Origin of the sequence: Brevundimonas sp. BAL450, assembly GCF_015767455.1 — a bacterium.
Taxonomy (GTDB): Bacteria; Pseudomonadota; Alphaproteobacteria; order Caulobacterales; family Caulobacteraceae; genus Brevundimonas; species Brevundimonas abyssalis.
In genome coordinates this window covers 1-42,662 of record NZ_JADWOW010000027.1, presented here as the reverse complement: position 1 = coordinate 42,662, position 42,662 = coordinate 1, and the positions used below count along the sequence as shown (strand labels likewise).

General features: G+C 67.4%; 52 protein-coding genes and 1 tRNA gene. 41 read left to right on the top strand and 12 right to left on the bottom strand.

Annotated elements, in window-relative coordinates; translation table 11 throughout:
• The first annotated feature begins 65 nt into the window (after positions 1 to 65).
• Positions 66 to 524 carry an NfeD family protein gene (locus IWC96_RS01200; protein ID WP_021697577.1) on the top strand — a complete coding sequence of 153 codons (459 nt, stop codon included), beginning with the start codon at positions 66 to 68 and terminating at the stop codon, positions 522 to 524.
• A 12-nt stretch (positions 525 to 536) separates the two neighbouring features.
• Here IWC96_RS01200 and rnhA read toward each other — a convergent pair whose 3' ends face one another.
• Together rnhA and IWC96_RS01190 are read right to left on the bottom strand one after the other, a co-directional pair.
• Positions 537 to 974, bottom strand: a complete 438-nt coding sequence (gene rnhA, locus IWC96_RS01195; RefSeq protein ID WP_021697578.1) for a ribonuclease HI — start codon at positions 972 to 974, stop codon at positions 537 to 539.
• An 8-nt stretch (positions 975 to 982) separates the two neighbouring features.
• Complete coding sequence (locus IWC96_RS01190; RefSeq protein ID WP_021697579.1) at positions 983 to 1,633, bottom strand: alpha/beta hydrolase; 651 nt, start codon at positions 1,631 to 1,633, stop codon at positions 983 to 985.
• A gap of 159 nt (positions 1,634 to 1,792) precedes the next feature.
• Between IWC96_RS01190 and IWC96_RS01185 the strand changes: the two genes are divergently transcribed.
• The 9 genes from IWC96_RS01185 (at position 1,793) to IWC96_RS01145 (ending at position 9,198) form a co-directional block, all read left to right on the top strand.
• Positions 1,793 to 2,251: an Rrf2 family transcriptional regulator gene (locus IWC96_RS01185; RefSeq protein WP_196838212.1), complete on the top strand. Its 459-nt coding sequence runs from the start codon at positions 1,793 to 1,795 to the stop codon at positions 2,249 to 2,251.
• Positions 2,248 to 3,384: a cysteine desulfurase family protein gene (locus IWC96_RS01180; RefSeq protein ID WP_196838211.1), complete on the top strand. Its 1,137-nt coding sequence runs from the start codon at positions 2,248 to 2,250 to the stop codon at positions 3,382 to 3,384. The genes IWC96_RS01185 and IWC96_RS01180 overlap by 4 nt, the downstream gene beginning before the upstream one ends.
• Positions 3,385 to 4,851 (top strand): Fe-S cluster assembly protein SufB, encoded by a 1,467-nt coding sequence (sufB, locus tag IWC96_RS01175; protein ID WP_196838210.1) that lies wholly within the window; start codon positions 3,385 to 3,387, stop codon positions 4,849 to 4,851.
• A gap of 63 nt (positions 4,852 to 4,914) precedes the next feature.
• Positions 4,915 to 5,250, top strand: a complete 336-nt coding sequence (locus IWC96_RS01170) for a GIY-YIG nuclease family protein (protein ID WP_021697582.1) — start codon at positions 4,915 to 4,917, stop codon at positions 5,248 to 5,250.
• A 184-nt stretch (positions 5,251 to 5,434) separates the two neighbouring features.
• Positions 5,435 to 6,184: a Fe-S cluster assembly ATPase SufC gene (gene sufC / locus IWC96_RS01165; protein ID WP_196838209.1), complete on the top strand. Its 750-nt coding sequence runs from the start codon at positions 5,435 to 5,437 to the stop codon at positions 6,182 to 6,184.
• A complete protein-coding gene (gene sufD, locus IWC96_RS01160; protein ID WP_021697414.1) occupies positions 6,181 to 7,200 on the top strand; it encodes a Fe-S cluster assembly protein SufD in 1,020 nt (339 codons plus the stop codon). The genes sufC and sufD overlap by 4 nt, the downstream gene beginning before the upstream one ends.
• On the top strand, positions 7,179 to 8,417 hold the full coding sequence (locus tag IWC96_RS01155; RefSeq protein ID WP_196838208.1) for a cysteine desulfurase: 1,239 nt from the start codon (positions 7,179 to 7,181) through the stop codon (positions 8,415 to 8,417). The genes sufD and IWC96_RS01155 overlap by 22 nt, the downstream gene beginning before the upstream one ends.
• A gap of 5 nt (positions 8,418 to 8,422) precedes the next feature.
• Positions 8,423 to 8,812, top strand: coding sequence for an SUF system Fe-S cluster assembly protein (locus tag IWC96_RS01150; RefSeq protein WP_021697412.1), 390 nt, complete (start codon positions 8,423 to 8,425; stop codon positions 8,810 to 8,812).
• Complete coding sequence (locus tag IWC96_RS01145; protein ID WP_021697411.1) at positions 8,812 to 9,198, top strand: iron-sulfur cluster assembly accessory protein; 387 nt, start codon at positions 8,812 to 8,814, stop codon at positions 9,196 to 9,198. Before IWC96_RS01150 ends, IWC96_RS01145 begins: the two co-directional genes overlap by 1 nt.
• Here IWC96_RS01145 and IWC96_RS01140 read toward each other — a convergent pair.
• From IWC96_RS01140 to IWC96_RS01130, 3 genes are all read right to left on the bottom strand, one after another.
• Positions 9,195 to 9,965 carry a 1-acyl-sn-glycerol-3-phosphate acyltransferase gene (locus IWC96_RS01140; protein ID WP_021697410.1) on the bottom strand — a complete coding sequence of 257 codons (771 nt, stop codon included), beginning with the start codon at positions 9,963 to 9,965 and terminating at the stop codon, positions 9,195 to 9,197. The two genes, IWC96_RS01145 and IWC96_RS01140, sit on opposite strands and share 4 nt — an antisense overlap.
• A gap of 32 nt (positions 9,966 to 9,997) precedes the next feature.
• Entirely contained in the window at positions 9,998 to 11,059 is a 1,062-nt protein-coding gene (locus IWC96_RS01135; RefSeq protein WP_021697409.1) for a GGDEF domain-containing protein, read from the bottom strand.
• 84 nt (positions 11,060 to 11,143) lie between these two features.
• The gene (locus tag IWC96_RS01130) at positions 11,144 to 12,784 is read right to left on the bottom strand and encodes a DEAD/DEAH box helicase (RefSeq protein WP_196838207.1); all 1,641 of its coding nucleotides are present in this window, start codon (positions 12,782 to 12,784) and stop codon (positions 11,144 to 11,146) included.
• Between the two features lie 237 nt (positions 12,785 to 13,021).
• On the opposite strand from IWC96_RS01130, the gene mmsB reads away from it, so the two are divergent.
• The 14 genes from mmsB (at position 13,022) to IWC96_RS01060 (ending at position 25,192) form a co-directional block, all read left to right on the top strand.
• Positions 13,022 to 13,930 carry a 3-hydroxyisobutyrate dehydrogenase gene (gene mmsB / locus IWC96_RS01125; protein ID WP_196838206.1) on the top strand — a complete coding sequence of 303 codons (909 nt, stop codon included), beginning with the start codon at positions 13,022 to 13,024 and terminating at the stop codon, positions 13,928 to 13,930.
• Between the two features lie 145 nt (positions 13,931 to 14,075).
• Positions 14,076 to 15,302 (top strand): 5-aminolevulinate synthase, encoded by a 1,227-nt coding sequence (gene hemA / locus IWC96_RS01120; protein WP_021697406.1) that lies wholly within the window; start codon positions 14,076 to 14,078, stop codon positions 15,300 to 15,302.
• 54 nt (positions 15,303 to 15,356) lie between these two features.
• Positions 15,357 to 16,067: a class I SAM-dependent methyltransferase gene (locus IWC96_RS01115; RefSeq protein WP_021697405.1), complete on the top strand. Its 711-nt coding sequence runs from the start codon at positions 15,357 to 15,359 to the stop codon at positions 16,065 to 16,067.
• Between the two features lie 5 nt (positions 16,068 to 16,072).
• Positions 16,073 to 16,291, top strand: a complete 219-nt coding sequence (locus IWC96_RS01110; RefSeq protein WP_021697404.1) for a hypothetical protein — start codon at positions 16,073 to 16,075, stop codon at positions 16,289 to 16,291.
• A 42-nt stretch (positions 16,292 to 16,333) separates the two neighbouring features.
• Entirely contained in the window at positions 16,334 to 17,620 is a 1,287-nt protein-coding gene (glyA, locus tag IWC96_RS01105; protein WP_370541065.1) for a serine hydroxymethyltransferase, read from the top strand.
• Between the two features lie 9 nt (positions 17,621 to 17,629).
• Positions 17,630 to 18,100 (top strand): transcriptional regulator NrdR, encoded by a 471-nt coding sequence (nrdR, locus tag IWC96_RS01100; RefSeq protein WP_021697402.1) that lies wholly within the window; start codon positions 17,630 to 17,632, stop codon positions 18,098 to 18,100.
• A complete protein-coding gene (locus tag IWC96_RS01095; RefSeq protein ID WP_021697401.1) occupies positions 18,100 to 18,723 on the top strand; it encodes a RibD family protein in 624 nt (207 codons plus the stop codon). Before nrdR ends, IWC96_RS01095 begins: the two co-directional genes overlap by 1 nt.
• 4 nt (positions 18,724 to 18,727) lie before the next feature.
• On the top strand, positions 18,728 to 19,318 hold the full coding sequence (locus IWC96_RS01090; protein ID WP_021697400.1) for a riboflavin synthase: 591 nt from the start codon (positions 18,728 to 18,730) through the stop codon (positions 19,316 to 19,318).
• On the top strand, positions 19,318 to 20,463 hold the full coding sequence (gene ribB, locus IWC96_RS01085; protein ID WP_021697399.1) for a 3,4-dihydroxy-2-butanone-4-phosphate synthase: 1,146 nt from the start codon (positions 19,318 to 19,320) through the stop codon (positions 20,461 to 20,463). Before IWC96_RS01090 ends, ribB begins: the two co-directional genes overlap by 1 nt.
• Positions 20,460 to 20,918 (top strand): 6,7-dimethyl-8-ribityllumazine synthase, encoded by a 459-nt coding sequence (gene ribH, locus IWC96_RS01080; RefSeq protein WP_021697398.1) that lies wholly within the window; start codon positions 20,460 to 20,462, stop codon positions 20,916 to 20,918. The genes ribB and ribH overlap by 4 nt, the downstream gene beginning before the upstream one ends.
• Positions 20,915 to 21,439 (top strand): transcription antitermination factor NusB, encoded by a 525-nt coding sequence (nusB, locus tag IWC96_RS01075; RefSeq protein WP_262422206.1) that lies wholly within the window; start codon positions 20,915 to 20,917, stop codon positions 21,437 to 21,439. Before ribH ends, nusB begins: the two co-directional genes overlap by 4 nt.
• Positions 21,426 to 22,415, top strand: coding sequence for a thiamine-phosphate kinase (gene thiL / locus IWC96_RS01070; protein ID WP_021697396.1), 990 nt, complete (start codon positions 21,426 to 21,428; stop codon positions 22,413 to 22,415). Before nusB ends, thiL begins: the two co-directional genes overlap by 14 nt.
• A gap of 36 nt (positions 22,416 to 22,451) precedes the next feature.
• Positions 22,452 to 22,877: a hypothetical protein gene (locus tag IWC96_RS01065; protein ID WP_196838205.1), complete on the top strand. Its 426-nt coding sequence runs from the start codon at positions 22,452 to 22,454 to the stop codon at positions 22,875 to 22,877.
• A 164-nt stretch (positions 22,878 to 23,041) separates the two neighbouring features.
• Complete coding sequence (locus tag IWC96_RS01060; RefSeq protein WP_196838204.1) at positions 23,042 to 25,192, top strand: sodium-translocating pyrophosphatase; 2,151 nt, start codon at positions 23,042 to 23,044, stop codon at positions 25,190 to 25,192.
• 98 nt (positions 25,193 to 25,290) lie between these two features.
• Here IWC96_RS01060 and IWC96_RS01055 read toward each other — a convergent pair whose 3' ends face one another.
• The gene (locus IWC96_RS01055; RefSeq protein WP_021697391.1) at positions 25,291 to 25,770 is read right to left on the bottom strand and encodes an outer membrane protein assembly factor BamE; all 480 of its coding nucleotides are present in this window, start codon (positions 25,768 to 25,770) and stop codon (positions 25,291 to 25,293) included.
• 126 nt (positions 25,771 to 25,896) lie between these two features.
• Here IWC96_RS01055 and IWC96_RS01050 point away from each other — a divergent pair, with 126 nt between their 5' ends.
• From IWC96_RS01050 to IWC96_RS01020, 7 genes are all read left to right on the top strand, one after another.
• Positions 25,897 to 26,397, top strand: a complete 501-nt coding sequence (locus tag IWC96_RS01050; RefSeq protein WP_021697390.1) for a ubiquinol-cytochrome C chaperone family protein — start codon at positions 25,897 to 25,899, stop codon at positions 26,395 to 26,397.
• On the top strand, positions 26,394 to 26,915 hold the full coding sequence (locus tag IWC96_RS01045) for a DUF177 domain-containing protein (protein ID WP_196838214.1): 522 nt from the start codon (positions 26,394 to 26,396) through the stop codon (positions 26,913 to 26,915). The genes IWC96_RS01050 and IWC96_RS01045 overlap by 4 nt, the downstream gene beginning before the upstream one ends.
• Before the next feature lie 104 nt (positions 26,916 to 27,019).
• Entirely contained in the window at positions 27,020 to 28,084 is a 1,065-nt protein-coding gene (gene plsX, locus IWC96_RS01040; protein WP_196838203.1) for a phosphate acyltransferase PlsX, read from the top strand.
• Entirely contained in the window at positions 28,081 to 29,058 is a 978-nt protein-coding gene (locus tag IWC96_RS01035; RefSeq protein ID WP_021697387.1) for a beta-ketoacyl-ACP synthase III, read from the top strand. The genes plsX and IWC96_RS01035 overlap by 4 nt, the downstream gene beginning before the upstream one ends.
• Before the next feature lie 81 nt (positions 29,059 to 29,139).
• Positions 29,140 to 29,439 (top strand): integration host factor subunit alpha, encoded by a 300-nt coding sequence (locus IWC96_RS01030; protein ID WP_021697386.1) that lies wholly within the window; start codon positions 29,140 to 29,142, stop codon positions 29,437 to 29,439.
• Between the two features lie 2 nt (positions 29,440 to 29,441).
• Positions 29,442 to 29,852, top strand: coding sequence for a MerR family transcriptional regulator (locus IWC96_RS01025; protein WP_045319042.1), 411 nt, complete (start codon positions 29,442 to 29,444; stop codon positions 29,850 to 29,852).
• A gap of 60 nt (positions 29,853 to 29,912) precedes the next feature.
• Positions 29,913 to 29,989 (top strand) — tRNA-Pro (locus IWC96_RS01020).
• 539 nt (positions 29,990 to 30,528) lie between these two features.
• Here IWC96_RS01020 and IWC96_RS01015 read toward each other — a convergent pair.
• The 4 genes from IWC96_RS01015 to IWC96_RS01000 all read right to left on the bottom strand — a co-directional run bounded on the left by IWC96_RS01015 (position 30,529) and on the right by IWC96_RS01000 (position 32,326).
• Positions 30,529 to 31,002 (bottom strand): hypothetical protein, encoded by a 474-nt coding sequence (locus IWC96_RS01015; protein WP_021697384.1) that lies wholly within the window; start codon positions 31,000 to 31,002, stop codon positions 30,529 to 30,531.
• A gap of 10 nt (positions 31,003 to 31,012) precedes the next feature.
• Positions 31,013 to 31,366, bottom strand: a complete 354-nt coding sequence (locus tag IWC96_RS01010) for a hypothetical protein (protein WP_148291469.1) — start codon at positions 31,364 to 31,366, stop codon at positions 31,013 to 31,015.
• Positions 31,341 to 31,877, bottom strand: a complete 537-nt coding sequence (locus tag IWC96_RS01005; protein ID WP_081703457.1) for a helix-turn-helix transcriptional regulator — start codon at positions 31,875 to 31,877, stop codon at positions 31,341 to 31,343. The genes IWC96_RS01010 and IWC96_RS01005 overlap by 26 nt, the downstream gene beginning before the upstream one ends.
• A gap of 71 nt (positions 31,878 to 31,948) precedes the next feature.
• Positions 31,949 to 32,326 carry a helix-turn-helix domain-containing protein gene (locus tag IWC96_RS01000; RefSeq protein WP_196838202.1) on the bottom strand — a complete coding sequence of 126 codons (378 nt, stop codon included), beginning with the start codon at positions 32,324 to 32,326 and terminating at the stop codon, positions 31,949 to 31,951.
• A 225-nt stretch (positions 32,327 to 32,551) separates the two neighbouring features.
• Here IWC96_RS01000 and IWC96_RS00995 point away from each other — a divergent pair, with 225 nt between their 5' ends.
• Genes IWC96_RS00995 through IWC96_RS00985 form a run of 3 tightly spaced genes read left to right on the top strand, consistent with a single transcriptional unit; the run spans position 32,552 to position 37,374 of the window.
• Positions 32,552 to 33,535: a hypothetical protein gene (locus tag IWC96_RS00995; RefSeq protein WP_021697380.1), complete on the top strand. Its 984-nt coding sequence runs from the start codon at positions 32,552 to 32,554 to the stop codon at positions 33,533 to 33,535.
• Between the two features lie 33 nt (positions 33,536 to 33,568).
• Positions 33,569 to 36,820, top strand: coding sequence for a LamG domain-containing protein (locus IWC96_RS00990; RefSeq protein WP_021697379.1), 3,252 nt, complete (start codon positions 33,569 to 33,571; stop codon positions 36,818 to 36,820).
• 23 nt (positions 36,821 to 36,843) lie between these two features.
• Positions 36,844 to 37,374, top strand: coding sequence for a hypothetical protein (locus IWC96_RS00985; protein WP_021697378.1), 531 nt, complete (start codon positions 36,844 to 36,846; stop codon positions 37,372 to 37,374).
• 25 nt (positions 37,375 to 37,399) lie between these two features.
• Here the strand turns inward: IWC96_RS00985 and IWC96_RS00980 are convergent, their stop codons facing one another.
• Both IWC96_RS00980 and IWC96_RS00975 read right to left on the bottom strand, forming a co-directional pair.
• The gene (locus IWC96_RS00980) at positions 37,400 to 37,603 is read right to left on the bottom strand and encodes a DUF2842 domain-containing protein (protein ID WP_021697377.1); all 204 of its coding nucleotides are present in this window, start codon (positions 37,601 to 37,603) and stop codon (positions 37,400 to 37,402) included.
• Positions 37,600 to 37,851, bottom strand: a complete 252-nt coding sequence (locus IWC96_RS00975) for a hypothetical protein (protein ID WP_021697376.1) — start codon at positions 37,849 to 37,851, stop codon at positions 37,600 to 37,602. The genes IWC96_RS00980 and IWC96_RS00975 overlap by 4 nt, the downstream gene beginning before the upstream one ends.
• A 138-nt stretch (positions 37,852 to 37,989) precedes the next feature.
• Between IWC96_RS00975 and IWC96_RS00970 the strand changes: the two genes are divergently transcribed.
• From IWC96_RS00970 to IWC96_RS00940, 7 genes are all read left to right on the top strand, one after another.
• Complete coding sequence (locus tag IWC96_RS00970; protein WP_021697375.1) at positions 37,990 to 39,033, top strand: COX15/CtaA family protein; 1,044 nt, start codon at positions 37,990 to 37,992, stop codon at positions 39,031 to 39,033.
• 182 nt (positions 39,034 to 39,215) lie between these two features.
• Complete coding sequence (gene rplM / locus IWC96_RS00965; protein WP_196838213.1) at positions 39,216 to 39,689, top strand: 50S ribosomal protein L13; 474 nt, start codon at positions 39,216 to 39,218, stop codon at positions 39,687 to 39,689.
• Positions 39,689 to 40,183: a 30S ribosomal protein S9 gene (gene rpsI, locus IWC96_RS00960; RefSeq protein ID WP_021697373.1), complete on the top strand. Its 495-nt coding sequence runs from the start codon at positions 39,689 to 39,691 to the stop codon at positions 40,181 to 40,183. The genes rplM and rpsI overlap by 1 nt, the downstream gene beginning before the upstream one ends.
• A gap of 90 nt (positions 40,184 to 40,273) precedes the next feature.
• Entirely contained in the window at positions 40,274 to 40,516 is a 243-nt protein-coding gene (locus IWC96_RS00955) for a hypothetical protein (protein WP_045319033.1), read from the top strand.
• Positions 40,507 to 41,454, top strand: coding sequence for an N-acetyl-gamma-glutamyl-phosphate reductase (gene argC / locus IWC96_RS00950; protein WP_370541066.1), 948 nt, complete (start codon positions 40,507 to 40,509; stop codon positions 41,452 to 41,454). Before IWC96_RS00955 ends, argC begins: the two co-directional genes overlap by 10 nt.
• Positions 41,454 to 42,185 (top strand): DNA repair protein RecO, encoded by a 732-nt coding sequence (gene recO / locus IWC96_RS00945; RefSeq protein WP_021697370.1) that lies wholly within the window; start codon positions 41,454 to 41,456, stop codon positions 42,183 to 42,185. The genes argC and recO overlap by 1 nt, the downstream gene beginning before the upstream one ends.
• Positions 42,186 to 42,191: 6 nt before the next feature.
• Positions 42,192 to 42,554: a TraR/DksA family transcriptional regulator gene (locus IWC96_RS00940; RefSeq protein ID WP_196838200.1), complete on the top strand. Its 363-nt coding sequence runs from the start codon at positions 42,192 to 42,194 to the stop codon at positions 42,552 to 42,554.
• The last annotated feature ends 108 nt before the right edge of the window (positions 42,555 to 42,662 follow it).

Sequence of the window (42,662 nt, the reverse complement as noted above, 5' to 3'; positions counted from 1 at the left end):
CCTACTCCGTGCCGGGGACCGATCCGCGCCGCCCGCGCGGATCGGTCCCCGGCACGGAGTAGGTCATGGACTGGCTGATCGACCTCTATTCGGCCCAGCCGTTCTGGATCTGGCTGGCCATCGGGGTGGCGCTGCTGGCCGTGGAGGTCACCATGACCACCGAATGGCTGCTGTGGCCCGCCGCCGCCGCCGGGCTGGTGGCGGTGCTGACCGCGCTGGGCCTGCCGCTGGGCGGGGCCGGGGAGCTGATCGTCTTCGCCCTGCTGACGGTGGTGTTCACGGTGTTGGCGCGGCGGTTCATCAAGCGGATCAATCCGGGCGACGCGGCCGACATCAACGACCGCGACAGCCGCCTGGTGGGCCAGCGCGCCCAGGTGGTCCAGGCCTTCGCCGAGGGCCGCGGCCGGGTGTTCATCTCGGGCTCGGAATGGGCGGCCGAGATCGACGGCGAGGCCCCCATGGTGGGGCAGGCCGTGGTGGTGGAGTCGGTCAGCGGGTCGCGCCTGAAGGTGCGCCCCGTCTAGGCTGGCCGCGCGCTAGCCCTTCAGCTCATCCACGCCCCGGTTGGCGAGGGCGTCGGCGCGCTCGTTCCATTGGTGGCCGGCGTGACCCTTGACCCAGCGCCAGCGCACATCGTGGCGGGCGCGGGCGGCGTCGAGGCGCTTCCACAGGTCCTCGTTCTTGACCGGCTTCTTGTCCGCCGTCTTCCAGCCGCGCGCCTTCCAGCCGTGAATCCACTGCTCGATGCCCTGCATGACGTATTTGCTGTCGGTGTGGAGCTCGACCTTGCAGGGGCGCGTCAGGGCCTCCAGCGCCTGAATGGCGGCCATCAGCTCCATGCGGTTGTTGGTGGTCAGCTTCTCGCCGCCCCACAGTTCCTTCTCGCGCTCGCCCCAGTGCATCACTGCGCCCCAGCCGCCGGGACCGGGGTTGCCGCGACAGGCGCCGTCGGTGTGGATGATGACGTGGGACAAGGGGCTGACTACGCCGGGTCGGCTTCCAGGCGCATGTCCAGATAGGCGCCGACGCGGCGTTCCACGGCGGGGAGGTGGTCCTGCCAGAAGTGGGTGGCGCCCTCTTCCAGCTCGTAGTCGATGGTGATGCCCTTCTGGGTGCGCAGCTTGTTGACCACGCGCTCCACCTCGACCGGCGGCACGATGGTGTCGGCGGTGCCGTGCAGGAACAGGCCCGAGGCCGGGCAGGGGGCCAGGAAGCTGAAGTCGTAGATGTTGGTGGGCGGCGACACCGAGATGAAGCCGTCAGTCTCGGGGCGACGCATCAGCAGCTGCATGCCGATGTAGGCGCCGAACTGATAGCCGGCGACCCAGGTCTGGCTGGCGGCGGGGTTCTCGGTCTGGAGCCAGTCCAGGGCGGTGGCCGCGTCGGCCAGCTCGCCGATGCCGGAGTCGAACTCGCCCTGGGACTTGCCTACGCCGCGCGAATTGTACCGCAGGGTGGCGAAGCCGCGTTTCTGGAACAGCTGGTACAGATGCACCGCCACCGGATTGTTCATGTGTCCGCCCGCCTTGGGGTGCGGATGCAGGATCAGGGCGATGGGCGCGTTCTCGCGCTTTCCGGGGGCGTAGCGGGCCTCGATGCGACCGGAGGCGCCGCTCAGGATGACTTCAGGCATGAATCTGGTGGAATCCCGTCTTCAACTGTCGTTTCGCAGCTGCGTAATACTTGACCATGGGGGTGGGACTTTATATCTCCAACCCACGCGCCATGGCCCATGAAGCCGCGGGTTCTAGCACAGGAGCCCCGAAAAGCGCGCGATTTCTTGAGGTGCGCGATGCGACTTTCGACAAAGGGACGATACGCCGTGATGGCCATGGCCGATCTGGCCCGCCACGGGCGAGAGCGCGCCGTGTCCCTGGCGGAGATCGCCGCGCGGCAGGAAATCTCCCTCAGCTATCTTGAACAACTGTTCGCGCGCCTGCGCCGGGCCGGGCTGGTCAAGAGCGTGCGCGGGCCGGGCGGGGGGTACCGTCTGTCGTCGGCGTCGTCCGAGATCATGGTGTCCGACATCGTTCTGGCGGTGGACGAGCCGATCCGGGCCACCCGCTGTGCGGTGCAGGGCTCGCCCAAGGGCTGCATGATCGGCGGCGAACGCTGCATCACCCATGACCTGTGGGCCGGACTGGGCGACGAGATCCACCGCTACCTGTCCAGCGTCAGCCTGGAAGACGTGGTGCTGAAGCGGACGCGTCGCCGGGCGCCCATGGATGAGCGAGCGGGGGTGGCGGCGTGAGCATCTATCTGGACTACAATTCGACGGCGCTGGTGCGGCCGCAGGTGCAGGCCATCATGGCCGAGGTGCTGGCCGAGGGGGGCAACCCCAATGCGGTGCATGCGCTGGGTCGCCGCGCCCGCTCGCGCATCGAGACGGCGCGGGCCCAGGTGGCGGCGCTGGTGGGCGCCGATCCGACGGCGGTGGTGTTCTCCAGCGGCGGGACCGAGGCCAATGCGCAGGGGATCGCCAGCGCCATCGCGGCGGGCTGCGAACGGCTGATCGTGTCGGCGACGGAGCATCCGTGCGTGGCCGAGGCGGCGATGGCCAGCGGCATTCCGGTGGAGGTCCTGCCGGTGGACGGAAACGGCGTGGTCGATCTGGACTGGCTGGCCGGGGCGCTGCAGCGGCCGGGCCGGGCGGCGGTGGCCATCCATCATGCGAACAACGAGAGCGGCGTGATCCAGCCCATCGCCGAGGCCGCCGCGCTGGTGCGGGCGGCGGGCGGCTGGCTGCACGTGGACGCCATCCAGTCGGCGGGCAAGATCGCCGTGGACATGCGGGCGCTGGACGCGGACACCCTGACCCTGTCGGGGCACAAGCTGGGCGCGGCGCAGGGATCCGGCGCGCTGGTCGGGCGCGAGGGGCTGACCCTGGTGCGCATCCTGCACGGCGCCGGGCAGGAGCGGGGCCTGCGCGCGGGCACCGAGAACACGGCGGGCATCGCCGGGTTCGGCGTCGCGGCGGAGATCGCGGGTGGCGAGCTTGAGCAAGCGGCGCATCATGCAAGCTGGCGCGACGCGGCGGCCGAGCGGGTCAAGGCGGCGGGCGCGGTAGTGGTCGGCGAGGCGGTCGAACGGCTGCCCAACACCCTGTTCCTGGCGGTGGAAGGCTGGGACAGCCCGCAGCAGCTGATCGGGCTGGATCTGGCGGGGGTCATGGTCTCGGCCGGCAGCGCCTGTTCCTCGGGCAAGACCAAGCCGTCCAAGACGCTGGTCGCCATGGGGCTGGACCGGCTGGCCACGGGCGCGGTGCGCGCCTCGGGCGGCTGGGGCACGCAGGAATCCGACTGGACGCGGTTCGCGGATGTTTGGACCGCCGCATTTGAAAAGCATGTCGCGCGCCTGAGTGTGCGCGCGAAGGAAGTCGCGTAAATGGCTGCAGTTAAAGAGACAATCGACACGGTCGCGGAGCTGGAGCGGTACAAGCACGGCTTCACCTCCGACATTGAGCAGGAGTTCGCGCCCAAGGGCCTGAACACCGACATCGTGCGCTTCATCTCCGAGAAGAAGGGCGAGCCGGAATGGATGCTGGAATGGCGTCTGGCCGCCTATGAGCGCTGGCTGGCCATGGAGGAGCCCACCTGGTCGGCGGTGCGCTATCAGCCCATCGACTATCAGGACCTGTACTATTACGCCGCGCCCAAGAAGAAGGACGGGCCCAAGTCGCTGGACGAGGTCGATCCGGAGCTGCTGGCGGTCTACGAGAAGCTGGGCATTCCGCTGAAGGAGCAGGCGGTTCTGGCGGGGGTCGAGGGCGCGCCGCGCTATGCGGTGGACGCGGTGTTCGACTCCGTCAGCGTGGTCACCACCTTCAAGGAAGAACTGAAGAAGGCCGGCGTGATCTTCATGCCGATCTCCGAGGCCCTGCGCGAACACCCCGAACTGGTGCGCCAGTATCTGGGCACGGTGGTGCCGGTGTCGGACAACTATTTCGCGGCCCTGAACAGCGCGGTCTTTTCGGACGGCTCGTTCGTCTATGTGCCGCCGGGGGTCCGCTGCCCCATGGAGCTGTCGACCTATTTCCGCATCAATGCGAGCCAGACCGGCCAGTTCGAGCGCACCCTGATCATCGCCGACAAGGGCAGCTATGTCTCGTATCTGGAGGGCTGCACCGCCCCCATGCGCGACGAGAACCAGCTGCACGCCGCGGTGGTGGAGATCGTGGCGCTGGACGACGCCGAGGTGAAGTACTCGACGGTCCAGAACTGGTACCCCGGCGACGCCGAGGGCAAGGGCGGCATCTACAATTTCGTCACCAAGCGCGCCGACTGCCGGGGCGACCGATCCAAGGTCAGCTGGACCCAGGTGGAGACCGGCTCGGCCGTCACCTGGAAATATCCGTCCTGCATCCTGAAGGGCGAGGAGAGCTCGGGCGAGTTCTATTCCATCGCCATCACCAACGGCCATCAGCAGGCCGACACCGGCACCAAGATGATCCATCTGGGCAAGAACTCGAAGAGCCGGATCATCGCCAAGGCGGTGTCGGCGGGCAAGTCGGACTCCACCTATCGCGGGCTGGTGTCGGTGCATCCCAAGGCGACGGGCGTGCGCAACTTCACCCAGTGCGACAGCCTGCTGATCGGCAAGGACTGCGGCAGTCACACCGTGCCCTATATCGAGGCGAAGAACGGCTCGGCCCAGCTGGAGCACGAGGCCACCACCACGCGCCTGTCGGACGACCAGCTGTTCTATGCGCAGCAGCGCGGCCTGTCGGAGGAGGAGGCGGTGGCCCTGCTGGTCAACGGCTTCGTCCGCGACGTGCTGCAGGAACTGCCGATGGAGTTCGCGGTGGAGGCGCAGAAGCTGGTGGCGATCTCGCTGGAAGGGAGCGTGGGGTGATCCTTCAACCTTCGTCATCCTCGGGCTTGTCCCGAGGACCCATTTATCCGCATTCTCCACCGCATGGGACGCGAACGCCCTCTGATCGCCGCCTATATCGTGACGAACAAGCCGTTCGGAACGCTCTACACCGGCGTGACCAGCAACCTGTATCAGCGCGTGCACCAGCACCGGACGGGGGCCTTTGCGGGCTTCACGAAGGAGCACGGCCTGAAGCGTCTGGTCTGGTTCGAACCATTCGAGCTGATGACGTCCGCCATCCGGCGCGAAAAGGCGCTGAAGCGGTATCTGCGCGCGTGGAAGATCAATCTGATCGAGCGGGAGAATCCCGACTGGGACGACCTGTCGCTGGAGTGGGATCGCCCGCCGGTGTGGAAGCACGGACCGACGGACGAATAGGCGCAGCTCTCACTTCCACCCTTTGTCATCCTCGGGCTCGTCCCGAGGACCCGTGGTTCAGCGGCATGGATCGTTCGCGTGCGGGGCATCCGTCCGCGCGCGCTGCTCTGCGGTTTGAGAGTGCTGACAAGTGGGTCCTCGGGACAAGCCCGAGGATGACGGATTGTAATATGCAAGAAAAACAATGCTGAACATCAATAACCTCCACGTCTCCATCGACGACAAACCCATCCTCAAGGGCCTGACGCTCGACGTCCCGGCGGGGGAGGTGCATGCGGTCATGGGGCCGAACGGGGCGGGCAAGTCGACCCTGGGTTACGCCCTGGCCGGGCGGCCCGGCTACGAGGCGGCGGAGGGCTCCGTGACCTGGCGGGGCGAGGACCTGCTGGCGCTGGACCCGGCGGAGCGGGCGGCGAAGGGCGTGTTCCTGTCGTTCCAGTATCCCATCGAGATTCCCGGCGTGCCGGCCCTGACCTTCGTGCGCACGGCGGTGAACGCCCAGCGGCGCGCACGGGGCGAGGCCGAGATCTCGGCGCCGGACTTCCTGAAGAAGGTGCGCGAGGCGTCGAAGGCCCTGAAGATGGACTTCGACATGCTGAAGCGGCCCCTGAACGTGGGCTTCTCCGGCGGCGAGAAGAAGCGGATGGAGATCCTGCAGATGGCCCTGCTGGAGCCGTCACTGCTGATCCTGGACGAGACGGATTCGGGTCTGGACATCGACGCCCTGCGCATCGTCGCCGACGGGGTGAACGCCCTGCGGTCGCCGGAGCGGTCGATGCTGGTGATCACCCACTATCAGCGCCTGCTGGACTACATCAAACCGGACCAGGTGCACGTGCTCGTGGCCGGGCGCATCGTCGCCTCGGGCGGGCCCGAACTGGCCCACGAACTGGAGGCGGAAGGCTACGACAAGTTCCTTCCGGCGGCGGCGTGAGTGCGGCTGTCCTGAACCTCAATGATCCGGCCACCTTCCCGTCGCGGCGGGTGGAGGCATGGAAATACAGTGATCTGCGCCGGGTTCTGCGCGAAGCGCCTGAGCCGTCGCCGGCGGTTTCCGTCGCGCCGGGCGGGCCGTTCGCGATGCTGGGCGGCGACGAGATGACGTTCGCCAACGGGCGGGCCGTGGGGGCGGACGCCTTCGTGGCCTCGGGCGAACAGACCCTGCGGCTGCGGTTCGTGTCGGAAGCTGCCAACACCGGCCACAGCGCCGCTGCACGCATCGCGGTCAAGCCGGGCGCCAAGTTGCTCATCCTCGAAAGCCATGAGGGGTCGGGCGCCGGCTATGTGGCGCACAACCGGCTGGACATCGACATTCCGGCGGGCGCCGAGGTGACGCGGGTGGTGCTGGTCGAGGAACCGGAGGACGCCATCTCGGTGGCCGAGGCGAAGGTGGCGGTGGCGCCGGGCGGGACGTTCCGCCAGACCACCCTGCTGACCGGGGCGAAACTGCAGCGGCAGGAGACACACCTGAGCCACGGCGGGCAGGGCGCCGAGGTGCGGATGGACGGGGTCTATCTGCTGACCGGCGCGCGCCATGCGGACATGACCAGCGTGGTCAGCCATTCGGGTCTGAACGGGGTCACCTCGCAGCTGACCAAGGGCGTGGTGCGGGATCAGGCGCGGGGCGTGTTCCAGGGCAAGATCATCGTCCAGCGCGGGGCCGACGGCACCGATGCGCGCATGGGGCATCACGCCCTGATCCTGTCCGAACGGGGCGAGGTGGACGCCAAGCCGGAGCTGGAGATCTACGCCGACGACGTGCAGTGCGCCCACGGGAATACGGTGGGGGCGCTGGACGAGAGCGCCCTGTTCTACATGCAGCAGCGCGGCCTGTCGGCGGACGAGGCGCGGGCGCTGCTGGTGCAGGCGTTCCTGATCGAGGTGGTGGACCGCATCGATCACGAGGGCGCGCGGGAAAGGGTGCGGGAATGGCTGACGGATCGGTTGTGAGAGCCTTTGACGCCTATGCCGCACGGGCGCAGTTCCCGATCCTGTCGCGGACGGTGAACGGGCGGCCGCTGGTCTATCTGGATTCCGCGGCTTCGGCGCAGAAACCGCAAGCGGTGATCGACGCGATCAGCGGCGCCATGTCGGGCTCCTACGCCAATGTGCACCGGGGCCTGCACACCCTGGCCAATGAGACCACCGAGGCGTTCGAGGGCGCGCGGGCGACCGTGGCGCGGTTCCTGAACGCCGAGGCAGAGACGAACATCGTCTTCACCAAGGGCGGGACCGAGGCGATCAATCTGGTGGCGGCGGGCGTGGGCCAGTCGATCCAGCCGGGTGACGAGATCATCGTCAGCCAGATGGAGCACCACTCCAACATCGTGCCCTGGCACATGCTGCGCGAGCGGTATGGGGCAGTGCTGAAATGGGCGCCGGTGCTGGACGACGGGTCGCTGGACATGGCGGGGTTCGAGGCGCTGCTGACCCCGCGGACGAAGATTGTAGCGGTGACGCACATGTCCAATGTGCTGGGCACCATCAATCCGATCACCGAGATCACCCGGCTGGCGCACAAGGCCGGGGCGCGGGTGCTGATCGACGGGTGCCAGGGGGCGGTGCACGCCGCACCCGACGTGCAGGCCATCGGCTGCGACTGGTACGTGCTGACGGGCCACAAGCTGTATGGGCCCACGGGCATCGGGGCGCTGTACGGAACCGCCGAGGCGCTGGAGAGCCTGCCGCCGTGGCAGGGCGGCGGCGAGATGATCGAGACGGTGGAGGAAGACCGGGTCACCTATGCGAAGGCGCCGCACCGGTTCGAGGCGGGGACGCCGCCGATCCTGGAGGCCATCGGCCTGGGCGCGGCGCTGGACTGGCTGATGGGCTTCGACAAGGCCCAGGTGATCGCCCACGAACAGGCGCTGTACGCCCATGCGCGGGCGCGGCTGGACGGTGTCGACGGACTGCGGGTGCTGGGCGAGGCGGACGGGAAGGGGGCCATCCTGACCTTCACCGTTGACGGCGCCCACGCCCATGACATCGCCCAGATCATGGACAGGTACGGGGTGGCGGTGCGGGCGGGCCTGCACTGCGCCGAGCCGCTGGCCAGAAGAATGGGCGTGACGTCGAGCGCGCGCGCCTCATTCGCCCTATATAATACGAAGGAGGACGCCGACGCCTTCGTGGATGCGCTGATCAAGGCGCGCGAGTTCTTTATCTGATGACCATGGACGACAAGCCGATCACCGATAACGCCACCTTCGCCGAGGCCTGGGACGCGCCGAAGACGGCCGCCCTGGACCAGGCCGAACTGGACCGCCTGACCGACGAGCTGGTCACGGCGCTGAAGACCGTGTTCGATCCGGAAATCCCGGTCGACATCTATGAGCTGGGCCTGATCTACAAGGTGGACGTGTCCGACGACCGGGACGTGGTAGTGGAGATGACCCTGACCGCGCCGGGCTGCCCGGTGGCCGGCGAGATGCCCGGCTGGGTGGAAGACGCGGTGCGGACGGTTCCGGGCATCAAGTCGGCCCGCGCCAATCTGGTGTTCGACCCGCCGTGGGACCCCTCGCGCATGAGCGACGAGGCCAAGCTGCAACTGAACATGTTCTGATGACCGAACTCCAGACCACCGCCCGTCCGCGCCGCCCGCGCCCCAAGGCCGTCACCCTGACGGACGCCGCCGCCGCGCGCGTCAAGGCGATTATGGCCAAGGCCGAGCAGCCTTATGTGGGCCTGCGCGTGGGGGTGAAGAACGGCGGCTGCGCGGGGCAGGAATACACCTTCGCCTATGCCGAGGCGGTAGAGCCGCTGGACGAGGTGGTGGAGGACAAGGGCGTCACCATCCTGATCGATCCCAAGGCGGTGCTGTTCCTGATCGGGACCGAGATCGACTACGAGACCTCGAAGCTGGCGTCGAAATTCGTCTTCCGCAATCCGAACGAGACCGACGCCTGCGGGTGCGGCGAGAGCGTCACCATCATTCCCGCGAAAGGCTAGGCAGCCGTACGCCGCGCCTCATCCGGCGTGAGAACCTGAACAGCGGGGGTGACGGGGTCGCCGGTGGCTTCGGCCACCAGCTCGGCGGTGCGGGTTTCGACGGCGGCTTCCAGCCGGGCCATGAATTCGTCCTTGCCCAGCCCCAGCGGGATGGGGTCGAGAAACTCCAGGGTCGCGGTTCCGGGGTGCTTCTCGTACGCCTCCTGCGGCCAGAACAGGCCGAGGTTTGTGGCCACGGGGACCACCGGCATCTGGAAGTCGCGGTACATGTGCCAGACGCCGGAGCGGTAACGGTACTTCTCGCCCACCTTCGCCAGATTGCCCTCGGGATAGATCAGGATCCTGCGGCCCTCGGCGTGGGCCTCGGCGGCGCGGGTGGCGAGAGCCTTGCGGGCTTCGTGACCGCCGCAGTTGTTGACCACGATGGCGCCCAGCTTGCGCAGCACCGTGCCCAGCAGCGGAAACCGCTCCAGATGGTCCCCGGTGACGAAGGCCAGGTCGTCGAACTGGTTGTAGATGGAAAAGCCGTCGCCCCAGGACTGGTGCTTGCAGGCCAGGATGAAGGCGCCGTCGGGCAGGCGATCCCTGCCGCGCACCTGGATGCGGATGCCCGCCAGGACGCGCATGGCCCAGACCATGGAGCGCACATAGCTGCGGATCACGCCCCGGACGAGGCCGCGCCCGGGCGTCAGGGCGGCGAAGGCGGCCCCCAGGGTGTGGAGGATCGACAGGGGCCAGTAGGCGAGGGCGAAGGCGAGACTGCGCATGCCGCGACCTTGGCCGTGATTCACGGCCCAGACTAGGCGGCTCTGGCCGAGCGCGGCAGTTTCGTGGCGCAGGTGACGCGGTTGCGGCCGGCGTGCTTGGACGCATAGAGCGCCTCGTCGGCGCGGCCCATCAGGGCGACGGCCGTGTCGCCGGGCAGCTTCTGGGCCAGGCCGATGGAGACGGTGACCGCGCCCAGATCGTCATTGGTGGAGCGGCGGCGCAGGCTGCGCGAGGCGATCTCCTCGCGGATCGTGTTGAGGACGGTTTCGACCATGCGGGCGGTTTCGCCGGGAAACAGCAGGGTGAATTCCTCGCCGCCGTAGCGGGCGGCCACGCGGGGGCTGCGCAGGGTCCGGCCCAGTACACTGGCCACATAGCGCAGCACCTGGTCGCCGGTCTGATGGCCCCAAGTGTCGTTGAAGCTCTTGAAGTGGTCGATGTCGAGCACCGCCAGGGTGAGGGGGGCCTTGTCGCCCGCTGCCGCGCAGGCGCGGTCCAACTCCTCGTCGAACGCCTTGCGGTTGGCCAGATTGGTCAGGGCGTCGGTCATGGCGTCGCGCCGGACCTGCTCCAGATGCTGCCGCAGCTGGGCCACTTCGCGGGTGGAGGCCTCGAGGCGCTTCTCGAGGGTGGCGTTCTCCAGGTGCACCTTGCTGGTGGCGGTGGTCAGGTCGCCGACCAGCCGCTTGATCTCTTCGGGTGCGAGCGACGTCTCCATGCTGGCGCCGGCCTCGGCGAGGGTCTGGCCGTATTCAGCCTGGGACGACTGTGCGGAGGCGATGACCTCGGCCACATTGTTGAGCTCGCGGTTCAGCATCAGGCCGGCGTCGCGGATCTCATCGCTGAGACGGCCGCGCGGCAGATATTCGGACATCAGCATCTCGCTGATGTCCTCGGTGAAGGGCGTGCCGAGCTCCATCAGCCGTTTCATCTCACGGCTCAACGGGCTTTCGGGAGTGCCGATGTAGTGGATCCAGAGCTCGAAATTGAGCGGCGTCGGCCAGACGCCGGCGGCTTCCATGGCCTCGAGCGCCTGACGCGCAAGGGAGAAGGCCTCGGGTCCGCGCAGCGTTGTTTCAACCTGTGCCGTCATACTGGTCCCGTCTCCTGCACCCGTTCAGCGCCGGAGAAACCCTAGGTTCGCCAGGTAAGGACGAGGTTAAGGACCGGCGTTATTTCAGGACGAAACCGGGACAGGGCGACGCAGGAAGGCGGGGACATCGTCGCCGAAACCGGAACCCTTGGCGGGCGCCTGGTCGTCGCTCTTGCCCTTGCGGCCGCCGCGGCGCTCGGCCTGGGTCAGCTGGGGCTCCTGAACCGCGACGGCGGCTGCGGGCGCAGCGGCCGCTGAAGCAGGAACCGGTGCGGACACGGCGGGAACGCCCGCCGCGACGGGCGCAGCTTCGCTATTGGATCCGCGGCGACTGCGGGTGCGGCGCGGCTTTTCGGTCTGTTCAGCGGGGGCGGCGGCGACAGGTTCGGGCGCGGTCGCGTCGACCGGCGCGGCGGCCGCTTCGACAGCGGGCTCCGACCGGCTGCGGCGTCCGCCCCGGCTGCGCTGGGGCTTCTCGGCCTGCTCGGTCTGCTCGGGCGCCTTGCGTTCGGTCCGCTCCGGGGCCTTGCGCTCGGCTCGCTCAGGCGTCTTGCGGCCGCCGCGCGCGGAGCCGCCCGAACCGACGCCGGACCAGTCGATGTCCAGAGTCAGCTCTTCCGGGTCCATCTTGATCAGCTTCAGCACCTTATCCAGCGACTTGTCGTCGGACGGGGTGACGATCATGAAGGTCTGACCCTTCTTGCCCGCGCGGCCGGTGCGGCCGATGCGGTGCACATAGTCGTCGGCGTGGTGCGAGACGTCGTAGTTGAAGACGTGGCTGACGTCCGGGATGTCCAGGCCGCGCGCGGCAACGTCGGAGGCCACCAGCAGCTTGAGTTCGCCCGAGCGGAACGACGCCAGGGTCTTGGTGCGCAGGGACTGGTCCAGATCGCCGTGGATCGGCGCGGCGTCGAAGCCGTGCTGCTTGAGCGACTTGGCGACCACGTCCACTTCGGATTTGCGGTTGCAGAAGACGATGCCGTTCTTGACGTCCTCGCGGCCCACCAGGGCGCGCAAGGCGGTGCGCTTGGCCTTGGGGTCGCTGGAGGGGATCCGCACCAGATACTGGGCGATGGTGTCGGCGGTCATGGCCGGACGCGAGGCCTCGATCCGGGTGGGATCCTTGAGGAACTGTTGCGTCAGACGGGTGATCTCGGGCGGCATGGTGGCCGAGAAGAACAGGGTCTGGCGGCGCGGCGGCGTCAGCTTGAAGATGCGCTCGATGTCCGGGATGAAGCCCATGTCCAGCATGCGGTCGGCTTCGTCGACGACCATGATCTCGACGCCGGTCAGCAGGATCTTGCCCCGCTCGAACAGGTCCAGCAGACGGCCGGGGGTGGCGATCAGGACGTCCACACCCTTGTCCAGCAAGGCCACCTGTTCGCCCATGGAGACGCCGCCGATCAGCAGCGCCCAGTTGAGCTTGGTGCCCCTGGCGTATTTGCCGAAGCTCTCGGCCACCTGGTCCGCCAGTTCGCGGGTGGGGGCGAGAACCAGGGCGCGGGGCATGCGGGCCCGGGCGCGGCCGGAGCCGAGGCGATCCACCATCGGCAGGGTGAAGGCCGCGGTCTTGCCGGTGCCGGTCTGGGCGATGCCCAGAACGTCGCGTCCGGCGAGGGCCACGGGGATGGCCTGTTCCTGAATGGGGGTGGCGGTGGTGTAGCCGGTGTCGGCGACCGCCTGAAGGGTCGTGGGCGAAAGGCCCAGTTTGGAGAATTCGGTCATGTAACTCGTGATGGGGAGTCTTTTCAGACTCATGACGCACGGAACCGCCCCTCATTGGGCGAGCGGGCGGCGCGAATTCGCCAGACCTGTCCCGAACTGTTGGCCCGGATATAGAAATCCACAGTGAAAAGTCAAGTATTTCCGGCGAATCCCCGCCTGGGCGACGCCTGGCCACGCTGGCGATCCGGGCGCGATGAGTCTAAGTCCGGGCCCAAGAACTGTGAGGGAGAGACGCACATGAAGATCGCATTCATCGGCCTGGGCAACATGGGCGGCGGCATGGCGGCTAATCAGGCCAAGGCCGGGCGAACGGTGACGGCGTTCGACCTGTCCACCGAGGCGCTGGACCGGGCCAAGGCTGCGGGCTGCCTCGCCGCGACCTCGGTGGTGGAGGCGGTCAAGGATGCGGACGTGGTCATCACCATGCTGCCCGCCGGGCCTCATGTGATGAAGGTCTATGCCGAGCAGGTGATCGGCGCGGCGCCGACCTCGGCCCTGCTGGTCGATTGCTCCACCATCGACGTGGACACCGCCCGCAAGGTGGCGGGGCTGGCGCAGGAGGCGGGCTACGCCTTTGCGGACGCGCCGGTGTCGGGGGGCACGGCGGCGGCGGAGGCGGGGACCCTGGCCTTCATGGTCGGCTGCGACGAGGCGGTGCTGGCCCGGGTCGAGGCGGCGCTGGAGCCCATGAGCCGGATCACCATCCGCGCCGGCGACCACGGGGCGGGGCAGGCGGCCAAAATCTGCAACAACATGCTGCTGGGCATCTCCATGATCGGCACCTGCGAAGCCATCGCCCTGGCCGAGCGGCTGGGACTGGAGCCCGAGCGGTTCTTCGAGATCGCGTCCAAGTCCTCGGGGCAGTGCTGGAGCGTGACCAGCTATTATCCTTGGCCCGGCCCGGTGCCGACGGCGCCCTCCAATCGCGGCTACGAGGGCGGATTCGCCACGGCCATGATGCTGAAGGACCTGAAGCTGGCCCAGGACGCGGCGGCCAAGGCCGGGGCGTCCACGCCGCTGGGGACCCAGGCCGAGGCCATGTACGCCCTGTTCGACCGGCTGGGATACGGCGGGCGGGACTTCTCGGCCATGCTGCAGTTTCTGCGCGGGGATCTGGACAGCCTGGAGCGCGCAAAGACGCCCTGAACCGATGCCCATGCTGTCGATACGGTATTGAGAACCGTTATCAATTAAGGGGTTGCGGCCTTTTGTCCGCCGGTTTTCGTGGACACGCGGTTCTGCGGGGAGCAAAACGCGAAGCAGACGATCATAATCAAAACGAGCCGTCAGCGTGTTTGACTATAAGGCCGCCTTTCAGAACGCCGTCGACCAGGTCCAGAAGGAAGGGCGCTACCGCGTCTTTGCCGACCTGAAGCGCGTGCGCGGCCAATTCCCCAAGGCGGTGCGCCGCCGCGAGGACGGATCCGAGCAGGACGTGGTGGTCTGGTGCTCCAACGACTATCTGGGCATGGGTCAGCACCCGGTGGTGCTTGAGGCCATGCAGGCGGCCATCGACGAGGCCGGGGCCGGGGCCGGGGGCACGCGCAACATTTCCGGCACCACTCGCTGGGCCGTGGACCTGGAGGCCGAGCTGGCCGACTGGCACCACAAGGAAGCGGCGCTGCTGTTCACCTCGGGCTATGTGGCCAATGAGGCGACCCTGACCACCCTGCAGCGGATCATGCCGGGGCTGATCGTCTTCTCCGACTCGCTGAACCACGCCTCCATGATCGCGGGCATCCGCAACGGCGGCTGCGAGCGGCACATCTTCGCGCATAACGATCTGGAGCATCTGGAAGCGCTGCTGCAGGCCGCGCCGGCCGATGCGCCCAAGCTGATCGCCTTCGAGAGCGTCTATTCCATGGACGGCGACATCGCCGACCTGCACGGCACCATCGCCCTGGCGCAGAAGTACGGCGCCATGACCTATCTGGACGAGGTCCACGCGGTGGGCCTGTACGGAGAGCGCGGCGCGGGCGTGGCCGAGCGCGACGGCGTGCTGGACCAGATCGACATCATCGAGTGCACCCTCGGCAAGGCCGTGGGCGTCATGGGCGGCTACATCGCGGCCGACGCCGTGATCATCGATGCGGTGCGGTCGTGGGCCGCGGGCTTCATCTTCACCACCAGCCTGCCGCCGGCCCTGACGGCGGGGGCGCTGGCCTCGGTGCGTCACCTGAAGGGCGCCGCCGACCTGCGCGCGGCCCATCAGGAGCGGGCCGAGACCCTGAAGGCGCGCTTCGCCGAGGCGGGCATCCCCGTCCTGCCCAGCGTCAGCCACATCGTGCCGGTGCACGTGGGCGATCCGGTCCACTGCAAGATGATCTCGGACATGCTGCTGGAAGACTTCGGCGTCTATGTGCAGCCGATCAACTATCCCACCGTGCCCAAGGGGACCGAGCGCCTGCGCTTCACCCCGTCGCCCAACCACGACGACGGCATGATGGACGCCCTGGTCGCGGCCATGGACAAGCTGTGGACCCACTGCAACGTCGCGCGGATGCCCAAGGCGGCGTGACCCTTGACGGGACGCGCGTGACGGGCCGACCCTGATCACTGCGAGGAGGGGCCCGTGCGACGCGATCAGTTCAGCATCGACGACATGACGCGGGCGATGCCGGGGCATGCGCCGCACAGGGCCTATGTGGGCCAGCCGCAGCGCTATGACGTGATGGGCGCGTCCCAGTTCGCCCTGCTTTTCCTGCTCGGGCTGCGCGAGACCCACCGCCTGCTGGATTTCGGCTGCGGCTCGCTGCGGCTGGGACGTCTGGCGATTCCCTATCTGGCGGCCGACCGCTATTTCGGCGTGGATCCGGAGGCCGACCTGATCGAGGCGGGCTTCGCCCATGAGATGGGCGACGACATCCGCGCGCTGAAACGGCCGCGCTTCGACCATAACGCCGAATACCGGGTCGATGTGTTCGGCGAGCGGTTTGACTTCATCATCGCCCAGTCGGTCTTTTCCCATACAGGGCCGAACGCGACACGGCGGGGGCTGAAGGCCTTCGCGGAAAGCCTCGCCCCGGGCGGGCTGGTGCTGGTCAATCTGTTGCTGGGCGACCCGGCGCCGGGCGCCGACGCGGTCGAGTGGGCCTATCCGGCCTGCGTGCCCTACCATCCGGACCAGGTGATCGCCCTGGCCGCCGAGGCAGGACTGGCCGCGCGCGCCTGTCCGTGGCCGCATCCGGGTCTGAACTGGTTCGTGATGGCCTCCAGCGAAGCGGACCTGCCGTCGTCTCTGTCGCTCGGCGCGCTGCGCGTCGCCCCGCCGTCGTGGGATTGAGGCCGATGGGGACCGGTGATCTCGGGGAAGTCATCGTCGAATTCGTGCGCAACGGCGCCTATCTGAAATGCTCGGCCATCCATGCGGCGACCGGGACCGAGGCCTCGGCGGTAGGGCCGGTGAAGGAGCGGGCGCATCTGGAGCGGATCGCCATCGGCAAGCTGCGGCGGGCCCTGGCGGGTGCGGCGGCACAACATGTTGTGGGGCGGGGGTGGAAGGCGTAAAGCATCTGGCATCTTCCCGCCCCCTGATTTCCGGAGCCGCCCGTGACCGCCCGCTTCGTCCATGACGCCTATTTCTCCCAATCCCTGCGCGAGGCCGATCCCGAGATCTTCAAGGGAATTCAGGGCGAGCTCGGCCGCCAGAAGGAGCAGATCGAGCTGATCGCCTCCGAGAACATCGTCTCGCAAGCGGTGCTGGAGGCCCAGGGCTCCGTCCTGACCAACAAGTATGCGGAAGGCTATCCGGGTCGTCGCTACTATGGCGGCTGCGAATATGTGGACATCACCGAGACCCTGGCGCGCGAGCGGGCGAAGACGCTGTTCGGCGCGGCCTTCGCCAATGTGCAGCCGCACTCGGGCGCCCAGGCCAACCAGGCGGTGTTTCAGGCCCTGCTGACGCCCGGCGACACCTTCCTCGGCATGGATCTGGCCTGCGGCGGGCACCTGACCCACGGCAGCCCGGCGAACCAGTCGGGCAAGTGGTTCCGCCCGGTCACCTATATGGTGAGGAAAGACGACCATCTCATTGATTATGATAACGTCGCCGAGATGGCCGAACGGGAGAAGCCCAAGCTGATCCTGGCCGGCGCCAGCGCCTATTCCCGCCACATCGACTTCAAGAAATTCCGCGAGATCGCGGACTCGGTCGGCGCGTATCTGATGGTCGACATGGCCCACTATGCGGGCCTGATCGCGGGCGGCGCCTATCCCGATCCGCTCCCCCACGCCCATGTGGTGACCACGACGACGCACAAGACCTTGCGCGGCCCGCGCGGCGGCATGGTGCTGACCAATGACGGCGACATCGCCAAGAAGATCAATTCGGCGGTATTCCCCGGCCTGCAGGGCGGACCGCTGGAGCATGTGATCGCGGCCAAGGCCGTGGCCTTCGGCGAGGCGCTGAAGCCCGAGTTCAAGGGTTACGCGCAGCAGGTGGTCAAGAACGCCCAGGCCATGGCCGACGTGCTGGTGGAGCGGGGGCTGGCCATCGTCTCGGGCGGAACCGACAGCCACCTGATGCTGGTGGACCTGCGGCCCAAGGGCGTGACCGGCAAGGCCACCGAGCATGAGCTCGAGAAGGCGCTGATGACCTGCAACAAGAACGGCGTGCCGTTCGACGACGCGCCCTTCACCATCACTTCGGGCGTGCGGCTGGGAACACCGGCGGGCACCACGCGCGGCTTCGGCGAGGATGAGTTCAGGCAGATCGGCCACTGGATCGCCGATGTGGTCGTGTCCATGAACGGCGGCGACGAGGCGGACACGGCGGTGGCTGCGGGCGTGGCCGCGCAGGTGCGGGAGCTGACGCACAGCTTCCCCATCTATCGGTAGGGCCCGGCCATGAAGTGCCCCTTCTGCGGCAACCCGGACACCCAGGTGAAGGACAGCCGCCCGTCGGACGACGGCGCGGCCATCCGGCGCCGCCGGGCGTGCCCGGGCTGCAGCGGGCGCTTCACCACCTTTGAACGGGTGCAGTTGCGCGAACTGGTGATCGTCAAGCGCAACGGGCGCCGCACCCCGTTCGACCGCATGAAGCTGGAGCGGTCGCTGGGCATCGCCCTGCGCAAGCGCCCGGTGGACCCGGACCAGATCGAACAGCTGGTCAGCCGCATCGTGCGCCAGCTGGAGAGCCTTGGCGAAACCGAGATCCAGTCCTCGACCGTGGGCGACTTCATCATGAAGGCGCTGAAGGGCGTCGATGAGGTGGCCTATGTGCGCTACGCCTCGGTCTACAAGGATTTCCGCCACACCGGCGACTTCGCCAAATTCCTGGGCGCCGAAGGATTCAGCGACTCCGACAAGGAGCGGTGATGCGCGTCACCCTGAAACTGGCCACCTCGCTGGACGGGCGCATCGCCACCGCGACGGGGGAGTCCCGATGGATCACCGGCGAGGCCGCGCGCGAGCAGGGCCACCGCCTGAGGGCCGCTCATGACGCGGTGCTGGTGGGTGTCCAGACGGTGCTGGCCGACGATCCGCAACTGACCGTGCGCCTGCCGGGACGATCCGTGGACCAGCCGCTGCGGGTCGTGTTGGACAGCCGCCTGCGGACGCCGGCCGGCGCGAAGCTGGTGGGAGAGGGGAGTCTGATCCTGACCACCGCCGAGCCGCATGCGGTGGGCGGTGCGCTGGTCGAGCAGGTTGATGCGGATGGCGATGGACGCCCGGCCGTGGATGCGGTGCTGAAGGCCCTCAAGCGGCACGGCGTCGGCTCGGTCCTGATCGAGGGCGGCGGACAGGTGGCGGCGTCCTTTATCGCGGCGGATGCGGTGGATGCGCTGGAGTGGTTCCGGGCGCCGATCCTGCTGGGCGGGGAAGGGCGGCCGTGCGTGGCGGCGCTGGCCATGGCGCAGCTTTCCGACGCGCCGCGGTTCCGGCGCCTTGCGGTCGAGCCCCTGGGCCCCGACCTGTGGGAACGTTACGAGCGGACCTGATAGAATGTTCACTGGAATCGTCACCGACATCGGCCGCGTCAGGAGCGTCCGCCAGACCGAGCGCGACCGGCGCTTCGAGATCGCCACGGCGTGGAATCCGTCAACCATTGATATGGGAGCGTCGATCAGTCACTCCGGCGTCTGCCTGACGGTGGTGGAGCGGGGCGACGACTGGTTCGCGGTCGAGGTGTCGGGCGAGACCCTGTCGAAGACCACCCTGGGCGCCTGGACCGAAGGGACCGGCGTCAATCTGGAGCGCGCGGCCCGCCTGGGCGACGAGATGGGCGGCCATATCGTCTCGGGCCACGTGGACGGGGTGGGGCGCGTGGTCTCCATCACGCCCGAGGGCGGATCGCACCGCGTGGTGGTGGAGGCGCCGGCGCCGCTGCATCGCTACATCGCCGAGAAGGGCTCGATCACGGTCGACGGCGTGTCCTTGACCGTCAACGCCGTGGACGGACGAACCTTCGACCTGAACATCATTCCCCATACCTGGGAGGCGACGACCCTGGGGACGCTGTCGCCGGATTCCGCCGTTAATCTGGAAATCGACATGCTGGCGCGCTACTTGGCCCGCTGGCAGGAGACAGCGTGATGCACCCGGCGGCCAATGTGAACGACAGCCCCATCAGTCCCATCGAGGACATCCTCGAGGACGCCCGTAACGGGCGGCCCTACATCCTGGTGGACGCCGAGGACCGGGAGAACGAGGGCGATGTCATCATTCCGGCCCAGTTCGCCACGCCGGACCAGATCAATTTCATGGCCAAGCACGCGCGCGGGCTGATCTGCCTGGCCATCACGGCGGACCGGGCGCGCAGCCTGCGCCTGCCCCCCATGTCGGCCGAGAACCGCGAGAGCATGGGCACCGCCTTCACCGTGTCGATCGAGGCGAAGGAAGGCGTGACCACCGGCATCAGCGCGGCGGACCGCGCCCGCACGGTGCAGGTGGCGGTGGACCCGAACCGGGGCCCTGACGATCTGGTCTCGCCGGGGCATGTGTTTCCGCTGGTGGCGCGGGACGGCGGGGTGCTGGTGCGCACCGGTCATACGGAAGCGGCGGTGGACATCAGCCGCATGGCCGGCCTGACGCCCGCCGGGGTGATCTGCGAGATCATGAACGACGACGGCACCATGGCCCGCATGCCGGACCTGGTCGCCTTCGCCCAGCTGCACGGACTGAAGATCGGCACCATCGCCGACCTGATCGCCTATCGCCGCCGCACGGAGCGGTTCGTGGAGCGGGTGCTGGAGCGGCCGTTCGAGAGCGTGCACGGCGGGCCGTTCCGCCTGATGCTGTACCGCAACGCCATCGAGGGCGTGGAGCATGTGGCGCTGGTTCACGGCCGGATCGATCCGGCCAAGCCGACCCTGGTGCGGATGCATCAGGTGGACTTCGCCGCCGACCTGCTGGGCCATGTGGAGGCGCGCCAGAACTATGTGCCCAGCGCCCTGAAGGCCATCAGCGAGCCCCAGCGCTACGGCGCGGCCGCAGGGGTGACCGTGTTCCTGCGGGACCCCGAGCTGAAGGGGCTTGCGGAACGCCTGAGCGACGGCGACAAGCCCGGCGCGAGCGACCGGGCCCTGAAGGCCTATGGCGTGGGCGCCCAGATCCTGCTGGACCTGGGCGTGCGCGACATGATCGTGATGAGTTCGACCCGGCCCAATCCCACGGCCATTGAGGGTTACGGCCTGCGCATCGCGGGCTGGCGTGACATGGATGGAGAACCCCAGTCTTGACCGATCCCCTGCGCATCCTGATCGTCGAGGGACGGTTCTATGACGACCTGTCCGACGCGCTGCTTGACGGGGCCAAGGAAGCCCTGCGGGCGCGCGGCGCCACCTTCGATGTGGCCACGGTGCCCGGGGCGCTGGAGGTGCCGCTCGGCATCGCCCAGGCCGAGGAGATGGGCCGCAGCCCGCTGGGCGTGCGCTATGACGGCTATGTGGCCCTGGGCGTGGTCATTCGCGGCGAGACCTATCATTTCGAGATCGTGTCGGATCAGTCAGCCGCGGGCATCATGCAGTTGGGCCTGAAGGGCCTGGCCGTCGGCAATGGCATCCTGACGGTGGAGGACGAGGACCAGGCCTGGACCCGCGCCCGCTTCACCGAGGGGGACAAGGGCGGCGGCGCGGCGCGCGCCTGCCTTGAGCTGATCGACCTGCGCCGTCGTCTGAGGGAGGGCCGGCTGTGAGCGAAGCCAACAGCCTGAAATCCGTCATGGCCCATCTGGCCGAGGCCGAGAAGCAGCGGGCCGAGCCCGGTCTGACCTCGCGCCAGCGCCGGGCCCGCACCGTGGCGCGTCTGGCCGCCGTTCAGGCCCTGTACCAGATGGAGCTGGGCGGGCAGGGCGTGGACACGGTGGTGGACGAGTTCCTCAACCACCGCTTTGACGCCGATATGGACGGGGAGCACCTGGCCGAGGCGGACGAGGCATGGTTCGCCGAGATCGTGCGCGGGGTGGTGGCGGGACAGAAGGCCATCGACACGGCCGTGGTGACGCGTCTGGCCTCCGGCTGGCGGATCGAGCGGCTGGACGCCACCCTGCGAGCCCTGCTGCGCGCCGGGGTGTGGGAGCTGCGCGAGAAGCCCGAGGTGCCGCGCGAGATCGTCATCGACGAATATGTGGAGCTGGCCAAGGCGTTCTTCGACGCGGCCGAGGCCAAGTTCGTGAACGCCGCCCTGGATGGCGTCGCCCGCGATGCCCGGGGTTGATGCGGCCGACGAGTTCGAGACCATCGAGCGGCTGTTCCGGCCTCTGGCGCATCCGGAATGGGGCCGCGGCCTGATCGATGACGTGGCGGCGCTGCCGTCGCGGCCCGGATACGACCTGATCCTGACCAAGGACGCCATGGTCGAGGGCGTGCATTTCCTGCCGGACGATCCGCTCGATACCGTGGCCAGGAAGCTGCTGCGGGTGAACCTGTCGGATCTGGCGGCCAAGGGGGCCGAGCCGTTCGGCTATCTGCTGGCCTGTTTCTGGCCCGAGGCGTCGGGCTGGCTTGAGCGGGAGGCCTTCGCGGCGGGTCTCGCCGAGGATCAGGTGAAGTTCGGCGTTCACCTGCTGGGCGGCGACACGGTGGTGACGCCGGGCCCGGCCAGCTTCAGTCTGACCGCTCTGGGCTGGGTTCCCCATGGCCGGGCCGTGGCGCGCGCAGGCGCGCAGCCGGGCGACCTGATCGTGGTCACGGGCATGATCGGCGACGGTATTCTGGGGCTGAAGGCGGCCCGCGGGGAACTGGGGCTTGAGGACGAACGGGTCGCGGCCCTGACCGCTCACTACCGGACGCCGGAACCGCGGGTTGATTTCGCCCTGGCTGTGCGCGAGCACGCGGCTGCAGCGCTGGACGTGTCGGACGGCCTCATCGCCGACATGGGCCATATGGCCAGTGCGAGCGGCGTGGGCATCCTGATCGATCTGGAGAAGCTGCCACTTTCGCGCGCCGCCACCGCGTGGTTCGAGACCCGGGTCGACCCGGTAGCCGCCCTGACGGAGCTGGCCACGGGCGGCGACGACTATGAGATCGTCATGGCCGTGCCGCCCGCCGCCGTCGAGGGGCTGAAGCGGGCGGCTGACGCCAGCCATCTGCGTCTGACGGTGCTGGGTGCGGCAACCCAGGGCGAAGGGGTGACGGTGCGGCATGGCGGGGAGGTCGTGCCGGTGAAGACGACAGGCTGGCGGCACGGCTGAAACGGTTTCCTAACGCCGCTCGGCTAGATGGCCTGAATGCGCCGCCGTGACCTGATCGCCGCCGGAACCGTGCTCGCCGTCTCCGCGACGGCGGCGGCCGCCGCGCCGTCCAGTGATGCGCCTCCCGCCGCCGCCACCCTGAACCTGGTTCCGCTGGGCCTGCCCGTCGTCAGCGACGGGCGCCTGCGGAACTATGTGTTCGTGAACCTGCGTCTGCATCTGGCGAGCGGACAGACTGCCGAGGCCGTCCGGCCGCACGATCCCTTCATCCGCGACGCCCTGGTCAAAGCCGCTCACCGGGTGGACTTCTCGGCCGCCGGAGACTGGACTCTTCTGAACGAGCGGGTGCTGATCGCCGCGACCATGGCCGCCGCGCGGGTGGTGGCCGGAGACGGCGTCATCGCCTCGGTCGAGGTGGTCAATCAGGCGCCCCGCCGCCGCACGGGGATGCGCTCCAACTAAACGCTGTTGCGCGAGTCGGCGGGCTTTGGCACTTTCCGGCCGCAATTCCCGCGTGGCCGCAGCCAGCGGCCGGTGCGCACGGGGGGACCGGAAGGCGGACAAGTCCGGAAAGGACGCCGCGCCAAGGGTCCGCGCGCAGAAATGCATAAAGGGTTGAAACGCTTATGACGTCCTATCTGTGGCTGGTCATAGCGGCAGGCGCGCTGGGGGTGCTTTACGGCGCCATCCAGACCGCCTCGCTGCTCAAGGCCGACGCCGGCAACGACAAGATGCGCGAGATCGCCGCGGCGATCCAGGAAGGGGCCTCGGCCTATCTGAAGCGCCAGTACACCACCATCGGCATCGTCGGGATCGTGATCCTGGTCGCGGCCTATTTCCTGATCGGCCCGTATGCGGCCATCGGCTTCCTGATCGGCGCGGTGCTGTCGGGCGCGGCCGGATACGCCGGGATGCTGATCTCGGTGCGGGCCAACGTCCGCACGGCCCAGGCAGCCTCCAAGAGCCTGGCAGGCGGCCTGGACCTGGCCTTCCGCTCGGGCGCGGTGACCGGCCTGTTCGTGGCCGGCGGCGCCCTGATCGGCGTGGCGGGCTACTACGCCTTCCTGACCGAGGGCATGGGTCTGGACCGCGTCGGCCGCGAGGTCATCGACGGCCTGGTGGCCCTGGGCTTCGGCGCCTCGCTGATCTCCATCTTCGCGCGACTGGGCGGCGGCATCTTCACCAAGGGCGCCGACGTGGGCGGCGACATGGTGGGCAAGGTCGAGGCCGGCATTCCGGAGGATGACCCCCGCAACGCCGCCACCATCGCCGACAACGTGGGCGACAACGTCGGCGACTGCGCCGGCATGGCGGCGGACCTGTTCGAAACCTATGCGGTGACCACCGTGGCGACGATGGTGCTGGCCGCCATCTTCTTCCGCGAGTCGCCGCTGGTTGAGGCCATGATGCTGCTGCCGCTGGCCATCGGGGGCGTGTGCATCATCACCTCGATCATCGGCACCTTCTTCGTGCGCCTGGGCAAGTCGAACAACATCATGGGGGCCCTGTACAAGGGCCTGATCGCCACCGGCGTGCTGTCGGTCGCGGCCCTGTGGTTCGTGGTCGATCAGCTGGTCAGTGAGCCGGTGGTCACCTCGAACGGCCTGACCATCGAGGCCATGAGCCTGTTCTGGTCCGGCGTGGTCGGCCTGGCGGTGACCGCCGCCATCGTCGTCATCACTGAATACTACACCGGCACCACCTATCGCCCGGTGAAGTCGGTGGCCAAGGCGTCCACCTCGGGTCACGGCACCAATGTGATCCAGGGTCTGGCGGTCTCGCTGGAGTCCACCGCGCTTCCGGCCCTGACCATCATCATCGGCATCATCGCCACCTATCAGATGGCCGGACTGTTCGGCATCGCCATCGCCACAACCACCATGCTGGGCGTGGCGGGCATGATCGTGGCCCTGGACGCCTTCGGACCGGTGACGGACAACGCCGGCGGCATCGCCGAGATGGCGGGCCTGCCCGCCGACGTGCGGACCTCCACCGACGCCCTGGACGCGGTGGGCAACACCACCAAGGCCGTCACCAAGGGTTACGCCATCGGTTCGGCGGGTCTGGGCGCCCTGGTGCTGTTCGCGGCCTACACCGAGGACCTGAAGTACTTCTCGGCCAATCCGGCGGATTATCCGTTCTTCGCCGACATGGGGCCGGTCGCCTTTGACCTGTCCAACCCCTACGTGGTGGTGGGCCTGCTGTTCGGGGGGCTGCTGCCCTTCCTGTTCGGCGGCATGTCCATGATGGCGGTGGGCCGCGCGGCCGAGGCCGTTGTAACCGAGGTGCGCCGCCAGTTCCGCGAGAACCCGGGCATCATGACCTATCAGGTCAAGCCGGAGTATGGCCGGGCCGTGGACATCCTGACCAAGGCGGCGATCAAGGAGATGATCGTGCCGTCGCTGCTGCCGGTGCTGTCGCCGATCGTGCTGTTCGTCGCCATCATGCTGATCCAGCCGGACAAGGCCAACGCCTTCGCCGCGGTGGGCGCCATGCTGATGGGGGTGATCGTGACCGGCCTGTTCGTGGCCATCTCGATGACCTCGGGCGGCGGCGCCTGGGACAACGCCAAGAAGCTGATCGAGGAGGGCTACACCGACGCGAACGGAGTCCTTCACGGCAAGGGGTCGGAGGCTCACAAGGCCGCCGTCACCGGCGACACGGTGGGCGATCCATACAAGGACACCGCTGGTCCGGCGGTGAACCCGATGATCAAGATCACCAACATCGTGGCGCTTCTGCTGCTGGCGGTGCTGGCGAGCGGAAACATCGGCTGATGATCGTGACCCGGGCGGTTCGCGCTGCCCGGGAAGCGCCCAGAAAGAAAGCCCCGGAGCGAAGGCTCCGGGGCTTGTTTCTTTTCGGCTCCGAAAAATCAGTCCGGGCGGCGGCGGCCGGGATCGTCGTCCTCGGTGCGGGGCAGCTGACCGCGGCCCACATTGCCCAGCAGTTGTTCGATCACGCTGAGCTCGCGGCCCCGGGTCGGCGTCTCGCGGCTGTTCATGGCGATCTCTCGGCCATCCTCGAGGCCAATGAGGCGCACACCCTGAACCTGGTCGCTTCCGTCGGCGAAGGTGATCTCGGTGATGCTGCGGCCCGCCACCTGGGTGGCGTTATAGGTGTACCGCTCGGTGGTCTGGCTGATGTAGTACCAGACGCTCTCGCTTTCGAAGGTGGATCGGGTCGATGGCGAGCCCAGCTTGGCCAGGACGGTTTCGCGGGTGTCCACGCCCGCCTCGATCTCGTTGGGCGCGATGTCGATCATCTGGAAGCCGTGACGACCGACCTGGGGCGCGCAGGCCATGAGGCCGGCGGCGAGCGCCGCCACGGTCAGGACGGGAATGAATCGGGACATGGAAACGGACCTCGAATGGATCGACGGCTTTGACCTAGCGGTCCCGGAGCATTAGTTCAACGCCGAGACCTGACAAGGGGCCAACAGTTGCTGCGGAATTTGTTTAAATCCAGGCCGTCCCGGCAAGTGGCCGAACGGTTGTATGCGGCCTGCGCCGCGCAGGCCCGTCTTCCGGTGTTCTACACGGACATTGGCGTGCCCGACCGCATCGACGCGCGGTTCGAACTCTACACGCTGCATGTGCTGCTGATGATCCTGCGGCTGAGGGATGAGGGCCAGGCGGGCGCGGATACGGCCCAGGACCTGTTCGACACCTATGTTTCGGCCCTCGACAACACCCTTCGCGAGCTGGGCGTCGGCGATGTGGCGGTCGGCAAGAAGATGCGCCGGCTGGGCGAGGCCATGTACGGCCGCATGACCGCTTATGAAAAAGCGATCCTGGCCGGCGATGACCAGGGTTTGGCGGCGGCCCTGAGCCGCAACATCCTGGAATCCGATGCGGCCACGCCGGAGATGCGGGCCATGGCCGACTACGCCCTGCGCGCCCGCGCCGCCCTGGGGGACCAGCCGTTCGACGCCGTCATGACGTCGCCTGCATGGGCCGAGCCGACCCTGGCGGCCGCATGAGCCTGCCGCCTCCACCCTTCAGCGAGCCCTTGCGCCTGAACCAGATCGGCGCGGGCGCCACGCGCGATCTGGAGCCGGACGAGGCCGCCCGCGCCCGTATCGCCCGGACCCTGGACCTGATCGAACTGCCGGTGTTCAAGGCCCGCCTGACCGTGAAGCCCGCCGATACGGGCTGGACCCTCTCGGGGCAGGTCACGGCCCATGCGGTGCAGCGCTGCGGCCTGACGCTGGAGCCGCTGCCGGCGGACATCGACGAATCATTCGCCATCGAACTGGTGGAAGCCGATCCGCGGGCGCCGGTCGAGGTGGACGTCGATCCCGAAGACGACGGCCCGGACGTGGTCGAGGACGGCGTGATCGACCTGGGCGTCTATGCGGTGGAGCAACTGGCTCTGGGGCTGGATCCTTTTCCCCGCAAGGCCGGGGCGGTTTTCGAACAGCCCGAGGAGCCGGCCGAGGAATCGCCCTTCGCCGTGCTGAAGCAGTTCAAGCAGCCGGATTCGTCCGGCGACACCTGACGTAACGTCAGGCGGTTCCCATCATCGAAGGAGGCCGCTATCGTGGCGCGCCTCGAACCAGGAAGCGCCGCCGGGCAGGGCGCGCGCACGGAGCGACATCCAAGTTGGCGTCATCACTCATCATCTCGCTTGACGGCATGGGCGGGGACCATGGACCGCCTGTCACCGTTGGCGGTGTCCGCGAATATCTGAAACGGCACGGCGGCGAGGGCGTTCGCTTCCTGCTGCACGGCGACGAAAAGGCCCTGGCCGCCGAGGTGAAGAAGGCGGGCGTCGGCGAGGTCTGCGAGATCCGCGCGACGGACAAGGTCATCGCCATGGACGAGAAGCCCGCCCAGGCGATGCGCCGCGGCAAGGGCTCGTCCATGTGGAACGCCGTCGAAACGGTGAAGACCGGTGAGGCGGCGGGCGTCGTGTCGGCCGGCAACACCGGCGCCCTGATGGCCATCTCCAAGCTGTTGCTGCGCATGTCCGCCAAGGGGCTGGAGCGACCGGCCATCGTGGCCAGCTGGCCCACCTTGAACGGCATCACCGCCGTTCTGGACGTGGGCGCCAACATCACCTCTGACGCCGAGCAACTGGTGGATTTCGCCATCATGGGCGAGGCATTTCACGCCGCCGTTCACGGCTCCACCAACCCTTCCATCGGCATCCTGAACGTGGGGTCCGAGGACATGAAGGGGCATGAGGATGTGCGCGAGGCTGCGACCATCCTGCGCGACAATCCCTTCGGTCTGAACTACCACGGCTTCGTCGAGGGCGACGACATCGCCAAGGGCACTGTGGATGTGGTCGTCACTGACGGCTTCACCGGCAATATTGCGCTCAAGACCGCCGAAGGCACGGCGCGGTTCATCTCGACCCTGATGAAGGAGGCTCTGACCTCCAGCATGCAGGCGAAGGCGGGGGCGCTGCTGGCCTTGCCGGCCCTGAGACAGATGCGCGCCCGCATCGACCCCGGCGCCATCAACGGCGGGCCGCTGCTGGGCCTGAACGGCATCGTGGTCAAGAGCCACGGCGGCGCGGACGCCAAGGGATACGGCAACGCCATCCGCGTGACCGTCGATCTGGCCCGCAGCGACTACACGGCCAAGGTGGGGGCCAATCTGAAACGGCTGGACGCGGTGCTGCACAGCACGCCGTCCGAACCGGTGGAGACTGTTTCGTGAGCGTCACTCGCAGCGCCGTAACCGGCGTGGGTTCCTACTTGCCGGAAAACATCGTCACCAACGATGATCTGTCGAAATTCGTCGACACCACCGACGAATGGATCGTCGAACGCACCGGCATCCGCCAGCGGCACAAGGCCGCCGACGACCAGCCCACCAGCGACCTTGCGGTCCAGGCCGCCCTGCGCGCGCTGGAGGCGGCCGGGCGCACGGCGGCGGACATCGACCTCATCGTCGTGGCCACCACGACCCCCGACATGACCTTCCCGTCGGTGGCCTCCATCGTCCAGCGCAAGCTGGGCGCGCCGGTGTGTAACGCCTTTGACATCCAGGCGGTGTGCTCGGGCTTCGTCTATGCACTGAGCGTTGCGGACGGCTTCGTGGCGCGGGGCCTGGCCCGATGCGCTCTGGTCATCGGCGCCGAGGAAATGACGCGCCTGATGGACTGGACCGACCGGTCCACCTGCGTGCTGTTCGGCGACGGTGCGGGCGCGGTGGTGCTGGAGCCCGTGGAAGGGCAGGGGACGCCCGCCGACCGAGGCGTGCTGGGCTTCGCCCTGCGCTGCGACGGCAACAAGACGGACCTGCTGTATGTGGACGGCGGCCCTGCCTCCACCGGCACGGTGGGCCACCTGCGGATGGCGGGCAACCAGGTGTTCCGCCACGCGGTGGTGAACATCGCCGAGGCTGTGACGGCCGCCTGCGAGGCCGCCAACATCCAGATTTCCGACGTGGACTGGTTCGTGCCCCATCAGGCCAACCAGCGCATCATCAAGGGCGTGGGCGACCGCCTGGGCCTGGACGAGGACAAGGTCATCCTGACTGTGGCCGATCACGCCAACACCTCGGCCGCCTCGATCCCGCTGGCGCTTGATACGGCCGTCAAGGACGGTCGCATCAAGCCGGGCGACCTTGTCCTGATGGAGGCCATGGGCGGGGGTCTGACATGGGGCGCGGTGGCGTTAAGGATGTAAAACAGGTGGTTGCGCTTTGACTCCGACGCATATTGTCGTCAGATGGCGAACCACCCGGGGCTTGATGGAGGGGAGCGACCGATGGCCGAGACTGTGACGCGCGCCGATCTTTGCGAGGCGGTTCATGAGGAGCTCGGCCTGTCGCGACAGGAATGCTCCAATCTGGTCGAGCGGACCCTGAACCTGATCGTGGATTCGCTGGAGCGCGGCGAGACGGTCAAGCTGTCGGGCTTCGGCGTGTTCCAGGTGCGCGAAAAGCGCGCCCGCATGGGGCGCAATCCCAAGACCGGCGAACCCGCGGCCATCACCCCGCGCCGGGTGATCAGCTTCCGCGCCTCCCAGATCATGAAGACCAAGGTGGACGGCGCGGCCGTCGATTGATCATGACCAAGAGCCCCAACGCCTTCCGCACCATCTCGGAAGCGTCCGAGGAGATCGGGGCTCCCCAGCACGTGCTGCGCTTCTGGGAGACGAAATTCACCTTCGTGACGCCGCTCAAGCGGGCGGGCGGTCGGCGGTTCTATCGCCCCAACGATGTGGCGGTGCTGAAGGGCGTGCGGCGTCTGCTGCATGAGCAGGGCCTGACCATCAAGGGCGTGCAGCGCCTCTACAAGGAGCAGGGCCTGAAGGCGATCGCGAGCTTCAGCGACGAGGACGCCGCGTTCACCCCGACCCCCGAATCGGACAGCCGGGAAACGCCTGTCGCCGACGGCGCGAACACCGCGCGTCTGCGCGCGCTCCTGGCCGATCTGGAAGCCGCCCGCGCGAGCCTGGACCACGCCCTGGGGCGCTGACGGAATTCTTCTCGATTAGGGTTTGCGGGCCCGCCGCCGCCCGTCTATAGGGAGCGCCTTCGGAGCGTGGCGCAGCCTGGTAGCGCACTTGACTGGGGGTCAAGGGGTCGCAGGTTCGAATCCTGTCGCTCCGACCATCTAACCTCTTGGTTGTTTGGATTTTTGAAGGGGTCGCTCTTGGGCGGCCCCTTTGAAATTGGGCTCTGGGGCACATGCGGGGGCGGCCCCCAGGCTGACAAGCATGTGAGACCCCCTCTCGTGTCGGGCCTCAGCCTGCATGAATACCGTTCCGCCGCGCCTGTCGGTACATGACGGGAATGGAGACCGTCGCCGGATCCTCGAAGTCATGGTTGCGCATCTCCTGCCGCGCGCGGCCGAGAATTGAGAGACATGCAGACTCCTTCGCCCGCGCTGTGGACGAGTCCAAAGCTAGTTCTCGCCGCTCCGAAGCAGGGAGCTTCTGGCGAGGCCTTCACTGGTGGTGAGCCGCCCCAGCCAGTCCCTCAGAGAGGCCAGGGCTTGAACGTCGAGCTCGTCGGATCTCTGGCCGGATCTGAGATTGTCCAGAAGAACCTGGCAGACGATGACAGCATCCTGAGGTGAAGTGAGCTCACGCAGGAGGATGACCTTTTCGCAGGCCTCATAGAGGCTGTCCTCGCGCGCGGACTCCGGTTGGTCACCATCGCTCAGATGCGTCCAGAGGCGAACGGCTTCTTCGAAGGTTGGATGAGACATTGGTGGCCTCCTTGGCGAACCGCCGGGCGGCCCAGGCTTCCCAGGCGCCGATAAACAGGGTGAAAGACAGAAGCAGCCACACGCCGATGCGAAGGGTGACCCCCGTCCAGATGAAATAGGCTCCGGGCTGCAGCCACGGGATGATGAAGGTGATGACGGCGATCAGTTGAAAGCCTGCCGCCATGGCGAGCCACCAACGGTCGTATCGCTCCGCAAGGATCCAGAAGCCGATGAGCATGAAGGCATCGACGGACGCCGCCCCCGCTTTCCAGCTTCCCAACAGGATATGATCCACAAGGGGTGTGATGATCAGAGCCGCCGCGAACACCGCTGCGCCCAGCCGATCCTCCCCCCCGCCGAAACGCAGAAGCAGCGCCAGGGCGATCAGGTTGGCGGTGAGCAGAGTGATCGTCATCAGGCGCCGATCATGCGTGGGTGACGACGCGGGGAGGGGTATCCGGGCTCGTGGAGCCGTCCTTGTCCTCCATGGGTGCGAACAGCGTCCACTCCATCCCCATCGCCTTGGCGTCACGCTCCAGATATCGATGGGCGTGCACCACCTGGCCTCGCACGACTACGAGTCCCTGAAGCGCTGCGGCCAGCCGTTCTGCGCCTCTCTGGCCGATGGCGGCCGCCAGATTCGCTGACGTGCGGCCGGCGGACAGGGTCATGAGCACCTGTCCTCCGCTGGCGATCGCGCGGTCCAGATTATGTTCGAAGGTTTGTAGCTCGGCCGCGGTTACGGATGCGAAATTATCGGCCTTTGGATTGCGGTTCATTGTTCACGCCTTCAGCGGTTGATCGAAATGCGTCAACCGCGAACCGATCGATTGAGCCGAAGGCGGTGAGAACCCCAAAACCGGCGATGATCAGCATCAGACCGAACAGGGTCCACATGAGGATCAGACCGACCCGCGAGCCCACCCAGCGGGGCGGAACTCGCGCGGGGCCGAGCCCGGCATAAATCTCATACAGAGGATTGCCGCGCTGCCCACCGCTTCCGCCCCGACCCTTTCCGTCTGCGGCGACGTTCCGATCAGGCGCGGTGAGATCGGCATAGGGTATGGGTATGGGTGGAACTGGGTAATTTTGGGCGACGATGGCCGCAGCGCCGTCTCGGCTTCGAGTGCCTAATTTCTGATAGGCGCTATGCAGGTGATTGCTGACCGTCTTGGGGGACATGCCACGTCCAGCCGGGCGCAGCGCCTGGGCGATTTCCTTATCCGTAAGACCCTTGCCCGCCAGCACGACGCACTGCACCTCGCGCTTGGTCAGGCGGTCGTCTTGCATAAGGCCCCCCTCCTTCAAGCTTGAAGGTTACGGGAAAAAAGCACCCACCGTCCAGACAGTTAAAGCAGGATTCAGATGGCCGGTGTCGGGCTGGAGAGCGTCCGGATCAGAGCGAGCACGGCGCCCCGATCCCGCTCGCTGAGCCGCCCCCATGCCACCAGCAGTTTCCGTGATGCCGCATCAACGCCGCCGAGATCGTCTCCACCTGGCGCGCCGTCCTCGCCCATCAGCCAGCCGCAAGTGACATTCAAGACTTTCGACATCTCGTAAAGCCGCGAGGCTGAGACGCGATTGGTCCCGCGTTCGTACTTCTGGACCTGCTGAAACGTTATGCCCACCGCCTGGCCCAGGTTCGTCTGGCTCAACCCCAGTTCGCGCCGCCTGAAGGCGATGCGTGCGCCCACTTCGATGTCAAAGGGATGGGGTCGGGTGAGGGCGGTCCGGGGCATGGCCCAATATACGGCTGCGCTACGCTCTCTCCAATATTATCTTGAAGCGGGGCGGTGTCAGACCGCCCGCAGCGGGTGGCTTCGGGAGGGCGCCCCTCAGGCTTGGCCGAGCCCCTGGCCCGCACGGCCCCATTGCTCCCGGATGCTAGCCGATGCACTTAAAGATGGTATTTATGATTGTTATCTCGTATGAGGCGTGTGAAATTGCTTTGGGGAGGGGCGGGCATGCCGGGCTACAACGGTCTTCTTATGCGAGACTCGCTTCAGGACACGGGCGTAATCCCGTCTCCGGGCTACCCGTACTATTCGCCCGACCTGATCTGTCATGAACAGGTGGCTGATCCCCAGAGCTTCTTCACCGGCAACTATGACACGGATCCGAACCAGCCGGTTCAGCTCGGAAGCCAGACCAATTTTTTCTATGTCCGCACCAAGAACCTGTCGGACGGACCGGTGAGCGGTTGGTATATCCACTGCTATCGAAGCAGCGCCTCGCTGTTCATGACTCCGAGCATCTGGAAGAACAATCCGCTCTACACGCGCTCGGGCAACCCGTTCGTTCAGACGGGATCAATTGCCTCAGGGGCTGTCGGCGTCGGGCAGGACAACTTCCTTCTCGACGCAATCTCCAGTCCGCTGTTCTGCATGATCGGCGTCGCCAGTCCGTCTTCGACACCCTCGATCCCGGACGGCTTCACAAGTTACGGCGACTATGTTCTCTGGGTTCGCCAGAACCAGAATGTGTGCGGTCGCAACCTCACCTATCTGCAGAGCTTTCCTGATCGTCAGTTCAGCCGCCTGGATGCGTTGAGCAATCCGAGCAACGAGGCCGTGCCCGTCCTGGCCAAGGTCGAGGCGCGAGGCCCGCTGCCAGCGGGCACCACTTTTGGGGTTCAGTGCGCGCCTGCGGGGCTGAACGCCAGCGGCGACACCTCGAATACGACCCTGATCACGGGGTCCGGCATGACACCCGCCCAGTTTGACGGGACGGTGACGACCTGGGGCTCTCTGCCTGCGGGCGTCAACACCTGGCCGCCCGGCGCGACTCTCACCACCACCCTCTACTACGGCCAGGACATCGGCCACGCCGCTCACCAGTACGGCGAACCGTGGGAGCGTTTTTCTGTCCGGCCTGGCGAGATCGAAGGCATGCCGCGAGACGGCGTCCTTGTTCGCCTGGGAGACACGGGCACCGTTTTTCTCGCCTGACCCAACAACGCTGTCACTTGCCGGAGCTGAGGCATGCCAGACGTACCCAGTTACCTGACCCTTCATCTTTCGGCATTCGCCCACGCCGAGACCGCCGCTGATCTGCCGGTCAAGCTCGACGGATCGCAGCCCTTCTCCATCGATGGATGGGTGCGCCTGAGCGGTCTCTGTGCGAGTGCGTCCATCTTCCGCAAGGCGGGCGTGTTCGATTTCGGCGTGGCCGGCGAAGCCTTGACCTTGAGCATCAACGGCTATCCGACCGTCTATTCCGACACGGCTGATCCGCTGACGGAGAACGAATGGCGCTACGTCTGTGCGACCTTCGCCGGCGGCCAGGCGCGCCTCTACATCGACGGCAACTTCAACGCCTTTCAGGCGATCTCCGGGCAAGGCCAAACCAGCGCCGATGCATTTGAGATCGGTCACACGCTGCAGGGTCAGATCCGCAGCGTCCGCGTCTACAACACGGCCCTGTCGGCCGATCAGGTCATGGCGGCCATGTATGGGACGCCCGATGCGGGCGCCATCGCCGCCTGGTTCGATTTCACCGCCAACCCCCCGAGCGACCTCGGGCCAGCGCATCTGCCGATCAGCCTGAGCAGCAAGGCGCGCATGATGGTGGAAACGCCCTCAGTAGCGATCGCGGCCACGGCCTATGCGCAGCCGATCTGGGATGAAGACGTCAATCCCGGCGGCTTGCAGACCGATCCCTACACCGTGCAGGTCTGGGCCTATGTCGAGGATCCGGACGCGCCCGTGCAGGCGCTCTTTGTGAACGGCGACCTCGAAACCGACTCCGGCATGGCGCTGTATCTCGAGCGCGCGGAGAACGAGCCGGGGTTCGTCGTCAAATCCCAGCGCGGCTCAATCGACGAACTCGACACCACCCTGGCGTCAACCACGACCGTCTTGCCCAATCGATGGGCGAATATCGCAACGACCTTCGACGGAACGACCTTGTCGATCTACATCGACGGGGAGCTCGCCGGACAGGGCGCGTTCGGTCCTGTTCCGTCCATGCGTCTCGAAAGCGACTTGCTGATCGGGGCCGCGCTGTCCCATGGCTCGCCCCTCGCAGCGACGTCTCTCCAGGGTCATCTGGCCCGGATCGACGTATGGTCTCGCGCCCTGAGCGCCGAGGAAATATCCCAGTCTATGGCGGCCGCGCCGGACCCGGCGACACCGGATCTCACGGCGCTCTACGAGTTCGCTTCCGCACCTGCCCGTAACGCCGTCACCAGTCATCCGGTCGGCTTGGCGGATGGGGCGGAGCTTTCAAACCAGATCACCCACGTCAGTCCGGACGAAATCCTGGTCGTGGAGCCGGACCGGGACCAGGCCGAACCATCGCGCGCCGAGATCGAAATGCTGGCGGAGCTGCGGGCTGGACTCGATTTCTCCCACATCCTGAAGGGTGACCCGGAGCTGTTCAGTCGAGCCTGTGCGAAGGACTGCGACACCATCGCCGCGCATTTGGCGCCCGAGGAACGGGACGCGGCGAGACAGAAGATGGAGGCCGCCTGGCGCGAGGCGGAAGAGGCTCTTCGCGAGCGACCCCATGACCTCCCGTTTCTCGTGACGAGGCATCGCGTGGGCGGCGAGGACCTGTTGGTTCATCACGGGCCGACAGACTCCCGGATCGTGTTCCGTGCTGCGGCCGGCGCCTATGACGACTGCACGCTCTGGAAGGTGCAGCTCGTTTTCGTGGTGATCGGCGGGGTGCTGGATTTGCTGTTCGGCGTCCGGGCGCAGCTCACAGATCGTGCGCTCGCCTATATCGCCAAGGTCGTCCTGCGAAATCCGAGGATCGCGGCCATCCTGGCCCTGGGCTCGGCCATTACGGCCAGCGACCTCTTTAGCCTGGGCCGAACCCTCTACGACTTCGGAATGCTGAAGGCGTTGGCGAAGCTGGTGATCGAGGTGGGCTTCTGGACCCTTCTGCGCGTCGTGGCCAAGCTGGTGCTGAAGTTCCTGCTCCCGTGGGGTGCTGCCGTCGACTTCATCGCCTCGCTGGCGGCCACCGCCGCCGTGTTCATCACCACCTATCTGAGCCGGCCAAGCTCGTGCACGCCGTTGCCGAACGTCACGCTCGCCGGTGTCTGGTTCAACCACTCGCCATCGAACTCCAGCACCTGCGCCATAAACATTCGCAAGAACTACACCACCCAGGTCGACGTCCCGGAATGGGTCCAGAGCGAAACAGACCCTGCCCAGTCGCCTGCCGCCTATGCGCTGGCGGCGATTGCGGGAAACACCGTCACGGTCAAGGCGCGCTTTGTGATCAGCACGCGCGACCCCGTGCAGATGCAGATCCAGGCGCTTGATGGCGGGGTGCTCGGAGCGATCGCTCCCGTCACCATCAACTTCAAGAACGGTGTGTCCGATCCGGAGTGGGTGACCCTGCCGCTCTCCGCGCAAACCCTGGCCGCAGCCGGGGTGGCCCGCCAGGACGTAACCTGGACCTGGCAGTACCGCCCCATGGGCGGGGGGGCATGGACCGGCCTTCAGACAACCCGGCACCGTATCTACACCGTTCTCGCAGCGCCCTCGGCGCCCTGGCAACAGTCGGGCTTTCCCGCCAGCCCCCAGAATCCCTGGACGGACGTTCTCGACCATGCCTGCCAATGGGCCAGCGGTTCGACGACACCGGATGCGGCCGCCGCAGCCGTCACCCGCACCGTCAATCAATCGCTGAACCTCACCTATGACATGAGCAGAGGCGCTTCGGCGTACACCGAGGGGAACGCGACCATCTCTCGATGGGTCTTCCTCGCCACGCCCTTCCTCAATTTCCTCAAAGGCGCGCCAAGTCCCGGGCGCATCATCAACTGCACTGACTGCGCCACCATCGTATCGACCTTCGCCAACGCCGTGGGCTGTGATCTCACCCAGTCCTGCATGGAGCGGGGCTTCGCGCTCAATCAGATCATCGCTATTGGATCCAGCACCTTCGGCTATCCGGGTTTCGGTCCCGCCTTCAGCTATCATGAGGTCGCCTGGACCGGTGGCTTGAGCTATGCTGACCCGCTCTATGATGCCTGCCTCCAGGTCGATGGAGGAAGTCAGCCGTGGAATTGGAATACTGGCGTGACCCATACGCCGACCCTGCCGCTGAAGATGCCTTTCACCACCATGGGGATGTCGCCCGCGACGCCCATTCCGATGCCTTTCAACGCCCAGAGCTACCGTGAGCGGTTGTGCGCCGACACGGCGGCCGGGATCGGCGCGTGCAACCCGGTTGGACCGAAACCGCTCACCAACAGCGGCCGTCGCCCGCTGCAGTAGCGGGAATACGGGAGGACAAGGTTATGAACAGACGCGATGAGGTCAAAGCGCTCCATGGCTTCGAGGCCTGGGGCGATCATATTGATGACGACGCGGGATTCGATGGCCCTACGCCCCTGTTCCTGACGGATCACGAGCGTCTTTTTGATCTCCACTTTCTCGCGAGGGAGGCCCTGCATCCGGAGGGCGGCTCCACACGGGGCTACCGGGAGTACTATGCGGCTGAAGACAGGCCGGATGCCGGCGTCATGGTGATCGTCAGACAGCTGCCTTCGATCAAGGACGCTCATGAGGCGCTCGTCGACATTCTCGAGACGAGCATGGCGCTGCGACTGCTTCCGGCTGAAGAGCGTGAGGTGTCCGTGGGACACGTCGCGTTCGTCGGTCATGACCCCACTGTGGACGCCATACACTTTGTTCGCGGCTCCACGCTTGTCACGATCAAGAACACCGGCGGAGAGATCATCCCGGTCGCCGAGATGGCCGAAGAAATCGATCGGCAGCTCACGACCCATCTGATGAACGCACACGACGAACAGCTACCGGCTCGCTGAGACCTGACGCAGCCCTCGCGATCGCTCAGCCGCGTTCGGCCCACCTCAGCAGCGGGATCAGGGGCACGCCCCAGAGGGTGCCGGCCAGGGGATAGAAGATCAGGTCGATCCAGAAGCTGTCGGGCAGGGCGTCGGCCACCACCGTGGCCAGCCAGATGTAGAAGGCCAGGAACGCCAGGGTCGCCACGGCGGCGATGATGCGGCGGGTGCGGGCGGGGATGCTGCTCATCGTTTGTTGCGGGTCAGGAAGTAAACCAGCAGCACGATGACCGATCCGGCCATGGCCCAGACGACCCAGCCCAGGTCGTCCATGGTGTGGGCGCCGAACACCCGCACCGCCAGAAACCAGCCGCAGGCCGCGCCCGTCACGGACGTCAGCAGGGTGCGGGCGATGCCGCGCCCGCCGGTCAGCAGGTCCGCGATCCAGCCCAGGGCCAGGGCGCCCACGACCGCCAGGATGATGTCCAGATGCTGCACGTCTCGCTCCGTGGTGGCGGCGACCCCTTGTCGCTGTCCCGATTTGCGACTGGTCCTTACGCCATTCCGTAGGCATAGGGGAAACGTCGGGTTTTTCGAACCCGATCTGTAGCTCCTTTAGTGAACGACGGGCGTCGAATGAACCGTTTTTCCGCATGGGATCGCTCACGCGCCGTGGCGATCTGGCTGTTCTGCGTGGCCGCCCTGGTGTTCGCCATGGTGGTGGTGGGCGGGATCACCCGCCTGACGGGCTCCGGCCTGTCGATCACGGAATGGAAGCCGATCATGGGCGCGGTCCCGCCGCTCAACGAGGCGGACTGGAACGAGGCGTTCGCGCTGTACCGGGAGATCCCGCAGTACCAGCAGGTCAACGCCGGCATGACCCTGGGCGAGTTCAAGGGCATCTTCTGGTGGGAGTGGATACACCGCCAGCTGGGCCGCCTGATCGGCGTGGCCTTCGCCCTGCCGTTCCTCGTGTTTCTCGCGCTCAAGATGGTCCCCGGCCGGCTGGTGCTGCGCTGCGTGGTGCTGCTGGGCCTGGGCGGGCTGCAGGGGCTGATCGGCTGGTGGATGGTGTCGTCCGGGCTGAGCGAGCGGGTGGACGTGGCGCCCGAGCGCCTGACCGTTCACCTGGGCCTGGCCTTCGTCATCTTCATGGGCCTGATATGGACGGGGCTCGAGGCGTGGTTCGGCGAGGACCGCACGCGCGCGCGCGCCGGGTGGAGCCGGTTCGCCGCCCTGGTGCTGGGTGTGGTGTTCCTCCAGAGCCTGCTGGGCGGGCTGGTGGCGGGCTCCAAGGCGGGCATGGTCTATACGGACTGGCCGCTGATGAACGGCATGGTCATCGCTCCGGTGGACTGGGGGCAGGGGGCGCTGGCCTTCCTGCACGACCAGGCGCTGGTCCAGTTCAATCACCGGATCATGGCCTATGCCCTGCTGGCGCTGACCACGGTCTATGCGGTGCAGGTGATCCGCGCGAAGCTGGCGCAGGGCGCCGGGGCCTCGGCCTGGGTGCTGCTGGCCCTGGTGTGGGCCCAGGCGCTGCTGGGGATCGCCACCCTGATGCACGCCGTGCCGCTGTCTCTGGGCGTGCTGCACCAGGCCGGGGCGGCCGTGGTGCTGGGCGCGGCGACGGTCAATCTGTGGCTGGTGCGGCGGTCCCAGCCGCGAATGTTCGGCTGAACAGATAGGTATTTTAATACCGTATTTGAAAAAGCCTGTTAAACCAGCGTTGTAGGTCGTATTGGCGTCGAATAACGCCGTTGACGGATGTCGCGCACCCCTCTATTGACCCCGCTTCCGCGCGGCGTCGGTCCCACGATCTGCGTCCGCGACCCGATTTCGCCTCAGGACACCTGACCATGTTGAAGACCACCACGGCTTCCCTGAAGCCGGCCGAGGTCGAGAAGAAGTGGATTCACATCGACGCCGAGGGCGTCGTCGTGGGCCGTCTCGCGACCTTCATCGCCAACCGCCTGCGCGGCAAGCACCGTCCGGACTACACCCCCCACGTTGACTGCGGCGACTATGTCGTCGTGACCAACGTCGACAAGGTGGTGTTCACCGGCAAGAAGTCGACCGACAAGGTCTACTATCGCCACACCGGCCACCCCGGCGGCATCAAGTCCACGACCCCCGAAAAGGTCCTGGGCGGACGCTTCCCCGAGCGCGTGCTGGAAAAGGCCGTCGAGCGGATGCTGCCCAAGGAAAGCCCCCTGGCCCGCAAGCAGATGACGCACCTGCGCCTGTTCTCCGGCGCCGAGCACACCCATCAGGCCCAGTCCCCCGCGACGATCGACTTCAAGTCGGCCTCGCCCAAGAACACCCGGAGCCAGTAATGACCGACGTGACCAACGATACGCCGGCCGCCACCGGCTTTGACGCCCTCAAGGGCATGGGAACCGCCGCGGAAGAGGCCATCGTCCGCGAGCCCCAGATCGACGCCCAGGGCCGCGCCTATGCGACCGGCAAGCGCAAGAACGCCATCGCCCGCGTGTGGATCAAGCCCGGCTCGGGCAAGATCACCATCAACGGCCGCGAGCAGGAAGTGTACTTCGCCCGCCCCGTGCTGCGCATGATGATCGCCCAGCCGATGCAGCTGAGCGACCGTGAAGGCCAGTTCGACGTGGTCGCCACGGTCGAGGGCTCGGGCCTGTCCGGCCAGGCCGGCGCCATCCGTCACGGCATCTCCAAGGCCCTGACCAACTACGAGCCCGGCCTGCGCGCCGTGCTGAAGCCCCACGGCCTGCTGACCCGCGACAGCCGCGTGGTCGAGCGCAAGAAGTACGGCCGCGCCAAGGCCCGCCGCAGCTTCCAGTTCTCGAAGCGCTAACTCGCGACCCGCGAGTGGGAATACGAGGGCGCTTCGGGAAACCGGAGCGCCCTTTTTCTTTGTCCAGGCAAGCCATTATCGGGGGTGCGAATGACCGATTGGACGTCGCTTTTCGTGAAGATAGGCACTCCGCTGGTGGCGCTTGTCTTGGTGAGGAGCGTCTGGTGTTCGCTTCTCAAGGGCGAGACAGCGCTTGGCGGTGTACGATTCAACCGCAGTCGTAATCCGATAGGCTTTTGGTTGGTTGTTTCTTTCCAGGTTTTGGTGATCGGATTTTTCGTCATGCTCATATCGGATGTGTTCTTCGGACTGGATTTGCGATTCTGGCTATGACCCACACCATCTTCATCGACGGCGAGGCCGGGACCACGGGGCTGGAGATCCGGGAGCGGCTGGAGGCGCGCGCGGATCTGGAGCTGCTGCTGCTGGGCGATCGGCGGCGGGATGTGGCGGCGCGGCGCGAGGCGCTGAACGGGGCCGATGCGGTGATCCTGTGCCTGCCGGACGATGCGGCGCGGGAGGCTGTGGCCATGATCGAGCACCCCGGGGTGAAGGTGATCGACGCCTCCACCGCGCACCGGGTCGCGCCGGGCTGGACCTATGGCTTTCCGGAGATGGACGCGGCGCAGCGGGCGGCGGTGGCGGGATCGACGCGGGTGTCGAACCCCGGCTGCTATCCCACCGGCTTCATCGCCCTGATGCGGCCGCTGGTGAAGGCGGGGCTGGTCCCGGCGGACCATCCGGTCAGCGTCAATGCGGTCAGCGGCTATTCGGGCGGCGGCAAGGCCATGATCGCCGAGTTCGAGGCCGAGGGGGCGGCGACCGCCCACCGGGCCTACGGCCTGAGCCTGACCCACAAGCATGTGCCGGAGATGACGCGCCATGCGGGCCTCTCCCGGCCGGTGCTGTTCGCGCCCGCCGTCGGCGCCTACCGCCAGGGCATGCTGGTGGAGGTTCCGCTGCACCTGTCGGCCCTGCCGGAGACGCCGTCCATCGAGCGCCTGCACGGGGCGCTGGTGGAGGCCTATGCGGGGGCCCGGTTCGTCGAGGTGGCGGACCTGGAGACCACCGAGGCCATGACGGGCATCGAGCCCGAGAGCCTGAACGGCACCAACCGGCTGCGGCTGCACGTGTTCGGGGACCGGGGCGGGGCGCAGGCCCGGCTGGTGGCCCTGCTGGACAATCTGGGCAAGGGCGCCTCGGGGGCGGCGGTGCAGAACCTGAACCTGATGCTGGGGCTGGACGAGGGGACGGGGCTGGACAGCCGCTGATGGAATTCCAGGACGACGCCTTTGTGCTGTCGGCCCGCGCGCACGGGGACACCGGCGTGGTGGTCGAGCTGCTGACCGAGCGGCATGGGCGCCATGCGGCCTATGTGGCGGGCGGGGCGTCGCGGCGGATGAAGCCGTTCCTGCAGCCGGGCGCGCGGGTGGTCGCCGACTACCGGGCGCGGACTTCGGAGCATCTGGGCTCGGCGAAGCTGGAGCCGGTGGGCGAGGGGCCGGCGGCCCTGTTCGACGATCCCCTGGCCCTGACCGGGCTGAACGCGGCGGCGGCGGTGGCGCAAGGGTCGCTGCCCGAGCGTGAGCCCCATCCGGGGGCCTTCCTGGCCTTCGAGGCCCTGATGGCGTCCTTCGCCTTTCCCGACATCTGGCCCGCCGTGTTCGTGCGCTTCGAGGCCGGGCTGCTGGAGGAGTTGGGCTTCGGCCTGGACCTGTCCAAATGCGCCGCCACCGGCTCGGCGGATGACCTGATCTGGGTCAGCCCGCGCACCGGCCGGGCGGTCAGCCGGGCGGCGGGCGCGCCCTATGCGGACAAGCTGCTGCCCCTGCCGCCCTTCATGCTGGGGGCGCAGGCGGGGCTGAGCGAGGGGGATGTGAAGGCGGGGCTGGACCTGACCGGCCGCTTTCTGGAGACCTTCGTGTTCCACCCCTTCAACAAGCCCCTGCCGCCCGCCCGGGTGTGGATGCTGGACAAGCTGGCCGAGGCCGGGCGGCTGTAGCTGGACTTGGGCGCCCGGCTGGCCGAGGCTGGCCCCATGGATGCGCAACAGGTGAAAGACCGGCTGCTGGCCCTGCGGGCCGAGCTGACCGAGCTGAGCGAGGGGGCGGCGGACTCGCGCAAGGCCGTGGAGCTGGACCAGCAGAGCGTGGGCCGGCTGTCGCGCCAGGACGCCCTGCAGCAGCAGGCCATGGCCAACGCCGCCGACGCCCAGCGCGCCCTGGAGATCCGCCGCATCGACGCCGCCCTGCAGCGGCTGGAGGAGGGCGAATACGGCTGGTGCGCCGACTGCGGCGAGGCCATCGCCCCCCGCCGCCTCGACCTGGACCCCTGCGCGGCCGTGTGCATCGACTGCGCGCGGGGCGGGTAGGGCCACCCACCCTCCGTCACCCTCGGGCTTGTCCCGAGGGCCCACGGCGGCGCGCGTCCCGGGCCGGCGGCCGGGGCGGGCGGGGTGATCAGGCCCGTAAAGGATCGT

Excerpts from the sequence above, each read along its gene's own strand:
- IWC96_RS01015 (WP_021697384.1), bottom strand. The coding sequence starts at position 31,002 with ATGACGATCACTCTGCTCACCGCCAACCTGATCGCCCTGGCGCTGCTT.
- IWC96_RS01190 (WP_021697579.1), bottom strand. The coding sequence starts at position 1,633 with ATGCCTGAAGTCATCCTGAGCGGCGCCTCCGGTCGCATCGAGGCCCGC.
- recO (WP_021697370.1), top strand. The coding sequence starts at position 41,454 with ATGGAATTCCAGGACGACGCCTTTGTGCTGTCGGCCCGCGCGCACGGG.
- IWC96_RS01150 (WP_021697412.1), top strand. The coding sequence starts at position 8,423 with ATGGACGACAAGCCGATCACCGATAACGCCACCTTCGCCGAGGCCTGG.
- IWC96_RS01000 (WP_196838202.1), bottom strand. The coding sequence starts at position 32,326 with ATGCCCCGGACCGCCCTCACCCGACCCCATCCCTTTGACATCGAAGTG.
- IWC96_RS01135 (WP_021697409.1), bottom strand. The coding sequence starts at position 11,059 with ATGACGGCACAGGTTGAAACAACGCTGCGCGGACCCGAGGCCTTCTCC.
- nrdR (WP_021697402.1), top strand. The coding sequence starts at position 17,630 with ATGAAGTGCCCCTTCTGCGGCAACCCGGACACCCAGGTGAAGGACAGC.
- IWC96_RS01045 (WP_196838214.1), top strand. The coding sequence starts at position 26,394 with ATGAGCCTGCCGCCTCCACCCTTCAGCGAGCCCTTGCGCCTGAACCAG.
- sufB (WP_196838210.1), top strand. The coding sequence starts at position 3,385 with ATGGCTGCAGTTAAAGAGACAATCGACACGGTCGCGGAGCTGGAGCGG.
- IWC96_RS00995 (WP_021697380.1), top strand. The coding sequence starts at position 32,552 with ATGCCGGGCTACAACGGTCTTCTTATGCGAGACTCGCTTCAGGACACG.
- IWC96_RS00980 (WP_021697377.1), bottom strand. The coding sequence starts at position 37,603 with ATGAGCAGCATCCCCGCCCGCACCCGCCGCATCATCGCCGCCGTGGCG.
- IWC96_RS00970 (WP_021697375.1), top strand. The coding sequence starts at position 37,990 with ATGAACCGTTTTTCCGCATGGGATCGCTCACGCGCCGTGGCGATCTGG.
- IWC96_RS01155 (WP_196838208.1), top strand. The coding sequence starts at position 7,179 with ATGGCTGACGGATCGGTTGTGAGAGCCTTTGACGCCTATGCCGCACGG.
- IWC96_RS00955 (WP_045319033.1), top strand. The coding sequence starts at position 40,274 with ATGACCGATTGGACGTCGCTTTTCGTGAAGATAGGCACTCCGCTGGTG.
- IWC96_RS01185 (WP_196838212.1), top strand. The coding sequence starts at position 1,793 with ATGCGACTTTCGACAAAGGGACGATACGCCGTGATGGCCATGGCCGAT.
- IWC96_RS01145 (WP_021697411.1), top strand. The coding sequence starts at position 8,812 with ATGACCGAACTCCAGACCACCGCCCGTCCGCGCCGCCCGCGCCCCAAG.
- IWC96_RS01095 (WP_021697401.1), top strand. The coding sequence starts at position 18,100 with ATGCGCGTCACCCTGAAACTGGCCACCTCGCTGGACGGGCGCATCGCC.
- ribB (WP_021697399.1), top strand. The coding sequence starts at position 19,318 with ATGCACCCGGCGGCCAATGTGAACGACAGCCCCATCAGTCCCATCGAG.
- IWC96_RS01025 (WP_045319042.1), top strand. The coding sequence starts at position 29,442 with ATGACCAAGAGCCCCAACGCCTTCCGCACCATCTCGGAAGCGTCCGAG.
- IWC96_RS00985 (WP_021697378.1), top strand. The coding sequence starts at position 36,844 with ATGAACAGACGCGATGAGGTCAAAGCGCTCCATGGCTTCGAGGCCTGG.
- IWC96_RS01140 (WP_021697410.1), bottom strand. The coding sequence starts at position 9,965 with ATGCGCAGTCTCGCCTTCGCCCTCGCCTACTGGCCCCTGTCGATCCTC.
- thiL (WP_021697396.1), top strand. The coding sequence starts at position 21,426 with ATGCCCGGGGTTGATGCGGCCGACGAGTTCGAGACCATCGAGCGGCTG.
- IWC96_RS01065 (WP_196838205.1), top strand. The coding sequence starts at position 22,452 with ATGCGCCGCCGTGACCTGATCGCCGCCGGAACCGTGCTCGCCGTCTCC.
- IWC96_RS01200 (WP_021697577.1), top strand. The coding sequence starts at position 66 with ATGGACTGGCTGATCGACCTCTATTCGGCCCAGCCGTTCTGGATCTGG.
- IWC96_RS01110 (WP_021697404.1), top strand. The coding sequence starts at position 16,073 with ATGGGGACCGGTGATCTCGGGGAAGTCATCGTCGAATTCGTGCGCAAC.
- IWC96_RS01030 (WP_021697386.1), top strand. The coding sequence starts at position 29,140 with ATGGCCGAGACTGTGACGCGCGCCGATCTTTGCGAGGCGGTTCATGAG.
- IWC96_RS01005 (WP_081703457.1), bottom strand. The coding sequence starts at position 31,877 with ATGCAAGACGACCGCCTGACCAAGCGCGAGGTGCAGTGCGTCGTGCTG.
- mmsB (WP_196838206.1), top strand. The coding sequence starts at position 13,022 with ATGAAGATCGCATTCATCGGCCTGGGCAACATGGGCGGCGGCATGGCG.
- IWC96_RS01060 (WP_196838204.1), top strand. The coding sequence starts at position 23,042 with ATGACGTCCTATCTGTGGCTGGTCATAGCGGCAGGCGCGCTGGGGGTG.
- IWC96_RS01130 (WP_196838207.1), bottom strand. The coding sequence starts at position 12,784 with ATGACCGAATTCTCCAAACTGGGCCTTTCGCCCACGACCCTTCAGGCG.
- sufC (WP_196838209.1), top strand. The coding sequence starts at position 5,435 with ATGCTGAACATCAATAACCTCCACGTCTCCATCGACGACAAACCCATC.
- IWC96_RS01170 (WP_021697582.1), top strand. The coding sequence starts at position 4,915 with ATGGGACGCGAACGCCCTCTGATCGCCGCCTATATCGTGACGAACAAG.
- IWC96_RS00990 (WP_021697379.1), top strand. The coding sequence starts at position 33,569 with ATGCCAGACGTACCCAGTTACCTGACCCTTCATCTTTCGGCATTCGCC.
- IWC96_RS01090 (WP_021697400.1), top strand. The coding sequence starts at position 18,728 with ATGTTCACTGGAATCGTCACCGACATCGGCCGCGTCAGGAGCGTCCGC.
- IWC96_RS01055 (WP_021697391.1), bottom strand. The coding sequence starts at position 25,770 with ATGTCCCGATTCATTCCCGTCCTGACCGTGGCGGCGCTCGCCGCCGGC.
- IWC96_RS01010 (WP_148291469.1), bottom strand. The coding sequence starts at position 31,366 with ATGAACCGCAATCCAAAGGCCGATAATTTCGCATCCGTAACCGCGGCC.
- rpsI (WP_021697373.1), top strand. The coding sequence starts at position 39,689 with ATGACCGACGTGACCAACGATACGCCGGCCGCCACCGGCTTTGACGCC.